Consider the following 56,935-nt stretch of genomic DNA (forward strand, 5'->3'; position numbering starts at 1 on the left):
GCGTTCAGTCCCTGTATTTTTCGTGGTGTGGTGGATTGCTAAGACGGTCGCGCCAGTTGCCCCTCGCAGTATATCCATTGAAGAGACGGCAAGCCCCATGTCTTTGGCAGAGTTTTCGTCCCCGCCAACAAAACATCGCGCAACAGTATCGATTATGATCAGGCCAGTATTTTGATGATTTTTAGCTATAAGGGCGCGAGCTGCTTCCACCTGTTTAGGGTCTAGAAGATTAACCGGTTCAGGAATGTAATGGATGTTTAAAGGTTGGTTTATCCCATAATGCTGTTTGAACGCCCGTGAGCGATACTTCATGCCAAACGCGCCCTCTGCCGCAATGAACAATACGGGGGCACTTGAAGTTACTCTTCCTATCCAAGGTGAGTTGCTGGCGACTGCCAATGCCATGCTAAGCGCTACGAATGTTTTGCCTGAGCCGGGAGGCCCGTAAAGCACAACAAGTGATCTTTGCGGCAGGATACCGTCGATATACCATTCTGGATCTGGAAGCGCATCGAGCTGAGCTTCAGATAAGACTTTCACTGTTCAGATGTCGACTTTCGCTTTCGCTCGTCGATCCACCTTTTTAAGTCGGACTGAGCATAGCGGACACATCTTGCGGAATAGCGGTAGTACTCTGGACCACCGCCTTGGTAGCGCCATTTCTCCAGCGTGCGCGGCGTTACTTTCAAGAATTCTGCAGCTTCTTTTTGGGTCATCAACTGTTCGTCATCTACGACTATTTGCGCTGATTGGGCCGTCATTTCGATACACCTGTATGGAATCCGATCAATTGCGATGGTGTACCACAAGCAACTACAGGTTGCAAGTAAAAAACGACGAGAAATGCAATAAAATCAACCAGTTAGATCCATTTGCGCCCCAGTTGTGAGGCAGCTATTACTGCATCTGCTACTACTGCGAGAAAGGGTGTTGCCTCATGCCTGATGGTATTCGAGGGTAAAGGGCAATATGCGGCATGAGATACATACGATGACCATTGGTTAGCGTATGCACGAGTCTGGAAGGTTTAGGTGATTAGCAGGATTTGGCGAGCTGGATCACTTGAGCGGTATTGCCGCTTAGGGCGGCCTCTAGACCATTTGCAATAGTATCTGCGGCGAGTTGTGCGGGGCCTTTAGCTAAGTGAGCATATCTTTGGGTCGTTTGGGTTTGAGTATGTCCCAATAATGTCCCAATGACGTGAAGCGATAGATTAGCGCCAGCAGCAAAGCTGGCATAGGTGTGGCGCAGGTCGTGTAGACGAACGCCTTGAATGTCTGCGCGTTTGCAAACGGCTAACCAAGGAAGACGAAGATTGATCAGATGATTCCGCCCGTGTCGGCCAGGAATTACAAAATTGGAAACCCGTCGCTCATAAATTGCCTGCAATAGCCGTAACGCTGGCGCTCCTAGCGGAACCGTTTTAGCGCCTGTCTTTGAGTCGGGTAGCCGCAAACACGCGGATTCAAAATCAACCCATTCCCATTGCAGGGTTAGGATTTCAGATTTCCTGCACCCCGTTAGAAGCAAAAGTCGTATTGCATCAACCGAGCTTTGTTCATCAATCGTGTGAATTTGTGTTTCGGATAGCGCAGTTCCGAGGCGACTGAGCTCTTCCGACGTCAGATATCGCTGCCTTTTCGCTTCTTTGAATTTGCGTACGCCGTAACAGGGATTTGTCCGGAGCGGTTTGATTCCCCACTCTTCGGCGAGGTTAAACATCTTTGAAAGCAAGGCTAGAACCCGATTTGCAACGTAGGGCTTATCGCTGATGCTTTGGTGGATTCGCCGTATGTCAGTATTTTCAACCGACACCACGGCAGAGCGGCCTAGTTTTGGCTTTACGTACTTGTCGATCATTTTGCTGTCATTGTAGACGCTTGCGGGCTTTTTGTGCGGCCTTGCATGGTCTTCCAAGTACAAATCACACAGTTCTGAAACTGTTTCGGCTTTTCTGGTATCAGCTTTATCTGCAGCCGGGTCGCCGCCTTCTGCAACGTAGGCTGCCGCTTTTCGAGCTAAGTGCCGGGCTTCATCCGCCGTTAAATCGCCATGGGTGCCTATGGTTAGCTTTCGCTGACGGCCAGAGAGTGTCCTGTATTTGTAGATGTACGCTTTACGGCCCGTAGGGCGCACCCTGACGCCAAAGCCGCGGATTTCGTTATCCCAGAGCATATATTCAGCCGAGGCGACCTCAGCTTGGTTTACACGCCCTGTGGTGATCTTTGTCACTCTTGCCTGTTGCCTCTGGTATGTATGCCTTCGTTTTCCGGGCGCGTGACGGCCATTTTGTGTTTCGGGTGTTCGGGTACCAATTGGGTACCAAATGGGTACCCACGACCGTTGAAATCGCGCGTATACAAATGTGGTTAAACGCGTGCAGCTAGTCCAGCAAATACTTGATTTAATTGGGTTTTTTGGGGTTTGACGTATGTTGTCGAAAATGGTCGTATACGCCTTTGGTGTGACTACGGATCAGGAGGTTAGGAGTTCGAATCTTCTCGGGCGCGCCAATCTGCTCTTGTTAAAGTTTTTCGGGTTTCTCCAGTTCTTTCGACTTTTAAGTATGCTGGCCTAATACGGTCTGCTGCCGGTATTGTGCTGTCCATGAATTTGCACCCCGATTCACTTTCGGATTCTTCTGGTCAGCCGCGCCTTTTGATTCTGGTGACTGAGTATTCCTACTTTTTATCCCACAAGTTGCCTCTGGCCTCTGCCGCGTCTGAGGCTGGGTTCGACGTTATTGTAGCGGCCCGCTGCGAAGAAGGTGCGACGCTTACTCCTCCCGCGGGTCATACGTTTACCGTGGTTGCAGTGCCCTGGCGTCGGACCGGATCGATTGTAACGGCGGTTCTGAGGGTGATTCCCGATGTTCTTCGCATCCGCAGTGTTTTCGCTGATGTCCGGCCTGATGTGGCGCACTGTATCTCGCTCAAACCGGCCATCATCGGTGCCTTGGCAGCGTATCAGCAGCCTGTTCAGATGCTTCATTCCATCAACGGTTTTGGTTTTGTCTTTTATGCCAAGTCACTCTTGGCGCGTGCGATTCAAGCCTGCTGCGGCCTCATACTAAGCCGGTCCGTCGCATCCAGAACCGGACGAATTATCTTGCAAAACCAGGACGACTTAAGGCTTGTGGCTGAAGACTTTGGGGTTTCTGACAGTAAGCTCAGCCTTATCCGAGGGTCTGGTATTGATCCTCTGGAGTATGAGAGCACGCCAGAGCCTGTCGGGCCTTCCATCACCTTTCTGATGCTGTCGCGATTGCTCTATATGAAGGGCATCGCGGTGGCGATTGATGCGTTTAAAATCTTGAAGGAGAGAGGTGTAAACGCAGCGCTGGTTATTTGTGGGGCACCTGACCCAAGCAACCCGTCATCCATACCGCAGGAGGTGCTGGATGCGTGGTTTCAAATTCCGGGTGTGACATTTCGCGGCCAGGTCGAAGACGTAAGGCTTGCGCTCCGTGACGCCCATGCTGTGGTCCACCCAGCGCTCGGTGGTGAGGGGCTGCCCAAAGCCTTGTTGGAAGCAGCGGCCATGGCGCGGCCGATGATTGCCTCTGATATTGGGGGCAATCGCGAAATCGTTTTGCATGAACAGACTGGTTTGCTGGTGCCGCCAGGTGACGCCGAAGCATTGGCTGATGCTATGGAACGAATGAGCATTGAGTCAGAAAACCGCCGATTTTGGGGCAATGCTGCCCGCGAGAAGGTGTCGGCGGAATTCTCTGTTGAGGTTGTGCGCCAGGCACATATTGAACTTTATGCAGGCTGCCGTGCGCAGTTAGGGTGCTCGTTAGCCAAATAAACGCCTGGTCACACCCGCACTTGGGCTCAATCCACACCTTATTAAGCCCTGCCACAGCCTAAAAATTGCCTTATAACAATGACTTCCTTAAAACCGTCTGGTTTGGGGATCGTCAGTGGCGATACCTTGAAACGTAAATCACGATAGACTGCTTCAGGACTATGTCTGTTTCCCTTCTGCCCCATTACAGGTTTAACGCATGACCGCCGGTAAACTCACCAGCGATGCCGGCACGTCACGGCCTGACAATAATATTCATTCGCGTCCTTCAGGGCCGGCGTTTCGGACGTATCTGTCAGAGGCATCGTTTTGGTCTCCCCAATATATTGAGCAATCTGCTTGGCTTGATCATGCGCCGTTTGCATTTTGGCTTATGGAGACCTTAAAGCCCGCGAGTTTGGTCGAGCTTGGAACCCATGGCGGCTATTCTTATTTTGCGTTTTGCCAAGCTGTACAGACGCTCGCACTTGATACACGGTGTTACGCCGTAGACCACTGGGAAGGAGATGTGCACGCGGGTCATTACGATGAAGACATTTTTAAACGAGTGTCGTCACACAATGATATGCATTATGCGACATTCTCCCGTTTGGTGCGCGCAACTTTTGACGAAGCCTTAGATCATTTTGAAGATGGTTCAATTGACCTTCTGCATATCGATGGTCGCCACTTCTATGAAGATGTAGTGCATGATTTTGAAAGCTGGCGCCCAAAGCTGTCAGATCGCGCTGTTGTATTATTCCACGACACGAATGTTCGCGAGGGCGGCTTTGGTGTCTTCCGTCTGTGGGCAGAAATTAAAGATCAATTTCCGTCGTTTGAATTTCTCCATGGTCATGGATTAGGTGTGCTTGGTTACGGCTCAAAGTTGCTAGATGATATCTCTGCCTTTCTAGAGACGTCGCATGATCTCGATTGCGTGCGTGACATTCGACAAGCCTATGCGCGTTTAGGGTCTACCTATAAGGCGACGTTTGACGCGCGCCGCGAAAAATCTCATTTGGAAGCACGCCTGGCCGCACAAGAAGACGAATCCAAACGCCAACAAGCTGAAATACAGGCGCAAGCCTTACGCGCAAGTGAAGTGGAGCGCGGACTCGTCGAGAAACTTACGGGCATGGAGTCTAAGCTTGAGGCAGAGACGGTGTGGCGTGTTGCTCTTGAAGTGGAGTTGGAGGGACGCGAACGCACCATAAAAGCACTTAAGTCTTCAACCAGCTGGCGTGTAACAGCTCCAATACGCTCTTTCAAACGCTTGCCACAGATCATCTTGGCCAGAGTTGGCTATTCAACAGCCAATGCCATTCGCGTTGTTTACCAAAAAACACCACTGCTTCAGAGCAGCAAGCGGCGTATTGCTGATTTGGTGTTTAGAGTCACTAAACCATTGTTGGGCCGAACGTCTATTTACCAAGATTGGGAGTTGTCTCGCACCGCTACGAAAAAGCCATCTGCCCGTCGCAAGCAATACCTGCCTGAAAAAATCACGCCATGGGAAGTCGCGCGGCCAATTGAAAAAGACTACAGCGTTGCCGTGCCCTTTGGCTACGATCCCATCCCTGCGCCGCCACGTTTGGCGATTATTGTTCACATGTTTTATGAAAATATGACGCCAGAATTTCAGCGCTATTTTAAAAACATACCATTTCCCTTTGATGTTTTTGTTTCGACGAACACACCCGAAAAGAAGTCGATAATAGAGCAATTTTTTCAAGGTTGGGATCGGGGTAAACTTGAGATCCGCGTTACGGAGAATCGGGGGCGCGACATAGCGCCTAAACTTGTCGGATTTAAGGATGTTTACGACAAGTATGATTACGTTCTGCACTTGCATTCCAAGTGGTCTGATCATGCAGGCGTTCTGGCCAATTGGCGCGGCTACATTCTTGAAAACATACTCGGCTCCAAGGAAATTATTTACAGCGTTTTTGAAGCGTTTGGTCGCGATGCTGACCTCGGTATTGTGGCGTCCCAACATTTCGAGCCGGTGCGTCATTGGATTAACTGGGGGGGTGATTTCAAGATCGCCCGGGCGCTCGCTGAACGTATGGGGATTTCACTGTCAGACAAAACGGTACTTGATTTCCCATCTGGCTCTATGTTCTGGGCGCGTTCTGCAGCTCTGAAGCCGTTGCTCGAACTCGAATTAAAATTTGAAGATTTCCCGGAAGAGCGCAATCAAATTGATAAGACCCTCGCTCATGCGATAGAGCGCTTATACTTTCATGTGTGCGAGAAAGCCGGGTTTAGCTGGATGAAAATATCTCATCGACCTTTGATGGAGAACACGCCGGCGATTGTTTCTATTGATCACCATGAATCGTTGAAGTTGTTCATGTATGAGCACGGTCTTACCTTGACGGGATCGAATCTCCCAGCGCCTCGCGTCTCTCACCCTGCTGCTGTTCCTGCGCCTGCAAAGGGCCTTGTTTCTCGGTTGCAAAAAAATGCACTTGGGTGTGATTTGCCGATCAATACTGACTTACATGTTTATGTTGGGGTCGTGACTTACAACAACTCCAAGGATCAGATTGATCGCATCACGACCAGTGCTCAAAAGGCCCTTAAGAAAGCGGGTTTTGCCACGGCTGGTCGTGTCATACTCATCGACAATGGATCGCCGTCTGAAGTTGCCACACCGGATAACCCCGCCGTTGTGGCGATTCCCAGTCAGGGTAACATCGGTTTTGGTGCGGCTCATAATCAGTTGATGGAAAAAGCGTTCAAACAGGGCGCTGATATCTATATTGCCGCGAACCCCGATGGGGCGTTCCACCCGGATGCGATCAGCGCGCTTGTCCAAATGATAGAGAATTTCGATGGCCGTGCGTTGGTTGAGGCCGTTCAATTTCCTTTGGAACATCCCAAAACCTATGACCCCTATACATTTGAAACAAGCTGGGTTTCTGGGGCCTGCTTGGCAATTCCCAGGGTGGCGTACGAAGAACTCGGTGGCTTCGATGAAGTGTTTTTTATGTATTGCGAAGACGTTGACTATTCATGGCGGGCTCGTGCGAATGGATTTGCTCTTAAAGTTTGTCCACGCGCTTTGTTTCTTCATGAAGTTAGCAATCGCCAACAGGACAATGCGACGTTGCGTATGATCTACACCTCAGGCGTCAGCCTGGCACGCAAATGGGGTCATGAAGACTTTGAGTCCTGGTTAACAGGAAAGCTTACCGGTAGAGGTTTCCCTCTCCCAGAAGAACAACCTGTGCCAGTACCAAAAGAATGGCAAAGAGTTTCAAATTTCGAGCATCAGTTCAGTTTCTCTGAGGTACGTTGGTAAGCTATGTCAGAGCAAATGGATGTCATTGTCAGGTTTCATGATGCGCGGCGTTTGTCTGAATTAAAACGTTGCGTGTTCTCTCTGACTCATCAGAGTTATCAGCCACTATGTGTCATTCTCGCAGTTCAGCGTTTTTCAGACTCAGAGATTAAGAGTCTACGCACAGCGTTAGATGAATTAAGTGATGGCTATGATCTTGAGATTAAGATTGTGAATTGGGAGAAGCCAGAACCAGTTGATGCCCGTTCGGCCCTGTTAAATCTTGGGATCGCCAATGCTGAGGGGCGCTACCTTGCGTTTCTCGATTATGATGACGTTATGTATCCAGAGGCTTATGAAACACTGATATCCCGTTTAAAGACAACGGACGCAGCAATCGTATTCGCATCGGTGCGCGTTATGCTGTTGGATGTTTATGAGGATTTCTTTTATGCCGCTGAGCAGGTGACGCCAGGTTATCGCGGGTCGGGTCTGATTGACCTACTCCGCAACAATTTTTGCCCGTTGCACAGCTACGCTATTGATCGTCATAAAATACTGAATGCTGAACTCTCGTTCGATACTGTTCGAACGATGCAAGAAGACTATGATCTTCTTTTGCGGATATGTGCCAAGTATGCGTCAGATTTTGGGCTCATCGGCACTCAAATTGGTGACTACAATTACAAATCAGATGGCAGTAATACGGTGCCAACCGGGGGGGCTCTGTCTGGCGAAGTGTTGGCTCAACTCGAAGCTGTCAAAACAGCGATGGAAGTGCGGCGACGGACTACAGCAGTCTCTCTGGACGTCCAGAATTCCCTCGGACTTTCTGAAGCCATAGAGGGGGCCACGATTCGTGATGTTATTGATCGTGTTGCTAGGGGCGGATGAGGTGAGGTGCGCGAGAAATCACATTTATAGAAGCGATTTAAGTGTTGTGAGCGCGCAATCCAAGATGTGTTGCTGGTCATTATGACAGCTAAAGCTCAGCCAGGGCTGCACCACAATTCTGTTCAGGACATCATTATCCCTGTTGCTGTCATTTTTAGGCACTACCTCATTTTCCGCCAGTTTCTCCAGCGCGCAATAGCGCGCCGCTATCGCCTTAGCGCTTTTGGTTTGCTGTGGACAGTGTTGGTGCCTTTGTTCACGCTGGCGATTTATACCCTGGTCTTCGGGGTCGTCTTGCAAAGCCGCTGGGCTGGCGATGCGGGGAGCAGTGATACCAGTTCATTCGGACTCTACCTTTTTTCTGGCCTAATTGTCTTTTGGCTGATGGCAGATGTGGTTGGGGCAGCGCCATCGGCTATTGTTGAATATACAAACCTCGTCAAGAAGGCCGTGTTTCCGCTTGAAGTTTTGCCACTGATCGCTGTGGGAAGTGCTGTCTTTCATGCTTTAATCAGTACGGCAGTCTTGCTGGCAGCGATTTTGGTTTTTAAAGGGGAGATCCCTGGAACCGCATTCTACGTGCCTTTAATTCTTTTTCCCTTTGTGCTGCTGCTCATGGGCTTTGGTTGGTTGTTGTCAGCTATTGGTGTTTTCTTCCGCGATATACAGCACATCGTCGGGTTGTTGATGACGGGTGTTTTGTTTCTTTCCCCGATTTTCTACTCTATTGAACGTCTTGGCCCGGCCTTAAAATTGGTCATTCTGCTCAATCCGGTGACGTTTATTGTAACGCAGATGCGCGCTGTTCTGTTGGATGGGGCAAGTCCTAATTGGCTTGGACTTGCGTTATATTTCGGCGTCGCTTGGCTTATTGCTTCGACCGGACTGGCGTTTTTCCGTTACGCCCGCAAGAGTTTCGCTGATGTCCTCTAACACGCATCCTGCTTCATCCCAGGTATCGAATTATGTGGTGACAGCGCGCGGTCTCTCCAAATCTTACACCCTTTATCAAAGATCATCGGAGCGGCTTTTACATCTGCTCTTGCCGTGGCGGACATACCCGGCTTTTGAAGCCCTAAAAGATGTTTCTTTCCATGTTAGGCGGGGCGAGACCGTTGGTATCATTGGTGAAAATGGGGCCGGCAAATCCACATTACTTCAAATCGTGACGGGCACCATTTTACCTACTACCGGCGAAGTGCAGATTTCCGGTCGGGTCGCGGCTTTGTTGGAGTTGGGCGCCGGTTTTGAACCAGACTTTACTGGGCGCGAGAATATCTATTTGAACGGAACGATTCTGGGGCTGACTCGCCGTCAACTTGACGAACGCATGGATGACATCATTGCCTTCTCAGAGCTTGAAGAATTTATTGATCGCCCTGTTAAAACCTATTCCAGCGGTATGTTCATGCGCTTGGCTTTCTCTGTGGCCGCCCATGTGGATGCCGATGTGCTCATCATCGACGAGGCCCTGTCTGTCGGCGACGCCCGCTTTACGCAAAAGTGCATGCGTTTTTTGAATGACTTCAAACAACGTGGCTCCATTCTATTTGTCAGTCATGATCTGGGCGCTGTGGCGGGGTTGTGTGATCGTGCGATTTGGTTAGAGCACGGTAAAATCCAAGCGGAAGGTGATGCCGGTCGCATTTGCGAACAATACGTTGAATCTCTTTTCAGAAACACGCCACCAGAAATCACGGAAGGCGGTTCAGAACGGCACGTACCTGTGCAGCTAGGCTCCAAGGTAAGTGGTGCTCAGGCGAACTATACCTTAAGTGGGAATTCGGTAGAGATAGGAGGTGGGGAGTCGCCGCCGTTCTCGAAGCCAGGAATCACAACTTGTTCGCCCTTTAGTAAAACTGCGAACAGTTTCGGTAGTGGTGGTGCCAGCGTCATTGATGCCGGGTTATGGGATGTCCAAACGGGGGGGCGCTTAACGCAGGTCACTGATGGGCAACAGGTTGAGCTTCGCATTGTTGTCGTTGCTGATGAGGACGTTAAGCGACCCATTTTTGGTTTTTATATTAAAGACCGGCTGGGTCAGAATCTGCTGGGTGAGAACACCGTGACGGATCGTGTGGCAGTGCCCTCCATACCTGCGGGTGAGTCTATGGCCGCGTGTTTTTACATGCGGTGGCCAGCTTTGATGACGGGAACCTATGCGTTAACGGTAGCGATCGCGGATGGGGTGATGGACGATCATATACAGCGCCATTGGATGCATGATGCTGTGATGTTCGAGGTCATTTCGAGCGCGGCACGCCATGGTTTGGTCGGGCTAGATATTTCAAAGGTTACGGTAGATCGCTGTTTTCAGTAGTCAATACAGCATCAATCTTTCGCGTTTTGTCTCAAGCGTATTTTTCGGTTAAAAAAATCACGAGGCCGCCAACTCAGCCATCGGCTGAGGCTCAACGACGAGAGTCTACGATTTTTCTGTATTGCGCTTCGTTTCATCCAGGCTTGTTTGCTGTTGCGGAGTCCTTCCCAGATGCCTTTCATGCGCGCTGATTTCGGATTTTTTAGGATGCCAATAATCTGAATAAGAAAAAAACCGGGAAGCGATATGATAAAAAACAGAGCGGGCATATTTTTCAGCAACATCCACCATTGATTCCGCGCCATCAGATAGGCCGCGAAATCAGATTTACCCTCAAAGCTTGCACCGCCGACATGCTCAACAACGGCTTTGGTGTTTATCGCGCAATTAAATCCTGCGAGGCGCAATCGAAAGGACATATCGACATCCTCATAGAAGCAAAAAAATGTTTCATCAAATTCACCGACATCGCGGAGAATCTGAGCCCGATATAACGCCGCGGCCGCGCAAACCCCAAAGCAATAGGCAGGTTTGTCATTAAGAAGGTTTGGCTGCTGTGTCTGTCCCCGCCAAGCTTGCCCGGTAATCAGAAGATTGTCACCCAGGCCGTCGATATAATTTCGGTCCTCGGCTTTCAATTGCAGTGAGCCAAGTGCCGCAATACTTGGGTTTTTATCGCCCATTGCCACCAATTCTGCCAACCACTCTGGTTCGGCAAAGGCGTCTGGGTTAAGGGCGGCCAGATATTCACAATTAGTGTTATTCAGCGCTATGTTCATGGCCTTTGCAAAGCCTAAGTTCTCGTCCATTTCCATATAAGTGATCGGGAACCCGGCATTCTCAACTATTGCTGTTGGCTTCACATCCGAGTCGTTATCAATAAGAACGACGCAAAAATCCTTATATGTCTGGGATTTCAGGCTACTGAGGCACTGTGGCAGAGTGCCAGATGAGTTGTAGGTCACAATGGCAATGCAAACGCGTGGCTGCTTATCGGCACTCTTTTGTGTATTCATAACCTTAAGTGTTGCTTGGGCATGGTTAGTTACCCGGAAACTCGAATGACCGACGTTGATATTGTGATCGTAAACTATAAATCTGCTGCCCACACCGTAAATTGTGTCGAGGCGGCAAGCCGTGTGGCGCGTCAAGACGATGTGGCGATAGGTATTTTCGTTGTCGATAACGGCGGCGATGCGATTGATTTACAGGCTGCCTTAAAGACACGCGACGAACTGCATTTCATTAGAAATACCACAAATGATGGATTTGCGGCGGCCTGCAATGCTGGTGCCCAGCTCGGTGCTGCGCCGTATATTTTATTCCTGAATCCTGACGCCCTTTTGCATGAAGGGGCTCTTAAGGGCTTTACCGCTTTTCTGAGTCAACCGGAAAACGCGGCCACGGGAATCGTGGGCCCAGAGATCAGAGATTCTCAAGGAGACCTCGTGCCGTCATGCTCGGACGCACCAACACTGATAAACCTTATTTTACGGTCTACCGGTATTCACGTTTTGCATTCAGGTCTTGGCGGCGATCCGTATTTGCCGCTCTCTCGTCATCAAAATAGTGGACCCGCCGACCAAGTCATGGGGGCTGCGTTGATGATTCGACGCCCTCTTTTCCAGACTCTTTCTGGGTTTGATGAATCTTTTTTTGTTTACTATGAAGATGTCGATCTGTGCGCCCGGGCTAGGGCTGCAGGCTCTACGTGCTATTATCTCAAATCATCAACGGTGACCCATATTGGGCGCGCTTCGAGCTCCCAAGACTCTGGATTCTCATTGGCCTTACACATTCGCAGCAGAGTGACTTATGCGCGTCGACATTTCGGCATAGTGGCCAGTGTCTTTCTGGCGTTGGTTTGCAGTGTTGTTGAATTGCCCGCGCGGCTGGCACAGGCGCTTTTGGGACGTGGGTCCATGCCGGTCTCTGGTGTTGTGCGTGCGTATGTTTTGTTGACGCAAAACATTGTAAATGGCCGTGGTCTTCCCGTTCCCCGCGCCAGTTTAAAGAAACAGTGTTGATCGTAAACATATGGCAATCTCAGTCCTCGCATTGACCAGATATAGCGGAATCGGTGCGAGCAGTCGGGTCAGATTTCTGCAGTACATTCCCTATCTGAAGCGTGACGGATTCAATGTTGATGTCCAATCTCTGTTTTCTGATGCATATCTAACCAGACTGTATTCTGGTCAAGGACGTTCACCTTTCGCTTTGCTTGGGTTTATGGCCGTGCGTTTGAAGAGAATGATGAGTGAATCCGATTATGATCTCATTTGGTTGCAGCGTGAACTCATGCCGTTCATTCCGTTCGCCATTGAGTATAAGCTTTTGAAGCATCGGCCTTTGATTATCGACTTTGATGATGCGCATCACCTTTACTACAAGAATATATCATCGACAGCGCTCCGACGTATGTTTTCAAACAAAACAGATGATCTCATAAGGTGTGCTGATGCAGTCGTCGTCGGAAACGAGACGCTGGCCGACTACGCGGCACGCACAGGGGCTAAGAACATCTCATTTGTTCCCAGTGCTGTGGACGTAAAGAAATATCAAACATTGATTCAGTCCCATAGCGGCTCGGGTAGGTTAACACTGGGGTGGATTGGGACTCCCGTTACGGCAGCCCAGTCTCTGCCGTTGATTCGGGAACCGCTGCGCAAATTCTTATCTGAATCTGGCGCGTCGTGCCTATTAATGGGCGCCGATCCAAATGTTGACTATGGTTTTCCCGCGCAGCACCTCAGTTGGAGCGAAACGGGCGAGGTTCAGTTTATGTCACAGATTGATGCCGGTCTTTGCCCGATGGAAGATACCGAGTGGAACAGGGGCAAAAGCGGTTATAAAATCATTCAGTATATGGCTGCAGGAAAACCATCTCTAGTGTCGCCCATCGGTATTGCAGCAGAAATTGTGAACCACAAAAAAACAGGGCTGCACTGTAAAACAAAACAGGATTGGCTGGCCGCGTTCAATGAACTTCGAGACCTAGGGTTAAGGTCAGATCTTGGCACCCGGGCCCGCGCTGAGGCTTTGAGTAAGTATGATGTGTCCATTTCTGCGAAGAAAATCGCAGAGATTTTTACATCTGTGATGCGCAAATAATATGCAGCCTTGGATGTCATATGGCCTTGCGCTGTTTTTTGTGCCGCTTGCCGCTTGGAGCAGAGATGCTACCGTCGTTATTCTCACTCTTACAGTTGTCGCCATTACGCACTCACAATGGTCAAGCCGGGCCGTCTTATGGAGGTCGGTGTTTTCATTATCTGCTGCGAAGTTTTTGAGCTTGATGATGCTCTTTGCTGGACTCTCTCTCGTTTGGAGTCCGCAATTCTCGCCTCTTCCGTGGGCGCAAGCCAGCTTAACGATCTTCCTTTGTATGATGCTGTGTGCAGGCATGCAGCGCTTTCAGGTTGAAGGCATTTGGAAAGCGATTAAGCCAACAGTTATGGCGGGCGGCGCCCTCTTGGCCGTACTGTTGGCCGAGCGCCTCACTGGTGGCTTCTTTGTTGGTTTGCACCGTACCGAGCAAACAGCAGAGCAATTATTCAACGTTATGAATGGTGGTTTGGTCTTGATGGCGTGCATGTCAATACCAGCCATGTGTCTGCTGCGGTTAAAAACCAGCAGTTGGACTTGGCCTGTTATACTTTTTTGTCTGTGCTTTGCTCTTGGCTTGAGCTACCGCATGGATGCTGTGCCTGTGGCTATGCTGGCTGCCCTGCTGTCCTTTTTGCTTGTCCAAAAGTGGGGTGTGCGCATGGCTGTCGCAATTATGGTTTTGATAGGAATCGTATCTGTCGGCTGGGCTTTGTTGGCAGCGATATGGGCTACGCCAACCCTTCAGGTTTGGTTTACGGATAACATCCATCCCAACTGGGGGCACCGCATAGCGATTTGGGGTCGTGCAAGTGAGTTCATTCATCAAAGCATTCTGTTTGGCCATGGTTTTGATGCGGCGCGTACGTTAGGCCAAACCGCAGGGTTAATTCCTGATCCTGCAGGAAGAACATCATTTTTGCACCCCCACAATGGTATGATTCATTTGTGGTTGGAGTTGGGTGGCGTCGGAGTTGCCGTTTTTATTGCTGCTTTGATTGCGTCAGTGCGGTCAGTTCTTTCTAAGCGCAGCAACCGTTGTATTGCCGCCTTAGTTACGGGCACGTTCAGCGCAACCGCGACCATCTGGCTCCTCAGTTTCGGGGTTTGGCAACCCTGGTGGATTGCCGTGCTGGGGCTGACGACGGCTGCTGTTATGGGTGTCGTTAAACTAGCGGCGGCGGATACCCCACGACAGTCAGTTAACCTATGAAGGCGAGTCGTTAGCCAGATCAACGAGGTACTGACCATAACCGCTTTTCTTAAGTGGATCGCTGAGTGCAATTAACTGGTCTTTACTAATCCAACCGTTTGTGAACGCTATCTCTTCCGGTACGCAAATACGTTGTCCTTGCTGCTTCTCAACGGTTTGTACAAATGCGCTCGCTTCAACAAGGCTATCGCAGGTCCCGGTATCAAACCACGCAAAGCCGCGACCGAGGCGCTCAACTGTTAACGCGCTGTGCTCCAGGTAAACCCGATTAACATCAGTAATTTCGAGCTCACCTCGTGGGCTCGGTTTTAGGGTTTTTGCAATATCGATCACTGCATTATCATAGAAGTACAGACCCGTTACAGCCCATTTTGATTTCGGCGTCTCTGGCTTTTCTTCTATGGACGTGGCTTTGAAATCTTTATCAAAGGCGACTACACCGTAGCGTTGAGGGTCACGTACCTGATATCCAAAAACCGTTGCTCCTTGAGTGATGGCGGATGCGCGGCGGAGTTTCTCCGTCAGTCCATGACCATAAAAAATGTTGTCCCCAAGTGCTAAGGCGCAGGTGTCTTGGCCAACAAAGTCTTTCCCGATGATAAAGGCTTGCGCCAATCCATCTGGGCTAGGCTGTTGTGCATACTGGATGTTGATGCCCCAAGCGCTTCCGTCAGAGAGCAGGTGTTGAAAACCATCGGCATCTTGAGGTGTTGTGATGATAAGAATATCTTTGATCCCGGCAAGCATCAGCGTACTCATTGGGTAGTAAATCATCGGCTTGTCGTAGACGGGCAGCATTTGCTTGGATACAGAATGTGTAATGGGGTGAAGCCGTGTGCCAGACCCTCCCGCCAATATTATTCCCTTCATCGTATATCCTTTGCGATTTCGGCTTAACCCACCAAAGTTTTGCTGAGCATGTCCGCGAGGGCTTGGTCCCAAGGGCGAAGGGTTACACCATAGGTTTCTGAAAGTTTAGAGCAATTTAAAATAGAGTTGGCTGGCCGCCGTGCTGGCACTGGATATTCAGATGTTGCAATGCCGTTTACCGTTGGTTTTTTGCCCGTTATCGGTGCTGCCAACTCAATAATTCTGTTGGCAAATTCATGCCAAGTGGTTTGGCCTGCGTTCGCACTATGGAATGTACCGAATCCGTGAGTGGGAACATTTTCATTCGTCAACTGCGCAACGATCTCAAAAATTCCAGTTGCTAAGTCATTAGCAAATGTTGGCGAGCCATGCTGATCATTCACAACGCGCAAGGTGTCTTCGGACTCCGATAGCCGCAGCATCGTTTTCACAAAGTTCTTTCCATGAACTCCATAGAGCCAAGCCGTCCTGAGAATGATGTGGTGGTTGCATATCTCACGTATGGCGTCTTCTCCTGCTAGTTTGCTCGTGCCGTAGACGCCAAGAGGAGAGGTTGAGTCCGTCTCGCTGTAAGGTGTGCGCTTTGCACCATCAAACACATAGTCAGTAGAGACATGGATTAGCGGCACGCCAAGTTGCACGCAGGCCGAGGCTAAATTAAGCGGACCGTTCCTGTTGACAGAAAAAGCTGTCTCAGCGTCGTTTTCTGCTTTGTCCACGGCGGTGTAAGCGGCGGCATTGATGACAACATCTGGCTTAGCAGACAAAACAATTCGGTTAACGGCCTCTTTATTAGTGACGTCCAAAGAAGCTCTGTCATACCCTAGCACAAAAATATTTGGGTCATTCGTGTGTTGGGTAAGCGCGTGCCCGAGTTGACCAGAAGCGCCGGTGATGAGGATCTTTTTCATCTCGGAACCACTTATGTTTCGGGCTTATCTGACAGACCCAGTCGTTCACCGGCATATTTTCCACTCCGAATATCCTGCCACCAGTTCTGGTTCTCTAGGTACCATTGGACGGTTTTTCTCAGGCCGCTCTCAAAGGTCTCAGATGGGTACCAGCCCAGTTCGGTGTTAATTTTCGTGATATCCATCGCGTAGCGCGCGTCATGCCCGGGGCGATCTGTGACGAATGTAATCAAATCTGCAGTAGGCGCATCCGGTGAAAGGTATTCATCAAGTAAAGCGCAGATCGTGCGGACAACATCAATATTGGTGTGCTCTGCTTCACCCCCAATATTGTAAACCTCACCCACCCGGCCTTTTGTCACAACGGTCCATAAGGCGCGCACATGATCTTCGACATGGAGCCAGTCGCGCACATTTTCGCCGGTGCCATATACCGGCAGGGGTTTGCGCTCCAGTCCGTTTAAAATCACCAACGGAATCAATTTTTCAGGAAACTGATGCGGACCATAATTGTTAGAGCAATTGGTGGTGACGACTGGCAGACCATAGGTGTGATGCCAAGCACGCACCAGATGATCTGATGACGCTTTAGACGCGGAATAGGGAGAGTTTGGTGCATAAGGTGTTGTTTCCATAAACAATCCCTCTTGCCCAAGGCTGCCATATACCTCGTCCGTTGAAATGTGGTGGAAGCGGAACGTATCTTGCTTTTCTGAAGGTAAACCCAACCAATAACTCTTCGCAGCCTCAAGCATGGCATACGTGCCAATGATGTTGGTTTCCATGAAAGCGGCGGGACCGTCGATTGACCGGTCGACATGACTTTCGGCAGCCAGATGCATCACCACATCGGGTTTTTCAGTTTGTATAAGATCAGTGACAAAAGCCTGGTCGCACACATTGCCTTGAACAAATGTGTATTCGGGCCGCTTTGAAACTGAGTCCAGAGACGAGAGATTGCTGGCGTAGGTGAGCGCATCTACATTCACAACCTCTGCGTTGACTTCCTCTATGAGAAACCGAACCACCGCTGAGCCTATAAACCCCGCGCCCCCTGTAACGATCACTTTTTTCATAAGGGGGTATCTTCTATAGAAAAATAATTCTGTAATTCAGAAAGCGTCGGGTGAGTCTTGTCCTTGTCAGATATAATCGCATCCATTCCTAATGTGGGCCAGTCAATACCTAGATCGGCATCATCCCAAGCAAGGCCCTTATCGCATTCACGCGCATAATAATTTGAGACTTTGTAAAGAACCTCGGTATTCGGTTCCAAGGTCATTAGGCCATGTGCGAAACCAATCGGAACAAACAACTGATTCCATGAACTGGCAGAAACGATAGTTGAAACATGTTTCCCAAAAGTTGCAGACCCTTGGCGAATATCCACTGCGACTTCAAAAATAGCTCCGTTTGTGACACGCACGAGTTTGTGCTGTGCGAAAGGCGGAACTTGGAAGTGCAGTCCTCTAAGCGTTCCTTTGTCTACAGAAAGAGAGTGATTGTCTTGCACGAAGGTGGTTTCTATCCCGATGCCTTCTAGAGCTTTCGTTGAGTATGTCTCAGAGAAGAACCCTCTATGGTCCTCATGCTTGACGGCTTTGATCAGTTTGACGTCTGGGATTTCTAATTGTTCAACTACAAAGTTCATTTAACTGGTCTCTGGGGCTCTTTGATGTTTGGAATTTACAACAGGTAAAGGGTGAGCCCCGGCTTTGCAATCTGCGCGCGCGCATTCTCTTTTAAGAATTTCACATACGCGGCAGCCCAGTTCTCAAAACGCGAGATTTCTGTGCCGTTAATGGCCCAATCCATTACGATCACCACTGGCGGCCTATCGGCACGTGTCTTTGCAATCACATTTGAAATCCATTGAGGATCATTGATCGGCGTCGAATCGTCCACGTAAAAATTCGAGAATAGCATCCGCCGCGCTGTCATGAAGGCGAACCCAGGGCAGTACGGAACACAGACAATGGCTTCGCCTGGTTCTGAGTTCTCAAGGATCGTATCTCTCAGAAATTCGAACTGCTGCTTTTCAAAGGCTGTAACCGATGTGTTAATACCATTTTCGGCAATAAATGACTCGGTTCGACCGGCTTTAACCGCGATTGAGCCCGTGCCTTGGGTTTGGATTCCCATCCAAACGTAAAGTCCGAGATGAAGCGCAATTGCACTGCTAACGAGTGTTGTGACTAATCTGGCGCGCTTAATGGTGTTGAGCTGCCAGATTAAGGCGGCTGCGAGCACCATGTAGCCTGGCATAAAATTCGCCACATGCGAGAGATCTGGTCGGTAAAAGAAGTAATGTGGGAAAGCAGCACCAGCTGCAAAAAGCGCGATCAGAATTTTTACCAGCGGTTGCACATTCACATTACCTCTCTGCTGATAAAGGGTCGTGCCAATGAGCCCAAGGCAAAGCAATATAAACAGCAGCGGGGCATAAATGAGTATCGCGAGCGATGAATATCCAGTCTCTGAAGAAAAAAGGGCTGAGAGAGGGGGGCGCTGCAGGGTGGTTGCGCCGACGCTAGAGAGCTCTTGCGTGTAACCTGGCAGAAGTGATTGCAATCCCGTAAATGCGTAGTCCGCCATCATGGCTGGATAGCTAACATAAGGCGTAACCACAGAGCCCAATAAACCGCTGTTCCAGGCCATAAGCAGAACGGGAACCTGAACGGCAGCAAACCCAACGACAGCTGCCGAAAGCAGCCGCCAAAAAGCGGTGAAGCCCCCGCCGCGTAAGGCAGATAAACCGAGAAGCAGAATCAAGGGTGCTGTCCAGATGTACCCAAAATCTGGACGAATTAAAAAAGAGACCGACAGAACGGCTCCAGCGATTGCTGCATCTGTTGTGGTGTTGCCTGGCATCCGTGTAACGAAGCGCATCTGGGCTGCGGCATTCATAAGTATACAAAGGCTGTAAAATGCGGTGGCTGGGAAAGCGGGCACAATCAGCGTGACGGTTGTCATGGCCAGTGCTAATTCGCGACGACCGGTCATGTTAAGAACAGTGTAAAATAGAAGAACGTTTGTGATCGCGATGGTCGTGAAGAAGAGGATTTTGACACTGAGGTAGCTCGGCCCGAAAAGATCGAACAGAATTTCGCCCAGCTTAAACCAGATCAACCCATAGCTGAGTGTTAAGTCTTCAGCAGGTGTGCCGAGATAGAGTTCGTAAGCGATTTGAGCGTAGTTGCCATCGTCGGCGGGTGAGAATCCCACATTCAGATAAAGTGCGTAATAAGCTGCAGAAACGACCGTAATGGCCGCATAACACATCCTGTTTGGTCGTGTTGATAAGGAGTTGCTCATGTCTTTCCAGGAATTGGTTTGGAACCACGGCGTGTATACAGCAGTTTTCCTGTGCAGCGAAGTCGACCGCGTAAACGTTCCTCTTGTACGATACTTCTGATCAGGGGATTCCGTGACCACCGCCCAGTCTGTATAAGAGCCATATGCATATTGTAATACTAGATCTGAACTACATACCGCCTGGGGGAACTGGCCGTGCGGGCTCGCATGAGATCGCCAAGCGTTGGGTGTTAAGTGGGCACACGGTAACGGTAGTAACGTCTACGGCAGTGTTTTCAGGTTCGTCGTATGAAAGCAGGCCAGAAATTGAGGGATTGAAGGTTGTCGCGATCCCTTGTCATGTTGATTGTCGGGCCGGACTTTTCCTGCGGGTTATTTTTGGCAGTTTTTTTTGGGCGTCTATGTTCCGGCACGCACTTGGCGCTGACCAAGTTGATGCTGTTTTCACTGCCACTACAGCGCCGTCTGCAGGGTTGACGACTGTCGGGTTTGCGGTCAGTCGTCTTAAAGCGGCGCCGCTGGTGAGCGAGATCCCAGACCTCAGGTATGTGCGTGGCGATCAGGCACGTCACCCATTGTGGCTAAAACGCCTTTGGCGATCTGCCCTCGACAAGTTTTCTATTTATGCGGCTGATCACATTATTGTGCCCTCTCCAGACGTGGAGTCTGCTGTTGTGGCGACGGGGTATAACGCTCAAAACCTCTCCGTGATCTCTGAGGGGTGTGATGTCGATCTGTTTCGTGTTCCCGCCGATCATGGAGCAGCTCTTCTCAAGACATATCCCCACTTGGATAACGCGCCTCTGGTGGTGTTAGAGGGGCCGCTTCACAGTGATCAACCTGCCGCAGTCTTGATTAAGCTTGCGGCCTCAATGCTGAATATTGATTCGGCTATTCGTTTTGTTGTCTGTGGCGACGGACCAGCAAAATCTGATGTTCGGGCGATAGCCGCCCATGCTGGGGTTCTGGAAAACAATCTCTGGATATTGCCCGCACTGCCAAGGACACAGGTGCCCCAGTTATATGCTGCGGCAACAGCAATCGTATCCCTGAGGCCGCGTGAATACGAAAACTCTATGGCTCCACCGACCTGTGTTTTCGATTCCCTCGCGGCGGGTAAGCCTATTGTGATGAATCATGGGGGATGGCATGCGTCTCTCATACAAAGCCGCGGTGCGGGCATCATAATTAACACCCAAGACCCAGGTCTTGCGGCCCAAGAACTTCTCGACTTTGTAAGAGATCGAGACGCACTTCGCCGCTTTGGTGAACAGGCAAATGCCTTGGCTGAAAGTAAGTTTAACCGCGACAAACTGACGGGAGAGTTGCGCAGCGTTTTGGAGTTTATTCATCACGCCCGTCCTGCCGTAGAGCGCCGCCGTCAACGCAGTCTCGGGGTCAAGCGGGGTGTGGATCTGATCGTTTCACTGCTAGCGCTCGTGATTCTCTCTCCTGTTATTTTCGTCGTGTGCGTCGCTATTTTCGCCACCGTGGGTCGGCCTGTTTTCTTTCGCCAAGTGCGCCCCGGTTTGAATGGAAAGCCGTTTAAGTTGCTTAAATTCCGGACCATGACTGATGAGGCCGATGAGGCAGGGAACCTGTTACCTGACGGAGAAAGACTGACCAAGTTAGGACGTTTTTTACGGCGCACGTCTCTCGATGAAGTGCCCGAGTTGATTGATGTTCTGTTGGGCGATATGAGCCTTGTTGGCCCCCGGCCTCTGCTTATGGAGTACTTACCGTATTATTCACTTGAGCAAGCCCAGCGTCACACCGTACCGCCGGGTATTACTGGTTGGGCTCAGATAAACGGGCGCAACGCCTTGACCTGGGAAGAAAAGTTCGAGCTCGACATATGGTATGTTCAGAACCGATCGCTGTGGTTGGATTTCAAAATACTCTTGCGCACAGCTTGGGTTGTGATTACCGGCAAGGGGGTATCTCATCCAGGGGTAGAGAGTATGCCCCGCTTTGATGAAATCATGGCCAGGCGACAAGGTGCAGAAGACATATAATATGTTTGAACAGAAAAACACGACCCTCTGATTGAATAGAACTCTTACATCCTAAGTGCTATCGTCCCACTTCACTTTCTAAACGTTTATAAAATACAGCGTATGAAAATGAAAAATTCTGACCGTCAGCCTCCCGTAGTTTCATCCTTAAAATGTCTTAAGTCTTTACTATCGCGATGGGTTCTTGTGATTGCCCAGCGCGATGATGGCGCAGCGGGCTTGGTCACCGTGCTTGCTTTGCTGATGGTGGTCGGGGCCTTTGTCTCGGTACAATTGGCCAATCAGTCCGAGCGCACAGTGCGTCAAACCAAAGCTACCAATGTGTCTCTTACGACCATTCGAGACGCGCTAAACGTCTATGCTATCCAAGATGTAGATCAATATTTGCCCTGTCCTGCCGATGGTTCGGTCACGGGCGCAACGCGGGGAACCGCTGCTGCGAATGCCAGCGGTGTCTGCACCATCAATTCTGGCATCGTCCCATTTCGCACGCTTGGACTATCCGAACAGGCGGTGACAGATGAATTTGGGACAACGGTCACTTACATTGTTGATGATACAGATATTAACGTGTGTAACGGTGCGATTGGTCGGACTGGGAATCTCGACATTACTGTTGCCTCAATGTCTTCGACAAATGCGTTGTTTGCGCTCGTCAGCCACGGACAAAATCGCCGCGGGGGTTATACGCCAGCAGGCACTCAGTTGGCCATTCCGGCCACGGCCAATGAACGCCAGAACTGTCCCAATGGTGCGGCGTGTACCGATCCAGACACCAATGATGTCGAGCGCGGCCCCTTTGTCGAGGCCAACAACGGCGACACCCATTTCGATGATCAGGTGCTGCTGGCTGTCAGCTCAGAATTTGATGATATTTGTGCTGAAATAGATGGTGCCGTTCCAAAATCTAATAATGTCTCAGCTGCGGGAGGACAGATTCAGGTCACTGGCACGGATGGTAATGAATTTGCGCTTGTAGACAACCCCGAAGACTGGACCACCATTGATCTTGGTAGTGGCAACAATAATTTTGGCGTTAAGGAAGGAACAACAACAGACGTCGTGTTTTTGACTTCTAGTGGCAGCAGAATTTTCACAGTTAAAGGTCTTTTTGGTGGGCGCGGCAACGATATCTTGTATGCCGCAAATCAAGCTGAAACCTTTGGTTTTGGTGGTGCCGGGAACGATTACATTGTTATCGGCTCTCATACTTCTGATCAGGTTTTTTATCATGGCGGCAGTGGTGATGATGTAATCGTTGTAAACTCAGCAACGAATATCGTTGGAAACCGATTCAATAACACGACCCAATTAGAAGTTATTGTTTATCGTGCATTGCTTGCTAATGATCGTTATGAGGCAGCGCCTGCCGGGAATGCTCCACCGACGCCCACTCCCATTGCTGCAGGGGCGCTAGATGCTCTCTCTCCAGTAGACTCTGATGGCAGAAACGCGCTTCCAGCATATAATTCAGATACATTATTCCCGGGTACTGAGCCGGGCAGTGACATTTCACCCTTTAACCCAACGCCGAGCGGAGTTAACGGGGGGTCTGGTAGCGATACACTCGTTCTGCGCAATCCGGGCACATTTAACTTTGCGACAACCATCCCGGACAACGCCATTCGCGGCATTGAGCGCCTTGATCTCCGTTGCAACGGCATTCAAACGATTACCCTGGATGAAGACGCTGTTCTGTCCATGTCTGATACCAATACGGTCGAAGTGTTTCTGCCCAACGATGAAGTGGATATTGTGAACCTCACCGGCTTTACGCCGGGCGGGGCGCCGGCTGCTGCGGGCACGCATACCGCAGGGGCGGCAACGGTTATTATCACGCAAACAACAGATACAGAGCCTCCGCTGCCGCCCGCTGGCCAGCCGACCATCTGCAGTGTGATTTAAGTCCCGCTCTTTTTGGCCAGGTTGTGTCTTAGCGGATGAAGAAGTGTGTTGAGGTCCGTCAAGTCGCGCAGGCTGGTCAAGGCACCGTAGACCGAATCCTGTTCGTCAGTGGTCAACAACCCGGCTGTGCAGCCCTCATATTTCTGGTGGTACTGTGCATCGGTAAACGGGGCAGCTTTGCTGCCCAGCGGCATGGCCAGACTTTTTGTTAGATGCGTCCCATTGTGCAGATAAACCTCCACCTGGGTTGGAAACGCGCCCTCAGATTTATCAACCGGGTCTAGAGTAATGATTGGGTAAAGCGCTTGAATTTCGGAGCGCAGAACCGCCGCAGGTGTAAAATCGTTGAGCGTACAATTGCCGGTGCTCAAGGCTACAGACAAACCGTATTGCATCGAAAATTTCGCCTGCATCGGGTCTTGAGGGTTATGATGCATCAAATTATTGAGGTGCGTTTTTGGCGCATGCACAACAATTTCTTTGACGTCATCTGCTGTAAATCCGTGCTCGTCTTTCAGCATCAGTAAGATGTCCATAGCGCGGTGGGCGCTGGCGCAGTTGGGGAACCGTTTCACTTTCAAACCATGTTCGGTAATCATCAGCGGTTCACCGATGTGCGTGGTTTCAAATCGCAGATTCTGGCCATGTTCCGGTGACGTGATGGCGTCTCTTAAAGCTTCATAATCAGGCCCCACCATAAGGCGGTTCATGCCGGTCACGCCGTCCAGCGTATCGCGCCCTGCCGTGATGCCCTGTCGGGCCATACTGGCGGCAACAACGCCTGACTTTGCCGCCAGGCCAGCGTGGATTGGTTTTGCCATGGTGCCAAATTGCGACATAAACCCAGCAGCCATGCTTGTGGATAGCGACAGCGCATAGCCCGCCTGTGTCGCATTAAGTTTCAACAGCCGGGCACAGGCCGCCGCAGCTCCCACGGCTCCCACAGTTGCCGTGGCGTGCCAGCCTCTGTTTCTGTGGACGGGATTAACCCCCTGGCCAACCCGCCCCATGATTTGCAGCCCACAGATGTAGGCATCAATGCACTTTTGACCTGTCGCACCCTCTTGTTCTGCGAGGGCTAGGATGGCTGGCACCAGCACAGCCGTGGCGTGGGCCTTCGCGGGATCAAAGTTGTCATCTAAATCTTGCGCGTGTGCAGCAGTTCCATTGACCAAAGCGGCCCAGGGTGCGCTGAGGGTTTTGGTTTGTCCGATGACGGTGCAGGGGCCATCTCCCCATGTCGAAACCGTGGCAAAAACCTTGAGTGTAACTTCATCAACAGCCCCAAGAATAGTAACGCCCATAATATCGATGTACTGGCGCACGGCTGAATGAATGGCGTCCTCGGGCCATGCATCCGGAGTGTCGGCGAGCCAACGGCCAAAGCTTTCAATGGGGGTGTGGGATTTTTCAGCCATATCGGATGAGTCTCAAACTGTGTACATGCGAGGTCTAAAAGAAGCTCTGCCGCTTTTCATACTCGATCAACTCATAATAGGTCTGCATATATCCCGTGCATTGAGCTTTCAACATCACATAATCGCCGTCAGTCGTGACCCACGTGTGATACGGCGGGTGAATATCTGTGCCCATGTAATTGTCATCTTTGTTAGTGCCATAACTGAAGTGATGGGCTTTGAAGGTTCCGGCTTCAACCGTCACGTCTTCTTCGCCGAAGTAATTCATCACCAAGCCACGTTTTTGCATCAAAAAGGGGCCATCCGCGCCCCGATGATGAACGGAACACATGAGATGCATGGGTGAAGTATAGCTGCCAGGTCCTTGTTCCAAAGGATATATGTTCGTGTGCATGGCATCGGCCTGAATGGGATGAGTGCCAAATATGCTGGGCCGCATGTCGAGTGTTATTTTTTGTGAGATGCGGCCCTCTTTAATCGTAAACCCTTCACATTCCGCAGTCTCTTCGGTGAAACGAAACCAGGATGATCCGACAAACGCCTCGTCTACGGTGATTTGCACAAATCCGTATGTGGGATTCCAGTCTTTATCTAGTGTGGTCACTGAGTCACGAAGCACGCTTGGCGAGCCTTCGTCAATGGAACAGTGGGCGCGCAAAGTCCGCGATCCGTCCACATGTGTTGTATAGATAAAGCTTTCTCCACCGCGCTCCTTATCAAGAAGCTCCTTTTTCTTAGATGTATACCGAATGCGCCCACGAATCGTAAAATGTTCCAATGTGCTTGTCCTTGTTGCAGTGCGGTGTCTAGGTGATAACTTAAGACACGGCTGTCTGTTTCGCTATTAAACCTTAGTGATGGCACGTTTGGTCGCAACGTTAGTCGCGCCATATCCAAAACAACAGCCGTGATAGAAATAATTGATAGCAAAACCTGTAGCCCCAGGGTCATGCTAAGGCAATAATTGAACAACATCGCAAGGTCAGGCATCAAGCTCTGTCCACTCTACTACAAGGCTTATATGATTATGACGCATTCTAATATTTACGACACGAACCTGCCGCAAACCTCAGCCAATCATGAGCCTCTGAGTCCTATTAGTTTTTTGCGCCGGGCGGCAGAGGTGTATCCGGACCGTCTGGCCGTTGTTCATGGGGAGCAACGTTTCAAATATCGCGAGTTGTATGCCCGGTGCCGCCAATTGGCCTCAGCGCTGGTCGCCCGTGGCATTACTGCTGGCGATACAGTTGCAATTCTGGCCCCGAACATCCCAGCTCATTTGGAGGCGCACTACGGTGTTCCAATGACGGGGGCTGTGCTGAATGCCATCAACACGCGTCTTGATGCCGCCGCAATCGCTTTTATTTTGGAGCACGGTGAAGCCAAGGTGCTCATGGTTGATCCTGAACTCTCAGACGTCGCGCGCACGGCGCTGGCAGAGTGCGAGCATGAGATTTTCGTGATCGATATTGATGATGCGTTGGCACCTAAAGCTGACCCTATTGGTGAGATTACATACGAGAGTTTTTTAAAAACAGGAGATCCGTCTTACACACCGCCATCGATCGCTGATGAATGGCAGGCAATCGCGCTGGGATACACATCTGGTACGACAGGAAACCCCAAAGGTGTTGTAACTCACCATCGCGGCGCATACATGAACGCCATTGGAAATATGATGGCGTGGGGTATGACACCACAGCCCGTGTATCTGTGGACCCTACCAATGTTCCATTGCAACGGCTGGTGTTTTCCCTGGACGATTACAGCGATGTCCGGCACCCATGTGTGTTTACGCAAGGTCGATACCCTAGAAATTTTTCGTCTCATCAAAGACGAAGCAGTTACGCACTTCTGTGGTGCACCTACTGTCTTGAATATGATGGTGAATGCTCCCGAGGAACAACGGGCCAGCCTGCCGTCCGGCGTCAAGGCGATGACGGCTGGCGCTGCGCCACCCGCTGCCGTGATTGCCACTATGGAAGGTATGGGCATTTCGATCACCCATACTTACGGTCTTACGGAAGTTTATGGTCCCTGCGTGGTGTGTGCCTGGCATGACGAATGGAACGATTTGCCTGCGGATGAACAGGCCGCTCTGAAGGCCCGCCAAGGTGTGCGTTACTCGGTGGTCGAAGGTTTGGATGTAATGGACCCTGAGACGATGACACCCGTTGCCGCTGATGGCGAAACCATTGGCGAGATTATGTTCCGCGGTAATGTCGTTATGAAAGGCTATCTGAAAAACCCGAAGGCAACACAGGAATCTTTAGTGGGTGGTTGGTTCCACTCTGGGGATTTGGCGGTTAAGCACCCCGATGGGTATGTGGAGATTCGTGATCGCTCAAAAGACATCATCATCTCTGGTGGAGAAAATATTTCTACCATTGAGGTGGAAGGCGTTTTGTATAAACACCCGGCCGTGTTGGAAGCGGCTGTTGTTGCGCGTCCGGATGATCATTGGGGGGAAACACCCTGTGCGTTTGTGACGCTGAAAACAGGGAAGACCGCCACGGAAGATGATATTATTGCGTTTTGCCGTGATAACATTGCCAAATTCAAAGTGCCAAAAACGGTTGTTTTTGACGAATTGCCGAAAACCTCAACCGGTAAAATTCAAAAATTTGTTCTTCGCGAGCGTGCGCGAAATTTAACTTAGGCGCTGACTTATCTCGACTCTGGCTTCACTCTGTCCGCAATCTCTGCCGTTTGGTCCAAGAGTGTGCGCGTCGGGTTGCGTGAGCAACTCTGTTTGAGGGCGCGGACAATTTTGCGTTTGTTTGAGTGTGCGACCACAAGCCGTGGATGATATCTCGCACTTACATTGCCTTGCACAAAGGCAAAGGCCCAAAATTCGGCAGCCTCGGCCAAGGACTTTGCGTCGCCTTTGCTTTTCTGCCCGCTAGAATAGGCTGCGCAGGAGTAACGCGTTGGATCTAAGCCAATGGCTGTTGATATAGGCAACGGTCTTGGCATGTCGCGCGTTCTTACGGCGGCCGCATGAATTGAGAAGGATGTGTTTTCGTCGCAGTAGGCTTTGATACGAGAAATCACCTCGCGCTCAGCGCTTTCTATGTCGTCTGAGAATTCAAGAATTTCGTCTGCTTCATAAGCACCAGTCAGAAAACTAATCAGCCAGAATCGTGCCAATTGTGCGCGCTCAGCATCAGTGCGACCGCCTTTATCGGCGTCACCTTCAATGAAGGTCGTACAAGCGTAACGGGCATCTTCGATTTTTTGATCACTGATGGCGCTGGCCGTGTCAGCCCAAAAAGCCTGAAGGCCGAATATGGCACTCCACATGGTGATCAATTTCAGGACAGATAATCTATACATAAACACAGTGTTGTTTTTCTGAGCGTTGGGCACAATAGGCTTCAAGCAAATGTGAGCGAAAGGTCGTATAATGCTTCAAATGCCTGGACCCGGTGCAAAAGGAGCAAAAACGCATGAGGGTGACCCTTTTCAAGTTTAAGCCGGTCATGGGACTTCCTGATCCGAGCCCCTTCTGTTTCAAGCTTGAGACCTATCTCCGTATGGCAGGTATTGATTACACAGTGGCCGACGACAAACGCAAGAAAGCACCAACCGGGAAGCGCCCCTTTATTATCGATGAAGATGGCAAAGTGATGGCGGATAGCGGCCTCATTATCGACTCTTTGGAAGCGAAAAACGGTTATCCAATTGATGGCAAGCTGACATTGTCCGAGCGGGCTGAAAACCTCGCCTTTCAGAGATTAATGGACGAGCATTTGTACTGGACCCTTGTTTACGGTCGCTGGATTGACCCTGCGGGTGTTCGGGAATGGACGCCATTTATGAAAGACGTGTTGGGCGTGCCAGGGTTCGTGTTGAAGCTTCTTAAGCCAGTGGCACAACGTATTGTCGGGAATCAACTGAAGGGGCATGGTATGGGGCGTCACTCCCCGAAGGTAATCTTTGAGATGGGCATCTCCGATATCCGCGCGTTGGCCCATTGGTTAGGTCAGAAGGAGTGGGGATTCGGCGGTCAACCAACGACCTTCGACGCCAGTTTATCCGCCTATGTGGGCGAGATCATCGCGCAACCTTGGAATAATCCTCTAACGATAGAAACACGAAAACATCGTAATCTGGTTGCCCATTTTGAGCGCATGATGACAAGGTATTATCCAGAATTGACAGTGAGTGACACTTGCGTTTCAGGAGATCAGGCATGACCGATAAAGGATATAAAACCCCCCAGTTGCTCATTGAAACGGCTGACTTGGACAGTATCCTTGGGTCTGAAAACCTCAGACTCATTGATTGTAATGTTGTCATGGGGCCAAAGCCCGGCGGAGGGTACGACATCCGGTCTGGGAAAGAGGACTATGAAAAGGCCCATATACCAGGTGCGGTGTTTCTGGATTTTCTCTCCGAGTTGTCTGGCGCGCATCCCACACTTCGTTTCATGATGCCGACTGCGGAGGAATTTGCAGAGGTTGTTGGAGCGGCAGGTATAGGGGATGAGCACCGAGTGGTTTTGTATTCGCGCGGCGCAAATTTTTGGGCGACGCGATTGTTTTTGATGTTTCGCGCGTTTGGTTTTGACCACTGTCAGGTTTTGAACGGTGCGTGGGATAAATGGGTGGCAGAGGGTCGCCCCACAACGACGGATAGGCCGAATTATTCACCAGCAAAGTTTACACCTCATCCTCGCCCTGGACAGATCATTGGTAAAGAGGATGTCTTGGCCGCTGTACAGCGTAAAGACACATGCTTGATCAACGCTTTGTCCCCAGATGTCTTTTCAGGAGAAACGTTCAGCGCAGCCTATGGCCGTCCCGGACATATTGAGGGCAGCGTCAATCTCTATGCTTATGACTTGATCGATAAATCTGACAACACCTTTGTTGATGCCGAAACTATGCGCAAAAAATTCGACGCGATTGGCGCGTTCGAAAAGGATAAAATCATCACCTACTGCGGTGGCGGCATTTCGGCGACAACTGATTCTTTTGCCTTGCTCTTGCTCGGACGCGACGATGTGGCTCTCTATGATGGGTCTATGACCGAGTGGGGCCCGGATAAGAGTCTGCCCATGAGCACGGGCGCAAAAAACGGTGTGAATTAAATTATCTTATCCCATTCTGTTTTGTACATTTCACGTAGAACATTTTTTTGTACTTTTCCCATGGCATTACGCGGCAGGGCATCTGCTCGAATGACAGCCTTAGGCAATTTGTAGTTCGCCAGATGTGCCTTCAGGTCTAACCTTAGCTGGTCCCCGTTGAACGTTTTGTTGCTGGCGACGACAATGGCCAAACCTGCTTCTCCAAAATCAGGGTGGGGCATGCCTATAACGGCACTCTCTTCTACACCTTCTAAGGCATCCAGAGCCCGCTCAATTTCTTTTGGAAAAACATTAAAGCCGCCTGAGATAAACATGTCTTTTGCGCGTCCCACCAGAACGAGTTGCCCATCGGGACCAATCAGTCCGATATCGCCGGTTCGGAAAAAGCCATCATTGGTGAAATCGTCTGCCGTTTTTTCAGGCTTGTTCCAGTAGCCAGAAAACAAACTAGGTCCTTGAATTTGAACGTCGCCGACCTCGCCATCGCTGACCGCTTTGTCATGTTCGTTGCACACGCGTAGCAAGACAGCCTTTAGAGGCTTGCCAACCGTTCCGGCCGTGCGCGGCGTTTCCAGTGTTGCACTGGTGATAATGCCAGCTTCTGTCATGCCATAACGCTCGACAATCGTATGTCCGGTTCTGGCGGTAAACGCGTTGAATGTTTCTTCTTGCAGAGGAGCCGAGCCGGAAATGAACAGGCGGATCGAAGCGCAAGCCTCCTCGGTAAGCTCTAATTCTTTCAACAGTCGTGTGTAGTACGTTGGAACGCCCATAAAGATGGTTGATTTCTCTAGTGCTTTCACAACTTCTTTGGGCTCAAATTTCGGATGAAAACGCAGAGAAGCACCACTCAGCAGGACGGTATTTGTCGCAACAAAAAGGCCGTGCGTGTGAAAGATTGGAAGTGCATGCAGCACCACGTCGTCGGGTTTGAGGTGCCAGACAGCTTTTAATGAAAGCGCATTTGCCGCTAGTGCCCCATGACTCAGCATCGCCCCTTTGGGCTGGCCGGTTGTGCCCGATGAATAGAGAAGGGCTGCCAAGTCGGCTTCGTTACACTCAACGGTATTAAAATCGAAGGCATGTACCTTCATACGCTCCGCCGCGCTGCCGTTTCCATTTGCATCTAATGTCAGGCAGTGTGTGTCTTTGCGGTGTTCTAGAAGACCAGAAATTTCTGTCAGCCGCGCGGGGTCGCAAACGATCAGTTCTGGTGTGGCGTCGTTCAGGAAATAACTCAGCTCTTTGCCAGAGTAAGCTGTGTTCAGCGGCAGATAGACGACGCCCGCACGCAGGCATCCAAGGTACAACATTAAAGCTGCAGTAGACTTTGCCACTTGTACGGCAACGCGATCTCTTTTGGATAAGCCCAGTGCGGTAAGGGCGTTTGCAAACTGCGCGGAAGCTTGCTCAACGTTGCGATATGAGATGGTTGTTCCATCCGCATACGTAATAAACGGATGGTTTAAGTCAGTCGCAAAATGTTTACGAAAAACAGAGTAGAGGTTGGCTGACATACTAAAGGCGTGCGCTCCTTAAAGAGGTACACCTGTTTTCACCAAACCAGACTCAGAGCGCAAGTCCAGATTAACGGGTCACATTAAACAGTTATGTTGAGTTCCTGGCCCCGGTCTTCGCGCTTTGCGGCTTCGTCAATCTCTTGCTGCCGTATGGCGTCTTCTTGAATTGCCCGTGCCCGGCTGCCTTCATTTGGGTCTTGGCCACGCGCAGCGTCCGTCGCATCCGGCTGTTTGACCGCTTGTGTTTGCTGTAATGCGGGCTGAATAATGGTGCTGGCGGCAGTAATCTCGGACATCTGAGTTCCTCCATATACTTATATTCATAAACATAAGCACTTAGGTTGGAATCTCAATGCACAACGCTGTAACCGATAAAGCTCATACAAAACAGTAGGTTAGAGCTCTTTTATGGGCGTTTCAGGATCTGAAAGCCGAGTCGTGTCGGGCGAAATGTTGGCGGCGATGGCTTTCTTGCTCTGCAAAAAGTCTTTGGCTCGGTTTATTGCGTTAATGGCGACCAGCCGACCCTCTCTTAAATAACAGATAGAAAACGACCTTGAATTAGGATCTCCTCGAATAATCACATCATCTCCAGGATCGTTAATGCCCGCCATTTGCAGTTTGACATCATACTGATCGGACCAGAACCAGGGAATTTCGGCGTAGGGTGTTTGATAACCCAGAATTGTGTTCGCAGCCGTCTTTCCCTGACTCAGCGCGTTTTGAACGGATTCCAAACGCAATCTCCGGTTCAGAAGTGCATTCGGGTGGTTGCTACAGTCTCCGATGGCATAAACATGCTCTGATGAAGTGCGGGTTAAATCATCGACGAAAATGCCATTGTCTACTTTAAGGTGGGCGCTCTCAGCGAGTTCCGTGTTCGGAATGATCCCAATGCCAACAACCACCAAATCAGCTTTCACCTCTGTGCCATCGAGACATTTCAGGTGATGTACATGCCTGTCGCCCGAGAACTCTGACACTGTGACTGCGGTGCGTATATCAACCCCTTCCTCGCGGTGCAGTTTTTCGTAGAACGCAGAAGCTTCTGGTGCGGCGACCCGGCTTAAAACCCGTTGATCGGATTCCAATACGGTGACGCTACAACCCAGTTTTGCAGCAACGGCGGCCACTTCCAGCCCAATGTACCCGCCGCCAACAATAGCGAGCTTCAGTCCGGATTTCATTTGATCGCGAAATCCCAGTACGTCGTTTATGGTCCGCAGGTAGTGAATTCTCTGAAGACTTGCGCCTGGAACACTGAGGCGACGGACCCGCCCGCCAGTCGCTAAAATAATATCTGTGGATTCTAATAATTCACCATTGCCGAGTGTCACCCCAAGTCCGGGTTCAATCGCGGTTACGGTTTCATTCAGCTTTAGGGTGATATCCCGCTCAGCATAAAAATCAGAGGTCCGCAGGTATAAGCGCTCAAGTTCAAGAGTCCCGGCGAGAAACTGCTTCGACAGCGCGGGGCGTTCATAGGGAATGTAAGGTTCATCGCCGACGATTGTGACAGGGCCGATAAAACCGCCTTGACGCAATGATATGGCGGCTTGGCCACCCGCTTCGCCTGCGCCAACAACTACCACAGACTGGGTCATCTGAGTCCCACTTTCATATCATTCTTGTTGGCTGCTGTGCTTAAGAGGTTGTGTAATAGTTAGTCTTTGATTGATCCGCCGGCAACGAGATGATCGATCTCATCCTGAGATAAGCCGTCGCCACCACTTTTCTGAGGCGCTTCCGGTCGGGGCGTCCCTTTGCCCCTACGATCTTCATCAGTGTCATTCATAGAGACCGTTCTCCGGCGTCTGTCTGGGCCAAAGTACCCTCCAACATCAACAAACGGTCTTGGCCGCTCGATCACTTCCCGAATTCTCAGGAACACACCCTTGGCTGTGATCGGCATAGCGATATATTCTGTAACGCCAGCGTTGCGCGCCTCAATGACTTTTTCCCGGCGGGTCTCGCTGGTCACCATGATTATGGGTGTGAACTTAACAGGGGTTGGCTGGTCGCGAACAGATTTTAGAAAATCCAATCCGTTTACAGGACTCATGCGCCATCCTGTGAGAACGATGTCGGGCTCCAAGGCCCGAACGGCTGCGAGACCATCACCGCCATCACGCGCTTCTTCAATACGCTTCGCCCCAAGCGTTTCAAGGACGCTTTTCAGCATCCTGCGCATATAAACCTTGTTGTCGATCACTAGAAATGTGATCGGCTTTAGGTAGTCTGAGGTCGGTTGGACCATTTTGTGACCAAAGTCCCCGCATCCACGCTCAGTCGATACCGAGCTTTTTCCCAATCGATAAACTATTTCGAAACTGGTGAAAAATCAAAGCCCTAGACGTTGCTTAGTTCATCAAATGGTGGTGGCCGGGATTGGAAGGTAATGCAAAACGTAGATCCTGCGCCAGGGGTCGAGTCGACTCGCAGCGAGCCGCCATGCAGTTCGATTAAACTTTTTACCACGGCTAAACCCAAGCCAGTCCCCTCACTTTGGGGCTGCCCAGGTTCAATGACCCTCTCGAAAGGGTTGAAAATGCGCCCTATATCAGTTTTTGCGATTCCGATTCCATTGTCTTTAACGCAAATTTCCACATTACCTTTGCCAGTACCGGCCCGAAGAGTTGTTGCTGTGACATCAATTTTTCCGCCGATATCGGTAAACTGGACAGCATTGGCGATAAGATTAAACAAAATCTGCTTCAGCGCCCTCAAATCCGCATAAATTGTCATATGTTCATGTTCAAAACGTGCAGACAAAGCTTGACGCTTACCGATGGCTCTGGGTTGCATCAGGTTGAGCGTTGAGTCGATGACAGAGTTTAAATCAACATCTTCAGGGTTAAGTGTAATTTGACCTTCTTCGACTTTGGCCAAATCAAGGATATCGTTGATCAAATCCAGAAGATGCTCCCCGCTGGAATGAATGTCTGCCGCATAATCTTCATAGGATCGTGTGCTTTCTCTCCCAAGCAAGTTATCTCTGATAACTTCGGAGAAACCTAATATGGCATTGAGTGGAGTCCTGAGTTCGTGGCTCATTGTTGAAAGAAAGGTTGATTTAGCTCTGCTGGCGGCTTCGGCATCCCTTAATGCAGCATCTAATCGCTCTTGTGATTGACGCAATTCATTTATCGTCTCAGTGAGTTCCTGTTCTTTCGATTGACGTGTCTCTTCTTCCTTTTTTTGTGGCGTAATATCTGTAATTGAGCCAACGGTTCTTATGGGCTGCTTGTCAGGGCCACGGTCCGTATCCGCACTGGCGCGAATCCAAACCATTTGTCCATCTGGTCTCAGAATTCTGTATTCCTCTTCAAACGGAGTTCCGTTCTTGCGGTGCTCAGAAGCAGCAAGGTCAACTCTGGCTTTGTCGTCAGGGTGCGCTATTTCACGCAGTAAATTCTCAGTATCTAGAACTGTGTTCCTGTCATACCCGGTGATGTCCCACATTTTCTCGGACCATATAACTTGTTTTGAATTATGGTCGCGTTCCCAAAACCCAACGCCGGCCACGCGTACGGCACGGTCATATCTGTTACGACTTTGCTCTAAGTCAGTGGTGATAGACGCCGCGAGTGCGATCGCCCGTTCCCGGGTTGTGCCTTCCAACCATAAAAGCCCCCCCATAAGTGCGGCGATAACGGTGCCAAGGACAACAATCATACTGACCGGTAGCGCCAGTGGCGCGATATAGAATCCGCGATCAGCTGTGATAAACAGCGTGAGTGGGCGTCCTGCCATCATGACCGTTCGCGTGCCTGTGTAAAACGCAGTGTCAGTGGTCGCTCCGTCTCTACATATCTGAGAAACTTGAGATTGCGCTGAAATTGTGTCGCCATCATGCAACGTGACGCAGATTGGGAACTCGATTTCACGTATAATGGCGTCTAGCAATTCTCCTGCTGAAAAGCTGATAAAGATCAAATTTTTTGCTGATTCAGGCTCACTCAACGGTTGCTCTAAGACAGGTGCAATCATTGCATAAGCCGGGGCAATATTTGGACTGTACGCGTTTCTAACAACTTCCGTTAAGGAAGCCTTACCTGTTTCCAGAGCTCTGCGAATAGCAGACCCGCTTTCTATGTCGTTGTATGCATTCCGTCCTGATGACGCTTCAATTGTCGTGCCTGAAAAAAGTGTAATGTATCGTGCAACCACAGACTGTTCTGGTGGCAGTCGGTCGAACAGTCCCACATCCCAGATCTCAGGCCTCAGTTCTTGGCTTTGAATGGTTGTAATATATGTTGCCCATTCCTCTAGAGTTAATGAGTTGCTGCTAGCAACGAAGCCTGCCAAGCCCAACAGACGTTGCTCATAAGATTGGGCGGCACGCATCGTCCCAGCGCTCAACCCTTCCAGAAATCGGAAGAATAGCGTTTGCTCTCGATCATAAACGTCTCGCTGCGCCAAAAAAGCGGCGCCTGCCGTCACGATAAGGCACAGAAGAGCAACGACTAAAGCAGGTCCCAGCCGGTTCAACGGTATCTTCAATTTTTTTCTATCTGGGCGGCTTGCCGTCATAACGGTTTTGTTTTCTCATATATGTTCGTGTGCGCCTCTTTTATGGCATTCACACCTACTTCAGTTGGTCTTTACGCTTTATAATAGCCGATTATTAAAGTATCGCTCGTTACTCTATCTCATAGCCGTTCTCATGCGGATTGTCTGTTCAGTTGTTAGGTTTTTTGACGTGAAGACAATGCGACGAAAGCAAGATCATGACGTCGCTGCGAGGTTGGCAAGCCATACCCCACGGACGTGGCAGCGTATGTTGTCAGGCCGTCGACTCAATATTCTTGACCCCTCACCAATAGATATCGAAATCGAAGATATTGCTTTGGGTTTGGCGCGCAATACGCGGTGGAATGGTCAAACAAAAGGCACTCACGGTTGGAGTGTGGCGCAACACTCGGATTTGGTGGTCGATATCGTTCGCCAACTTGACCCCAAAGCCAGGCCGGATGTTCTCATGGCCGCAAAGCTTCACGATGCCTCTGAATACGTCACCCACGATTTAATCACCCCTCTCAAGGCTGTGGTTGGTGACGTGTTCAAGGAAGTCGAGGCGCGACTTCTCCAGGCTATCCGTCTGCGATTCGGATTGCCGGCAGAACTGTCCGAAAGCCACAAGCAATTGATTAAGAAGGCGGATCTCATTGCCGGAGCCACAGAAGCCATCCAGTTGGCTGGGTTTACAGAGCGGGAAGTAAAGACAGTCTTGGGGTTTAGGGAGAAACCTTTGAAAGGTGTTATACTCACCCCTGTACCAGTGGCTGAGGCAGAGGCGGATTTCTTAACGGGGTTCCGTGCTCTTGAAGCAGCGATGATACTGCAAAAGAGATGACGGCGATTGGTCAGTCTTATGAATTGTGGCGCCGCCGCCAACTACATTTTTAGGAGGAATTGTCATGTTTCTGAGTCGCACTGCGATTTATCTGATTATATTTGCCGCCTTAAACGGCCTTATAGCCGTGATCACGGGTTCATTAGCGGCTCATGGCATTGATGCGATCGCTCCGGCGGGTGAAAAGGCTGTGAGTTGGTTTTATGATGCCAGCGATTTTCAAATGAAAATGGCGTTTGGGATTGTTTTTGTCGCGCTCCTTCATGACCGCGTAGCCGAGGGACGCCCGCGAAAACTGATGCTTGCGACAAGCGTTCTCTTTGGTATTGGAATCTTCTGTTTTTCAGGCGCGTTATATTCTTTGTCGTTTGAAGGACCGGGAATTTTTGCCCCCGTCGGTGGGTTGTCGGCCATGCTCGGGTTTATCTGTTTGGCGATCGGGGCGATCTCCTCTGGTGCCAAGTCTCTGAAGCGGTCGGTGTCTGATGCGAACCCGGAAGCCGCAGAATGATTGCTGCTATATTCGAGGGTGTGACCTGGCTCGGTGTGTTTTTGGGCATGGTCGGGGCCATGGCCTGGGGGTCGCTATACTACTCCCCGCTATTGTTCATGAAGGCGTGGATTGCCGCTATGGGGAAAACGCCCGATCAGCTAGGTAATCCCGTCAAAGCGCTGATGAACGCCGCGCTGATGAATTTGATCGTCGCCTTAGGCATCAACATTGTCATGGTCATGCATGGCGTCACATCACTTGGGGGTGCGATTAGCACCGGGGTCTTTTTATGGGCCGTTTTTTGTCTTACGACAGAACTCCTTCATGACCGCTATAACGGCATGTCTGTGAAGCTCTCTGTGATTAACGCGGGGAACACGCTAGGGGCATACATTGTCATAGGTATCGTTATTCAGCTGCTGCGCTAAGCCCCTCATACAACGCTATTTGGAAGCGTTTGTTTAATGTTCTCCACTCCACTTTGGTGCGCGCTTTTCAACAAAGGCCGATAGCCCTTCGCTGCAATCTTCTTCCAGCATATTCTGCGCCATAACAGCAGAAGCATAAACATAGCTTTCGGCCATGGGCTTTTCGATCTGCGCGTAGAAGGCTTTCTTTCCGAGTGCCAGAATATGGGCTGATTTCGTTGTGAGTAATTTCGCAAGAGCTTGCACGGTCGCATCAAGGTCTTGATCCGGTACGGCGGAGTTAATGAGCCCCATCTTTTCAGCTTCTGCAGCCGTGACAGGTTGTCCGGTCAATAACATCTCCATAGCCTTCTTGCGCGTGATGGCGCGGCCAACCGCAACAGAAGGTGTGGTGCAGAACAGCCCGATGTTAACGCCTGGTGTTGCGAACTTTGCCGCATTTCCAGCAATGGCCAAGTCTGCCGTTGCAACCAATTGACATCCGGCTGCTGTGGCCAGTCCCTTCACTTTTGCGATGACCGGCTGTGGCAGCCTGACCATCTGCATCATCACTTCTGAACAGCGGGAAAATAAGCGCTGAATTTTGTCGTGATCTGTTGTCGCTTCTAGTTCCTTTAGGTCGTGCCCAGAGCAAAAAACCGGTCCCGCACCTTCTAGAATAACGACGCGAACGCTGGTGTCGGAGGCGATTTCATTCAATCGGTCGGACAAAGCCTCAATCATTGCACCCGAAAGGGCATTCCGCGCCTTGGGTCTGTTTAGGGTGAGGGTGCAGGTGCCGCTATGATCTTCGCGCAGCACATAAGGTTCAATTTCATCAGTCATTTTTAAGCCCGCTTTTCTTCGATGAGCTCTGTCAATTCGCCGGTTGGACCAATAAAGGTCGCCGACCTTTTCCCCCCGTATTCCGTAATGGGTGCGGTGATGTAATTGATCCCCGTTGCCTCCAGATTTTCGCAATTAAAGGTGGTCATCGCACAGCCTGGTGGGAGTTGTCCTTCTGCACTTGGTCTCGGCCCTGTATCGGTCGGGTATTCGTCCAGTTCGATGTTGTTGCCTTTTTCAGCGAGGCGCAGCAGTCCCAGATTATAAACGTCGTCATCAGGCCGTCCTTGCATCATGGAGATCAGGCCGCCTGTTGAGGTGAAACGGAAGCCGTTATCTTTCAGCCTGAAGGCATTCGTGTAAAAGCGATCCATTTCATCCAAATCCGGGCCCGCGAGGACCATAATAAACGGACGGTCGACCGGCCCTCGTGGCAGCGGCAAGGTCGACTTCGAGCGATCTCCGGTTTCGCAGGTCAGATAAATCACTTCTTCCGCGGGGCCTTTGTATTGCACGGCGCGGATCGACGATGTGCCCCCCATCAAATTGGCTGGCCCGGCGAGGTGCGTAAACGCCGATGTCTTAAGCTCTTCGTGCAAGGCATCAACATCATCGCAAATAATTTCGATGGCGTTCCATCCCCAGGTGGTCATCGCTTTGTAGCCTGGCACCGGGTCCACTTCGACGGCGCGGATGTACACATCATCTTTGGCAGAGGACTGCATCAAGATAAACGGTCTTCCGGCGCTGTTTGGCGCACCCCAAGAGTCTGCCATCTCAACGCTGACATTGGATCGCTCGACCACCACATATCCAAGCCACGTCGTGTACCAACGCTCGACGGCGTCGATGCTGGGGGCACCGATGGTCGCCATTTTAATTCGGCTAAGCAAAATTTGAGTCTCCTGAGCAAAAGGCGTGCGCGGCAGGGCTGCCGTTGCAATGGCAGCCCCCGAGAGTGTGAGGAAGGATTTACGGCTGAAGTTCGTCATGTCTAACGATCCGCTTCGATCAATTCCACCAATTCTCCTGCAGGACCTTTAAACACGGCGGAGCGGCCTTGATATTCTGAGATCGGCTCGGCAACAAAGTCCGCGTTCACGGCATCCAGATTGTCGACGTTGAAAGAAACCATCGCACAGGCTTGCGGCAGCATACCGTCAGCAGCCTGACGCGGGGCACTACCGTCTGTGTACTCATCAAAGTGTATCGCATTGCCGCGCTCGCGCAGGGTGATGAAGCCTAAGCGGAACATGGCTCCGTCGGCCAGCCCTTGGGCATCGGCCACCAGTTTGTTCGGGGTGGGCATAACAAAGCCTTGGCCCAGACCAAACGCGGACCGGTAAATCGGCATCGTCTCATCCAAATTTTCACTCGCGAGAATGACAATGTTCGTCCGACCGACATCTTCGCCGGGTAGTGGCAAATTGGAGGCGTCGCGATCCCCGGTTTCACAATTGAAATATAACACTTCGCCAGCGGGGCCGATGTATTGAGAGGCCCGAATTGAAGATCCGCCACCCAGGTTCTCGGGGCCGCCGATATGTTCGAACGGTGCGCCATCTATCAGCCGCGTATGCAAATCATCAACATCATTCACAATGATCTCAAAGGCATTCCAGCCCAAAGTTGTCATTGGTGTATAGCCAGGGCTCGGCTCTGTTTCGACGGCCCGGATCATCACGTCCTCGCCCGTCATGGGGCGCATGAGCACAAAAGGCCGCCCCGTCATTTTGGGTGTGCCCCACGACATCGCCATGGTCTCGCTGACTGTCGAGCGTTCGACCACGGTATGGCCCAGCCACTTGGTATAGGCGTCTTCGACGGCACTAAGGTCCGGAGCGCCAAGCGTGGCGTACTTAATCCGGCTCATGATAAGTGACGATGTTTGGGCCTGTGCCAGACGTGGCCCCACAAGAGCTGTTGCGCCAGCCAGAGTGAGGAAGTGTTTGCGGGTGAGGGTCATGCGTATGTCCTTTTGTAACGTATGTCTTAGGTTCGTTGCGACTTTATCAGCTTAAATCAATCCTCTAAAATCAATCTGCGGCGACGATTGCCCGCACATTGATTTCTATTTGTAACTCGGGAATGGCCAGCGCGCTCACCCCAATCACCATAGACACGGGCTTGTGACCTTTGGGGAAGAAATCGCGCACATCCTGGTAGGCGGGTTCTGGGTCTGTGTTTGCTAAATCGACAATAAAGATTTGAATCTCAACCACGTCTTCGTGGCTCGCCCCAGCCGCTTTTAAGGCGAGGTCGATGTTGTCCCACGTGAGCCTGGATTGTTCCCCTAAAGTTTCCGGAATGGAGCCGTCGGGACGCAAGCCAGCTTTGCCACCGAGCAGCACAAGTTTGCCATTTCCTTCAACCGTCACCAGTTGGGAATATCCATCTGGCTGGCTTAACCCTTCAGGGTTCCAGCGTTTGATTGTAACGTCTGCCTTTGTACTGGTCATGCTCATCGCTCCGATAACAATGCTTGCAATGAAGAGTCTCAAGCTCATCTTATTTCTCCTGTCGTGGCTGAATTTCTCGCGCCAGAGTCAGGCGACCTCTTCAATAATTTCGACCCATTCGCCTGCGGGTCCCACAAAGGTTGCGGCGCGGCCCGCACCATACAAAACAGCTGGCGGCGCAATGTAAGAGACGTTGATGTCATCAAATGCGTTTGTCGCGAGACTGATCATAGATACACCGGGCGGCAGTTGTCCTTTGGCCCGTGGCCGAGGGCCTGATAACGCAACAGGATAAGCGTCAAATTCTAAAGAACTTCCAGGCCGCGTACCGCGCGCGCCGCCCATTTCAATGGCTGTGTCACGCGAATACCCCAGAGCGTCGGCGACCATACGCACTTTGAAATCTTGCACATCGCCCAGGCGCATGCCCAGGGCGCTTGCATAGAAGGTTCGACTGGCCTGAATGTTGGGTGTGCCGATCACAGCGTTAAACGCCCGGTCAACCAAGGACTTGGGTTTGATGAGACCAAACTCGTTTTCGCCGGTCACATCGCCAGCATAATAAAAGAGTTCTTCCCCCGGTCCCTTGACCTGCATGGCATGCACGCTGGCATAGGCTGCGCTTAAAGGACGCGGCTCGCCAATCACTTCGAATCCCGCAGAGAGAACCCGCTCGTTTACCGCATAGATGTCACTTGAAATCATTTCAATGGCATTAAGGCCCCAGGTCGCCATGCTGCGATAGCCAGGCACTGGATCAACTTGCACAAAGCGAACCCGATACGTCGGGTCGCCACTCTCACAGCGCATCATCACCCAGGGTCGGCCAACCATTGCTGGTGCGCCCCAAGCCTCTGCGACGCCCGCGCTTAGAGTGCCTTTGTTCACTTCATACAGGCCGATCCCGGCTTCGTACATGCGTTGCGCTTGATCAACATCTGGCACGCCAATGGTTGCGATGGCATGGCCGAGGATGGTGTTGGTTTTTTCTGATGTCATAGCGCTTGTCGGTGAAGATGTTATCGCAGCAGACGCTGCTGTCCCGACGCCTGCAACGATACTACGACGTGTAAGACCTGAGTTCTTAGTGTCGCCCGGCGCATCTGGCATGCTAGTCCTCAATCAACTCGAGTAACTCACCAGCAGGTCCGCGTGCCGTTCGGCATTTTTTGCCACCGTAAGCCATGGAGGGGTCGCTGACAGCATCTCCCACATAGTCCAGGTCAAGTGAGTCTATATCTGAAACTGTTACCGAGACCGTTGCACATCCCGGCGGCAACTGTCCGCCGTGCTGAGGGCGCGGCCCAAAGGTGTCCCCATAGCCATCATATTCAATGAAGTTGCCCGTATCGGCGAGGGCCATGAAGCCCATGTCAAACACATGATCGCGCGGCAAGCCTTGTGCATCGGCCACTACACCAATGGCCGTCTGCATGTCGGCTTCCCGTTTCATGCCAAAGGTCTTGCTGTAATAGCTTTGCGTTTGATCGACGCCATTTCCGGCCAAGATCACGATAAAGGGCCGCCCGACAAATGCGCCAGGTGGCGGGAGCAGGCTGTCAGCCGCGCGCACTCTGTCACAGGTCAGGTACAACACATCTCCGGCTGGGCCTTCGACCTGCATGGCATGAATGAAATCTAGGTCACCGCCCAAGCTGGCTGGCTCGCCGATTACTTTAAACGGGCTTTTCAGAATGCGTTCGTTAATCGCGTAGACGTCATCAACAATGATCTCAAAGGCATTCCAGCCCAGCGAGTTCATGGGTTTATAGTCGGGAACCTCATCAATCTCACAAACGCGGATGAAGACATCTTCGCCGCTTTCTGGCTGCATTAAGATATAAGGTCGCCCGGCCATTTTGGCCGCCCCCCAGGACGCCGCCAACAGTGCGCTGATCTCACCACGTTCGCACACCGTGTAGCCCAGCCACTGCGTGTACCAACTCTGAACCAGCCCGATATCCGGCGCGGCGACCGTGTTAATCTTGAGGCGTTTCAGCAGGGGAGCGTTGGCATCAGGCATATCTGGTCCTTTCAGGTTATGCGGGCTCTTCGATCAGTTCGAGCAATTCACCGGCCGGGCCAATAACGGTGGCGATTCGACCACTGCCGAAGGAGATCGGCGGTGTAATGGTTTTAACATTTAGATCATCGATACTTTCAACCATCACACTGGTGATGGCGACGCCCGGCGGCAGTTGGCCGTCATGGTGTGGGCGGGGACCTGTGTTGTCACCGTAGCCGTCCAGTTCCAGAATGTTGCCGTGTTCCGCCATTCTGAGAATGGTCAGCGGCCGTTCACTGCCCAAGGGCAGGCCCTGCGCTTCGTTGATCAGATCCACCGGCGAATTGTTGATGGTGCCGCGTGCCATGTTAAACGTGTCCGCGTACCAATCCTGCAAGTCGTTAATGTCGGGTCCAGCGACGACCATGATGAATATTCTACCAATAAATGCGCCCGGGCGCGGCAGCAGAGAGTTCGAGCGATCTCCGGTTTCAGTTGTGAAATACAGCACATCCTCTGCCGGTCCTTTGAATTGGGTGGCGCGGATAGAGGGATAATTATTGAGACCTTTTGGTTTACCCAGCAGAGTAAAGGGCGAGTCCAACAGTTTTTCGTAAAGCGCATCCGGATCGTCGCAAATAATCTCAATCGCGTTCCAGCCCCAGGTGGTCATGGCTTTGTACCCTGGCACAGGGTCAATTTCGACCGCGCGGATAAACACATCCGCACCGCTTTCCGGCTGCATCACAATGAACGGACGCCCGGCGGACTTTGGCGCACCCCAGGAGGCGGCCAGATTTTCGGCAACGTTCCCGCGCTCAACCACAGCGTATCCCAACCAGTCCCCGTAGAGGGTTTCAACCGCCTTCAGATCTGGTGCGCCAATGGTTGCAATTCTGATGCGCTTTAGTTTTGGTACCGGTTTGGTATCAGCTGACTCCTGCGCGTGCGCGGATGACGAAGACGCCATAGCCATCGTGGTTGCGGCGGCGCCGGCTGTGCCGAGAACCGTGCGACGGGAAACACCGGAGGATTTGTTTGTCATGATCTAGACCTGCTCTTTAAAGGCGTTGAGAATGTCCGACCCGTTGGCTGACCAAACCCCGTCCTGGCTTTTGATCCAGCCGAGGATTTTATCCAGGTACTTGATGCGATAATGCTGACCCATGATGTAAGGCGTCAGCACAATCGATAATACGCGTCCGCCGTATTGGTCGGTTTCGCTGTTGAGAACGGTAAACGCATCTTCGACCTGCTCGCAGAATTCTTCCTCATTATGTTTCTTGTCCATAATGATGGTGCGGTCCCAGATTTCGTCGCCGTGGGGCATGGCCCAAATGTTTCCGGCAGATTCATTCATCTGGTAGGGCATGTCGTCATTGCCCCAGTCGCAGTTGTATTCAATACCATTGGCAGCCAGGTGTTTGCCGGTGTTCCAGCTTTCTGATTTGCCCGGTGACCACCATCCTGTGACAGGTTGGCCAGAGGCTTTGCGCAGAACATCCAGGCTCTCTTTAATCAGCGCCTGTTCTTCCGCATCATCCATCCCGCCGTAATGCACTTTACCCATATCGACGCCATGGCCGATGATTTCATCGCCACGTTCGTTGATCTTTTTGATCAGATACGGATAACGCTCTGCGACTTTGGAATTCACGGCGGCTGAGGCTTTCAGACCATGCTTATCTAGCACTTTCCAGATGCGTTGAATGCCAACGCGGTTGCCATAGTCGCGCGTGGTGTAATGCCGCAAATCCGGATAGGGCGTCACCATACCGCCTGGCGCTTTGAATGGTTTGGCAGGCTGGTCTAGCGGAAAAAACTCTAAGGAATAACTGATCCACAACGCCATTTTTGCGCCGTTCGGCCATGTCACATTGGGGCGGCGATCCAGCATCGACCAGTCATACAGGTCATGGTCCATGCCGCGGTGGCGGTTGGGATATTCTAAATAGGATTTATCCAGGGTCATGGCTCAGCCCCCCTTATCTGACTTTTGGCGTGCGGCAATATCGGCAGCGCACACATCGTAATAGTTTTCGTAATAATACTCGGCAATTTCGCGCCCGGTCGCGACCCACACATCTTCTTTGGCATGCCCGGTGATGTATTCCAGGGCCTCTTCAAACCCGCGAATACGGTGCGGGTGTCCAACCGCATAGGCATGCAGCGGAATACACATCACGGTGCCGCACTCCGCCCCTTCGACAAGCAGTTGATCAAACTGATCTTTGATCATTTGGCCATACCGCCGGGGCGTGCCCAGGTAGGCGTTGTAGACAATGATGTCATTGATTTCCAACGAGTAGGGCATGGAAATCAAGCGCCCGCTTTTGACGTTGATGGGTTGCGGCATGTCGTCTTGGAATAAATCGCAGCTGTATAGAAACCCGTATTCTGCCAGCAGGTCGATGGTCCGCTCGGTATGCGTCAGGGCTGGAGCCAGATAACCAGCAAGTTTCTGGCCGGTTGCTTTCATCACAGACTCAAGGCTGTCTTCCAGAATGGCGCGCTCTTGAGATTCGTCCATCTCGTAGGAGTAGCGGGTGTTGTAAATGCCGTGAGAGAAAAACTCCCAGTCCCGTTCTTTGGCTTCTTCAATCAATTCAGGGTGGTGATCAATCAAGCCGATGTTCAGTGAAACAGAGCCGCGCACATTGTACTTATCCATCACATCCATGACCCGGCGATGCCCGGCGCGGTTGCCGTAATCACGGCTCGCGGCCATCAGCACGTCGGGGCTGGGGCGTGGCCAGGCTTTGCGTAGAGGGTTCTCAGGGGGATCAAGCTCATAGAACTCAATATTAGGCGCCACCCAAAAGGCAACTTTCGCGCCGTTTGGCCAGGTGATTTTCGGGCGGTCTTCATAAGGCCAGTAATCGTATAGTCCGAGGTCGGGCTTCACATGCCTCTCCATAGTTTGGTGTGAATAACGTAAGTGCTTTAGCGGCTTAATTTTTACTGCGCAGCCAGTCTTTAACCGTTTCAACGGACTCAACATCGCAGTACTTGAGCAACAGGTCGGTCAAGTTGGCGAAATGATAACTTTCATGTTTATCCGCGACGCACTCTTCAATCACGGTGGTGCGATAGCCGCGGGACAAACTGTCTACGCCCATGGCGCGCACGCAGCCGGAAGTTGATCCGCCGGTAATGAGCAGGGTGTCAACTTGGTGATAGACCAGAAGAGACTGTAAGTTTGTCTCAAAAAATGGCGACGGCATTTTCTTGTCCATGATGATGTCGCTGTCTTTAATGTCCAGGCGATCATCAAGCTCTGAACGCTCAGAACCGTACTTGATGTTTTGCAGGCTGTCTGGCGTGTCGGTGCGCGTGCCCCAAACCCCAGCGTCCTCGCCAGACTCTACATAGGCCACATAGGTCCAGATCACCGGCCAATTGTTGGCGCGCATCAGTGCGGCCACTTCATTGACGTACTGCAGTTGATTGGGATCGGTCTCGTAGGCGGTCTTGAAGAGGTCCGTGCGGGTGTAGGCTTTCTGAATGTCGATGTTCACCAGAGCGGCTTTATTCCCGAACCCGAATTTTGCGCGGGCTGGATTGGCTTTGACTTCCTCAAAAATCTGACGAGCTGTCTTATCTGACATCTCCATGGCGATGCGTCCCTTTTACCGTTTATTTTTTTACGTCTATATCGTGCGTGACTTTGTTAACATCGCGAATGCGATGTGCTTTGAGCCGAGAATAGCGTTGAGTTCTCGGGAATCAAACAGTGCTGGTGATCGGAAATGTCCCTCGCGGCGCGTGTTGTTCGTATTGTGACGGTTGCTCAGCGCGACTGAGGCTCTTATTCGGCAGCTTTCTTGACATCTGCGTCGTACCGCTTGCCGCTTTCCAGCAATTCAGCGGTCCCCAGCAGCTCATTCAGGCCGTTAAAATCGAACATCCGATCGCGCACTTTGGCCGTTGAACCGTCTTGTTTCAGCGCTTTGAGGTAGTCTTGCCCGGCTTTGGCGACGATTCGCATCATGGCACCCGGGAAAATCACGAACTTAAAGCCCAGGGCCCCGAGGTCGTCTGCCGATGAGACTGGCGTTTTACCACCTTCCACCATGTTGGCGAGAAGGGGCACACGTCCGGCAAAACGCTCGCCGATGGTTTTCATCTCATCTAACGACCGTGGGGCCTCGATAAACAGCATGTCTGCGCCCGCTTCCAGGTAGGCTTCAGCGCGCTCTAAAGCGGCCTCGAAGCCTTCAACAGCAATGGCATCTGTACGCCCAACGATGACCGTGTTCTCGTCCAGACGGGCATCCAAAGCCGCTTTAATTTTTCCGGTCATCTCTTCGGTCGAGACCAGGGTTTTGCCGTCCAAATGCCCGCAACGTTTCGGCATGGTCTGGTCTTCCAGCTGAATCCCGGAGGCCCCCGCGCGCTCGAACATGCGCATGGTGCGCTGGGTATTCAGCGCGTTGCCGAAACCCGTGTCAGCGTCCACCACGAAAGGAATGTCGATCCGTTCCCTGATTTTTGAAATTGTGTCAGCGACTTCAGAACATGTCGTCAGGCCAATATCCGAACGGCCCAGGCGGGAGTACGCGATGCTGGCCCCGCCCACATAGGCGCAGTCAAAGCCGGCTTGCTCCACCAATAGGCCCGTCATTCCGTCATACATGCCCGGCGCGACAATCGTTTCTGGTCCAGCCAGGAGTTCTCTTAAACGCTGTGTGTGGGTCATTTTGGGAGGGCTCCAGTTTTCAATTCGCCAGCATCAATCTTCTTTTTGAGATAAGGCATCAACCCGCCGAGGCTGATCATCTCCATCAGATGTTCCGGAATCGGCGACACAGTGTAGCTTTTGCCCGTGGTTTTATTCTCGATGGTCCCGGCAATGGCATCAACAGTGATTTCGTCCTTTGGGTTAATCTCATCAGCCTCAGGGAAAATCAACGCCGGCACTCCGAAGTTCAGCATGTTGCGGTAAAAAATACGCGCATAGGATTTTGCCAGGATTGCGCCGACCTTCAAGTGTGCGAACGATAATGCGGCTTGCTCCCGCGCCGAGCCGACGCCAAAGGCCCGTCCGGCGACGACAATGTCACCCGGCTGCACATTTGCGGCAAACTCGGGGTTCACAGCCTCAAGGCAGTGGCTCGCCATCACCTCCATGGATTCCTTGAAGTAAATCCCCGGGGCCATGACGTCTGAGTTGATCTCATCGCCGAACACCCAGGCTTTGCCCCCAAGTTTTTTAGAGTCGGCACTCATTTGGACATCTCCCCAACCATGTCTCTTGGATCGACAATATGGCCGGCGACAGCTGCCGCCGCGACCGTGTAAGGCGAGCCCAAATACACAAACGCGTCTTTCGAACCCATGCGGCCTTGGAAATTGCGGTTGGTCGAGGAAATGCACACTTCCCCTTCGGCAATGATACCCGCTCCCAATCCGGCACAGGCCCCGCAGCCGGAGGGCAGCAGGATTCCCCCCGCTTCGGTAATGGTGGCCAGCGTTCCGTCAGCCGCAGCCTCGGTCATGATTTTCTTCGAGGACGGCGCCACCATCAGGCGGGTGCCTGATTTGACTTTGCGGCCTTTCAGCACGGCCGCCACCATATGCAGGTCAGTCAACTTGGCGCCGACGCAAGCCCCGATGTAAGCCTGATCTATGTGAATCTGATCTTTCTCAAAGTCTTCTGCCGGGCCGGAGTTAGAGGGCTTGTGGGGAGCGGCGACTTGGGGCGTGAGTGTGTTTGCATCAAAGGCGTGCGTGGCGCAGAACGTCGCGTCGTCATCACTGCGCCAGTCCAAGGCATCCGCCGCTGGTTCTGTGCCGCCCGCGCGAATGGTTTCTAACGTTACCTCATCCGGCGCGATCAGTCCTGTTTCAGCGCCCAGTTCAGCGGCCATATTGGTGAGAACCATACGTTCCATCATCGACATGTTGCGGATGGTCTCGCCGCCGTATTCGACAACTTTGAACGCGTTTTCCATGCCCAGTTCGCGGGCCAGATGCAACATGATGTCTTTGGCCGCGACCCCCGTGCCGAATCGCCCAGACCAATCCACTTTGATGGTTTCTGGTACCACCGACCAAATGTTTCCGGTAATCACCACGCCGGTCATTTCAATGGCCCCAAAACCAGCCATGTAGCAACCGAACGCCCCGCCCATGGTGGAGTGACTGTCGCCGCCGCAACAGAACATGCCCGGCTGCAAATGACCGTTCTCGGCCATCAGCACATGACATATGCCTTCCATGTCATAGAAGTGCTTGATGTCGAATTTTTTCACGAAGTCGCGGGTCAGTTTCAGAATGGCCGCGCTCTGAGGGTCGGCAGCGGGGACAAAATGATCCGCAACCACAACGACTTTTGCATTGTCGTAAACGCCGACGCCAAGTTGTTCCAGGCGTGGCCAAATCTTGCGCGGGCCGCCGGAATCCAAAATCATCGCCAGATCAACATCGCAGGTCACGATCTCGCCCGGCGTCACGCTCTCCCGGCCAGAGGCGCGGGCCATGATTTTCTCTATTAGTGTCTTACCCATGCCATCCCTGTGTTGTCTTGATATTTGGTCGAGTCTCTCAACCTGCTGCGCACTGTAATCCTTTCGGTCGTCTCGAACCAATATTAGAGGGCTTATCAATCCATAAGTAATGTTGAATCCGCTCGATCAGCGGTCCTTAATAGAGGCCACGGGCCGTTAAAACCCCAAACGACAACGTGATCGGATACCGAAACCACTTGAGATCATCGTGAGAGCCCCATATCTCATATTATAGACAAGATCATTAAGGTCTAACGGAAAGCCCTAACTCGAAAGCCAACCTGTCATGAGCAGTTCTGTTCCTCTCCCGCCGCCCTACAACCGCATTCATAGGCACGCTGTGTTGCCAGAGGTCACCCATGACGAGTCGTCGCGGCTTAATTTTATCTCCAATCTCAACACGCATATTGGAGCGGCGTTATTTCCGGGTGTGAGTGCCGCCTACGAAAACAGCGTGAAGCCGGCTTTTATCAAAGAGAATGGTCGCGAGCCTAAAAACGCCGTCGAAGTCCGGGATGCTATGAAAAAGAACGTGGCCTACCAAAACTGGTCGGCCATTCGCCGCAATACCATGGAAATGCGCCACCAGATTGGCCGCTCCGTTGTGTTCCGCCAAATCGACACCTTGATTGAAAACGCCAAAAAACTGAATGCAGGCAGCAACCGGTTGCGATTGGACCCCTCAGTTGCGGTCCCGCGTTATGTCACCGCGGCGGACAACCATTGCATGCCCGGCAGTTACTACGCCGAAGCCTTCCCCGATGATGTTTCAGGACCGGCCAACTACGAGGCTGGTCATTACACCACGGTCGCTGGCGGCACCGGGCCAAAAAGCGACCTCGTCGGGCGCACAATGGTTGAATGGCTTAAACAAACTCATCCTGATCTTAAACCTCAACGTATCGTCGATTTTGGCGCAGGCGCGGGCATCAACACGCTGCCCTTAGCCGAAGCCTATCCTGACGCCGAAGTGTGGGCGGTGGATGTGGCGGCGCCAATGCTGCGGTATGGTCATGCCCGCGCGAAAACTATGGGTGTCGAGAACGTGATTTTCCAGCAGGCTGATGCGGAAACGGTCGAAATCGAGCCGGGCAGTGTTGATCTCTTAATCTCCGCTATGTTTTTCCATGAGACCTCAACCAAGGCGATGCATGCTCTGTTGAAAAAGGCGCATACCCTTCTCAAGCCCGGCGGCCTGATGCTGCATATGGAACAGCCGAATTTCGATCCCGACACCTCCGCCTATGAGCAATTCGTGCGCGATTGGGATGCCTGGTACAACGCCGAGCCGTTCTGGGCCAAGCTTCACACCATGGATGTGATTGAGGAGATGGTGAAAGCCGGTTTCGATGCCGAAGACACGTTCGAAACCGCACAACCAATAAATCGTCATAACGAAAGTTACCCCTCCTGGGCCGGGGCGTTCAGCCGTCATGCCCATGAAGTCAAAATGCGTGAAGGCTCGGAAAAACCGAATCCTAAAAAGTCAGGCGGTATGTATATGTTTGGTGCCTTTAAGCAAAAATAGACACCTACTCGTCCTTGTGGTGAGGCGGCCAACCCCGGTAAAGTCCCGTCCATAAACATCGTGCGCATCCTAATTTGGGCGCTGACAGCATTTATTAGGGATAAGACTTATGGCCGAAGCACCAGCGGAGACGCCCTCCGTTTCCTACGCCACGAAGTGGGGCAAGTTTGTCTGGGAAGATCCCTTCCTTCTGGAAGACCAGTTCACAGAGGAAGAGCGTATGGTGCGCGACACGGCGCGCGCATACGCCCAAAACAAGTTGATGCCACGTGTCATTCAGGCCAACCGCAACGAAACCTATGATCCGGCGCTGTACCCGGAAATGGGCGCGCTCGGCTTGCTGGGGTCATTGGCACCCACGCAATACGGCGGCTCCAAACTCGGCCATGTCGCCTATGGCTTGATCGGTCGGGAAATCGAAAAAGTTGATTCCGGTTATCGTTCAATGATCAGCGTTCAATCGTCCTTGGTGATTTATCCCATTGCAGCCTATGGCACGGAAGAGCAACGGCAGAAGTATTTGCCAGGTCTCATCAAAGGGGAACTGGTTGGGTCCTTCGGTTTGACCGAACCCGACTCCGGCTCCGATCCTGGCAGTATGTCCACCAAGGCGGTCAAAACTAAAAACGGATATGCGCTGAGCGGCACCAAAACCTGGATTTCCAATGCCCCGGTCGCAGACGTGTATGTCATTTGGGCAAAAACAGAAGACGGCGTCATCCGGGGGTTTATTCTTGAAAAAGGCATGAAGGGACTTGCCACGCCAAAGATCGAGGGCAAGTTGTCGCTGCGGGCCTCCGTCACTGGGCAGATTGTCATGGAAGGTGTCGAGGTCGGTGAAGACGCGCTGATGCCAAATGTTCAAGGACTCAAAGGTCCGTTCGGCTGTTTGAATAAGGCGCGCTTTGGCATCGCCTGGGGCACTATGGGCGCGGCGGAATTCTGTTGGCATGCGGCGCGTCAATACACGCTGGACCGTAAGCAATTCGGTCGGCCCTTGGCGCAAACCCAGCTGATCCAGAAAAAACTTGCCGATATGCAAACCGAGATTACGCTTGGTCTGACGGCGGCGCTGATGGTCGGTCGCAAGATTGATGCGGGCACCTGCGCGCCCGAAGACATTTCGATTATCAAACGCAACAACGCCGGTAAGGCGCTGGATATCGCCCGTGCCGCCCGAGATATGCACGGCGGTAACGGTGTGTCCGACGAATATCATGTCATGCGCCATATGGTGAATCTGGAATCCGTGAACACCTATGAAGGGGCGCATGATGTCCACGCTCTTATTTTGGGGCGTGCACAAACCGGCTTACAGGCATTCTTTTAGGGAGGCTCATATGAACTATGCGTTCATCTGCACCGACGATGGTGACCAGGGCGAGACCCGCACCAAATATTTGTTTGACCATCTAAGATATATTGAAAGCGTGCTCGACAAGGTGGTCGTCGCCGGTCCCTGTGCCCCCTCCGATAGTTCTGATGCGCGCCAGTTTCAGGCTTCGATTATGGTGTATGAAGCTGATACCGAAGAGCAAGCGCGGGCGTTATTCGACGGCGACCCTTACGTCAAAAACGGGGTTTGGAAAAAGGTCCGCGTGATGCCGTTTACGCCGGTTGCCGGTCAGATGATCGGCGGCAAAACCTGGAAACTCGAGGGCGATACAATGACTCGCGCTGAACCCCACGGCCTGTAAAATAGGTCTCACAAGTTTTAACCAATAGATGATTATACAGACAGGGAATACCGCAATGAACGCCGACCCCGCCGCCAAGAACGACCGCTTGATTGAAACCCTGACCGAGATTCTTGGGGCCGATCAGGTTATCACCGGTGAGGCTGAGCGTGCATATTACGCGACCGATGTTTACTCGGTTGGGGCCACGCCCGCTGTTGCCATTAAGCCCACCAGCAAGCAAAAAGTTTCGGAGGCTGTGGCGGCGGCGACCAAGCAAGGGTATGCGATTGTGCCGCGCGGGGGGGGCATGTCGTACACCGGCGGATATCGCCCCGTGCGCGAAGATACTGTCACCCTTGATCTCAGTGCCTTGAATAAGATCATCGAGGTCAACGAAGAAGATCTCTACATCACTGTCGAAGCCGGCGTGACCTGGCAACAGATTTATGAAGAGCTGAAACCGCGCGGACTGCGCTTGCCGTTCTTCGGCACTTTCTCAGGCTCTAAAGCCACGGTGGGTGGTGGTCTGTCCAACGGCGCGCTGTTCATGGGCACGGGCCGTTACGGCACAGCGGCAGAGATCGTCCAGTGCATGGAAGTGGTCTTGGCCGATGGCACGTTGCTGAAAACCGGTCAGCCTGGATTCAAGAATGTCGATAAACCGTTTTACCGTACTTACGGCCCGGATCTGACTGGCCTGTTTGTCCATGACGCCGGGTCGCTTGGTTTTAAAGTCCAGGCCACCTTCCGCATGATGCGCCCGCCCGCTGTCACCGATTTTGCCTCGTTCTGTTTCCCCGATATGGAATCGACCGCCAAAGCACTGTCAGAAGTTGGCCGCACTGGCGCGGCAGAAGAAGCCTATGTGTTTGATCCAGGCTCCACCAAAAAGAACATGGCCTCCTCAGACACCATCAATGACATCAAAACCCTCGGCGCTGTGGTCAAAGGTCAGTCCGGCTGGCTCAAGGGTCTGGTCGAAGGCGCTAAGTTGGTTGTGGCGGGCCGTGATTTCATGAAAGACGGCGCGTATTCCATGCATATGGTGGTGTCGGGCAATTGCCGCGCTGCAGTGGATGCGGACTTGGCGACCATTCGCGCCGCTGTGGCAAAATTTGGCGCGGAAGAAATTCCCAATTCTATTCCCAAGGCTGTCCGCGCAAAACCTTTTACCCCCATGAACGGAATTCTTGGTCCAGATGGCGACCGCTGGGCCGCCCTCAACGCCAAGGTTGGGCATTCCGGTGCGTTGCCGTTGATGAAGGAAACCGAAGACCTGCTGGCCTCCTATAAAGACAAAATGGATCAGCACGGTGTCTTTATGACCCGGCTGATGATTGCCATTGGGCAGAACTTTTTTTCCTACGAGCCCGTCTTCCACTGGTTTGACGAGTGGTATCCGGTGCATCGTCTGACGCCGGAGCCTAGTCACCTGAAAACGCTTAAAGAGCCCGCGCCCAATCCGGAAGCCTCTGCTCTGGTGGCCGAAGTGCGCGAAAAGATCGTCGCCATCTTTGCCAAGCACGGTGCGGCCTCAAATCAGATCGGCAAAACTTATCCGTATTTTGACTCTCTGTTGCCAGAAACAGCCAAGGTCATGGGCGGCATCAAAAACATGCTCGATCCCGAGGGCACCGTGAACCCCGGCGCGCTTGGGTTTCCTGAGCAATAAGTATTTGCGGAACACCAGAGCGGAGACAATAACCTATGGACCCGCGCGTCAGTCTCATCACCCTCGGTGTAACGGACATGAAGCGCAGCCGTGCGTTCTATGAAACGCTTGGGTTTGTCGCGTCACCCCAAAGCAATGATAACGTCACGTTCTTTCAGGCCGGGGGGCTGATCTTCGGGTTGTATGGTCTGCGGCTTTGGCGGAAGATGCGGCTGCTGAACACTCGACGCCAGAGTTTCGGGGTGTCTCGCTGGCCTACAATACCCACGATCGCGCCGAGGTCGATGCCGTGCTGGCGGAGGCCGTCGCCGCCGGGGCCACCCTTCAAAAGTCAGCCGAAGAAGTGTTTTGGGGCGGGTATTCCGGCTATTTCGCAGACCCGGACGGTCATTTGTGGGAAGTCGCGCACAATCCCCTCTGGACCCTGCAAGATGACGGCTCCATCATTCTTGATCCTTCTTGATGTTGGGCAATAAAGATTAAATTTTAACGCGCGCAGCTGTGGTCAAAACCGGCATCACGTCGCAAACTCCGCACTGATTTCTGATGCCTTAGCGGAGACACCATGGCCGACTCACAGCCGTCTAACTCACAGCCGCCTCACTCACAGCCGACTGACACTCATCTCAAGCGCACCACCATTCTGGTCAATGACTGCGAACGCTCCATCGCCTTCTACCGCGACGTCATCGGCATGACCGCGTACTACAATCAAACCATGAGCGTTGGCGGCAAAGTCATTCCCGCCGGCCCGCCGGGCGCGGAGGTTCATCTCGGTATTATGGAAGGTAACCGGCCCGATATCGCCAAGCTCGGCATTTTGGAATGGACCAACCCGCGTTTGCCCAAAAATCCCGGATTCGCCGATCGTACGCGCCTGGGCATCGGTGATGTGGTGTTTGTTTGCGAAACACCAGACATGGACCCGTTGATTGAGCGCCTTAAAAACTCATCCGATTGCCGCATCCATTGTCCGCCGCATGAGTGGTCTGTCCCCACCGCTGATGGTGCCGGGCAGATTGAAATGACCACGCTGTCGTTTTTTGATCCCGATGGATTTTTCTTTGAGGTCAATCACAAGCGTAATGCGCCCAACATCGACGCCTTTGGCATCAAGCGGACAACCTTGATCGTGAGGGACATTCAAAAGTCTGTTGAGTTCTACACCAACATCATGGGGATGACAGTGTGGTACGATCACGAGATGCCCGTAGGCGGTGAAGTGTTGCCTGCCGGCGAGCCGGGGGCCAACGTGCGCGTGGTTATTCTGCAGGGCAACGACCCCGAGGTTGGTATGCTCGGCCTCATGCAATACCTCGATCCCTCTATAGAAGACCCAGGCCCGTATCCACGCACCATCGGTATTGGCACGGCAATGTTTGTCGCCGGAGCTGAGGATGTTGCTGATATTCACAGCCGCATGGCCGCAGCCGGTGATGCCGGACAACAAAGCTATGGCCACACCATTCATTGCGCACCGGATCATGATGAAGTGCCGGGCGCGGATGGTAAAACCATCCAACTCACCACCATGTCGTTTTTCGACCCTGATGGTTATTTTTACGAACTGAACACGCGCAAAGAAGTGGGGTAACGATTATGGTCGATTCTCTCTCCGATATTATCCTCAAGCGCACAACCCTTATTGTGCGCGACGCCGCGCGCATGAAAGATTTTTACGAACAAGTGCTTGGCTGGAAGGTTTCTTATGAGTCCGAGATGACGCTGTCCGGCGGCATCCTGCCCTGCGGCAAACCCGGTGATCGTGTCATGCTCTATATGATGGAGGGCGCAGACCCCGACATCGGCAAAATCGGTCTGCTGGAATGGTTGGACCCTAAGCTGCCAGACCCTGGCTCACCCACCCACCGTCTGGGCATCGGCAGTATTGTGCTGGTCGCTGACGTGCCCGACATGGACGAGCTGGTGCAAAAGGTGGCGGCCTTTCCCGGCGCTAAAATGCACACGGCCCCGGAAGTCGGCAGTTTTCCCGACCCGCGCGGCGAAGGCACTATTGAATACACCAGCGCCGCCATGTTCGATCCCGAGGGCTTCTTTTACGAACTTTATTTTCGTTACAACCGGCCCAACCCGGAACAGTTTTTGATCCGCCGCACCACCTGTTTGGTGCGCGACATCGACCGTACGCTCGATTTTTTCACCACCACCCTCGGTCTCACCAAAATCCAGGATTCCACCATGCCCATCGGCGGTCAGCTGGCGGCTGGCAAACCCGGCGACACGGTTCGGTTCGCTGTGTGCAAGGCCGCGCACGACTACTACGGCATGGCGGCGGCGCTGCAGTTTCTTGATCCGCCGTTG

Annotated in this window: 53 protein-coding genes (2 of these 53 cut by a window edge); 23 read left to right on the plus strand and 30 right to left on the minus strand. The window is 51.9% G+C overall.

Annotated features, from left to right (window positions below):
• The 3 genes from RIC29_12110 to RIC29_12120 form a co-directional block, all read right to left on the minus strand.
• Positions 1-540: the 5' end (the start) of a helicase RepA family protein gene (locus tag RIC29_12110; GenBank protein MEQ8735660.1), read on the minus strand. Its footprint begins 624 nt before the window's first position; the window shows 540 of its 1,164 coding nt (coding positions 1-540); its start codon is at positions 538-540; the stop codon falls past the left edge of the window.
• On the minus strand, positions 537-761 hold the full coding sequence (locus RIC29_12115; GenBank protein MEQ8735661.1) for a helix-turn-helix domain-containing protein: 225 nt from the start codon (positions 759-761) through the stop codon (positions 537-539). Before RIC29_12115 ends, RIC29_12110 begins: the two co-directional genes overlap by 4 nt.
• Before the next feature lie 274 nt (positions 762-1,035).
• Complete coding sequence (locus RIC29_12120) at positions 1,036-2,232, minus strand: site-specific integrase (GenBank protein ID MEQ8735662.1); 1,197 nt, start codon at positions 2,230-2,232, stop codon at positions 1,036-1,038.
• A gap of 375 nt (positions 2,233-2,607) precedes the next feature.
• On the opposite strand from RIC29_12120, the gene RIC29_12125 reads away from it, so the two are divergent.
• The 5 genes from RIC29_12125 to RIC29_12145 all read left to right on the plus strand — a co-directional run bounded on the left by RIC29_12125 (position 2,608) and on the right by RIC29_12145 (position 10,292).
• Complete coding sequence (locus RIC29_12125; GenBank protein MEQ8735663.1) at positions 2,608-3,810, plus strand: glycosyltransferase family 4 protein; 1,203 nt, start codon at positions 2,608-2,610, stop codon at positions 3,808-3,810.
• A 199-nt stretch (positions 3,811-4,009) separates the two neighbouring features.
• Positions 4,010-7,099, plus strand: a complete 3,090-nt coding sequence (locus tag RIC29_12130) for a rhamnan synthesis F family protein (GenBank protein ID MEQ8735664.1) — start codon at positions 4,010-4,012, stop codon at positions 7,097-7,099.
• A 3-nt stretch (positions 7,100-7,102) separates the two neighbouring features.
• Positions 7,103-7,972 (plus strand): glycosyltransferase family 2 protein, encoded by an 870-nt coding sequence (locus tag RIC29_12135; protein MEQ8735665.1) that lies wholly within the window; start codon positions 7,103-7,105, stop codon positions 7,970-7,972.
• 81 nt (positions 7,973-8,053) lie between these two features.
• Entirely contained in the window at positions 8,054-8,905 is an 852-nt protein-coding gene (locus tag RIC29_12140; protein ID MEQ8735666.1) for an ABC transporter permease, read from the plus strand.
• On the plus strand, positions 8,895-10,292 hold the full coding sequence (locus RIC29_12145; protein ID MEQ8735667.1) for an ABC transporter ATP-binding protein: 1,398 nt from the start codon (positions 8,895-8,897) through the stop codon (positions 10,290-10,292). Before RIC29_12140 ends, RIC29_12145 begins: the two co-directional genes overlap by 11 nt.
• Positions 10,293-10,303: 11 nt before the next feature.
• Here RIC29_12145 and RIC29_12150 read toward each other — a convergent pair whose 3' ends face one another.
• Positions 10,304-11,308, minus strand: coding sequence for a glycosyltransferase family 2 protein (locus RIC29_12150; GenBank protein MEQ8735668.1), 1,005 nt, complete (start codon positions 11,306-11,308; stop codon positions 10,304-10,306).
• Positions 11,309-11,353: 45 nt separating this feature from the next.
• Here RIC29_12150 and RIC29_12155 point away from each other — a divergent pair, with 45 nt between their 5' ends.
• From RIC29_12155 to RIC29_12165, 3 genes are all read left to right on the plus strand, one after another.
• The gene (locus RIC29_12155; protein ID MEQ8735669.1) at positions 11,354-12,319 is read left to right on the plus strand and encodes a glycosyltransferase; all 966 of its coding nucleotides are present in this window, start codon (positions 11,354-11,356) and stop codon (positions 12,317-12,319) included.
• A gap of 226 nt (positions 12,320-12,545) precedes the next feature.
• A complete protein-coding gene (locus tag RIC29_12160; protein MEQ8735670.1) occupies positions 12,546-13,403 on the plus strand; it encodes a glycosyltransferase in 858 nt (285 codons plus the stop codon).
• Positions 13,404-13,416: 13 nt separating this feature from the next.
• Positions 13,417-14,610, plus strand: a complete 1,194-nt coding sequence (locus RIC29_12165; protein MEQ8735671.1) for an O-antigen ligase family protein — start codon at positions 13,417-13,419, stop codon at positions 14,608-14,610.
• Here the strand turns inward: RIC29_12165 and rfbA are convergent.
• The 5 genes from rfbA to RIC29_12190 are packed head-to-tail and all read right to left on the minus strand — an operon-like array spanning position 14,605 to position 19,706.
• On the minus strand, positions 14,605-15,480 hold the full coding sequence (gene rfbA, locus RIC29_12170; GenBank protein MEQ8735672.1) for a glucose-1-phosphate thymidylyltransferase RfbA: 876 nt from the start codon (positions 15,478-15,480) through the stop codon (positions 14,605-14,607). The genes RIC29_12165 and rfbA overlap by 6 nt on opposite strands.
• 23 nt (positions 15,481-15,503) lie before the next feature.
• Positions 15,504-16,391 (minus strand): dTDP-4-dehydrorhamnose reductase, encoded by an 888-nt coding sequence (gene rfbD / locus RIC29_12175; protein MEQ8735673.1) that lies wholly within the window; start codon positions 16,389-16,391, stop codon positions 15,504-15,506.
• 11 nt (positions 16,392-16,402) lie between these two features.
• Positions 16,403-17,467 (minus strand): dTDP-glucose 4,6-dehydratase, encoded by a 1,065-nt coding sequence (gene rfbB, locus RIC29_12180; protein ID MEQ8735674.1) that lies wholly within the window; start codon positions 17,465-17,467, stop codon positions 16,403-16,405.
• A complete protein-coding gene (rfbC, locus tag RIC29_12185; GenBank protein MEQ8735675.1) occupies positions 17,464-18,042 on the minus strand; it encodes a dTDP-4-dehydrorhamnose 3,5-epimerase in 579 nt (192 codons plus the stop codon). Before rfbC ends, rfbB begins: the two co-directional genes overlap by 4 nt.
• 35 nt (positions 18,043-18,077) lie before the next feature.
• The gene (locus RIC29_12190) at positions 18,078-19,706 is read right to left on the minus strand and encodes a hypothetical protein (GenBank protein MEQ8735676.1); all 1,629 of its coding nucleotides are present in this window, start codon (positions 19,704-19,706) and stop codon (positions 18,078-18,080) included.
• A gap of 143 nt (positions 19,707-19,849) precedes the next feature.
• On the opposite strand from RIC29_12190, the gene RIC29_12195 reads away from it, so the two are divergent.
• Positions 19,850-21,721 (plus strand): sugar transferase, encoded by a 1,872-nt coding sequence (locus RIC29_12195; protein ID MEQ8735677.1) that lies wholly within the window; start codon positions 19,850-19,852, stop codon positions 21,719-21,721.
• Positions 21,722-21,829: 108 nt separating this feature from the next.
• Positions 21,830-23,626: a hypothetical protein gene (locus RIC29_12200; GenBank protein MEQ8735678.1), complete on the plus strand. Its 1,797-nt coding sequence runs from the start codon at positions 21,830-21,832 to the stop codon at positions 23,624-23,626.
• Here RIC29_12200 and RIC29_12205 read toward each other — a convergent pair.
• Positions 23,623-25,044: an MmgE/PrpD family protein gene (locus tag RIC29_12205; protein ID MEQ8735679.1), complete on the minus strand. Its 1,422-nt coding sequence runs from the start codon at positions 25,042-25,044 to the stop codon at positions 23,623-23,625. The two genes, RIC29_12200 and RIC29_12205, sit on opposite strands and share 4 nt — an antisense overlap.
• Positions 25,045-25,078: 34 nt before the next feature.
• Positions 25,079-25,822: a hypothetical protein gene (locus RIC29_12210; GenBank protein MEQ8735680.1), complete on the minus strand. Its 744-nt coding sequence runs from the start codon at positions 25,820-25,822 to the stop codon at positions 25,079-25,081.
• 249 nt (positions 25,823-26,071) lie between these two features.
• Here RIC29_12210 and RIC29_12215 point away from each other — a divergent pair, with 249 nt between their 5' ends.
• Positions 26,072-27,703 carry an acyl-CoA synthetase gene (locus RIC29_12215; protein MEQ8735681.1) on the plus strand — a complete coding sequence of 544 codons (1,632 nt, stop codon included), beginning with the start codon at positions 26,072-26,074 and terminating at the stop codon, positions 27,701-27,703.
• Between the two features lie 8 nt (positions 27,704-27,711).
• Here RIC29_12215 and RIC29_12220 read toward each other — a convergent pair whose 3' ends face one another.
• Positions 27,712-28,380, minus strand: a complete 669-nt coding sequence (locus tag RIC29_12220; GenBank protein ID MEQ8735682.1) for a hypothetical protein — start codon at positions 28,378-28,380, stop codon at positions 27,712-27,714.
• 113 nt (positions 28,381-28,493) lie between these two features.
• Between RIC29_12220 and RIC29_12225 the strand changes: the two genes are divergently transcribed.
• A complete protein-coding gene (locus RIC29_12225; GenBank protein ID MEQ8735683.1) occupies positions 28,494-29,243 on the plus strand; it encodes a glutathione S-transferase family protein in 750 nt (249 codons plus the stop codon).
• Positions 29,240-30,139 (plus strand): sulfurtransferase, encoded by a 900-nt coding sequence (locus tag RIC29_12230; GenBank protein ID MEQ8735684.1) that lies wholly within the window; start codon positions 29,240-29,242, stop codon positions 30,137-30,139. The genes RIC29_12225 and RIC29_12230 overlap by 4 nt, the downstream gene beginning before the upstream one ends.
• Here RIC29_12230 and RIC29_12235 read toward each other — a convergent pair.
• The 5 genes from RIC29_12235 to RIC29_12255 all read right to left on the minus strand — a co-directional run bounded on the left by RIC29_12235 (position 30,136) and on the right by RIC29_12255 (position 36,162).
• A complete protein-coding gene (locus tag RIC29_12235; GenBank protein ID MEQ8735685.1) occupies positions 30,136-31,656 on the minus strand; it encodes an AMP-binding protein in 1,521 nt (506 codons plus the stop codon). The two genes, RIC29_12230 and RIC29_12235, sit on opposite strands and share 4 nt — an antisense overlap.
• A gap of 83 nt (positions 31,657-31,739) precedes the next feature.
• Positions 31,740-31,955, minus strand: a complete 216-nt coding sequence (locus RIC29_12240; protein ID MEQ8735686.1) for a hypothetical protein — start codon at positions 31,953-31,955, stop codon at positions 31,740-31,742.
• A gap of 99 nt (positions 31,956-32,054) precedes the next feature.
• Positions 32,055-33,263, minus strand: coding sequence for an FAD-dependent oxidoreductase (locus tag RIC29_12245; GenBank protein MEQ8735687.1), 1,209 nt, complete (start codon positions 33,261-33,263; stop codon positions 32,055-32,057).
• 59 nt (positions 33,264-33,322) lie between these two features.
• Complete coding sequence (locus RIC29_12250; protein MEQ8735688.1) at positions 33,323-33,916, minus strand: response regulator; 594 nt, start codon at positions 33,914-33,916, stop codon at positions 33,323-33,325.
• A 92-nt stretch (positions 33,917-34,008) separates the two neighbouring features.
• Positions 34,009-36,162 (minus strand): ATP-binding protein, encoded by a 2,154-nt coding sequence (locus tag RIC29_12255; protein ID MEQ8735689.1) that lies wholly within the window; start codon positions 36,160-36,162, stop codon positions 34,009-34,011.
• A gap of 208 nt (positions 36,163-36,370) precedes the next feature.
• Between RIC29_12255 and RIC29_12260 the strand changes: the two genes are divergently transcribed.
• From RIC29_12260 to RIC29_12270, 3 genes are all read left to right on the plus strand, one after another.
• A complete protein-coding gene (locus RIC29_12260; protein MEQ8735690.1) occupies positions 36,371-37,015 on the plus strand; it encodes an HD domain-containing protein in 645 nt (214 codons plus the stop codon).
• Positions 37,016-37,079: 64 nt separating this feature from the next.
• Positions 37,080-37,526: a DUF423 domain-containing protein gene (locus RIC29_12265; protein ID MEQ8735691.1), complete on the plus strand. Its 447-nt coding sequence runs from the start codon at positions 37,080-37,082 to the stop codon at positions 37,524-37,526.
• Positions 37,523-37,936: a DUF1761 domain-containing protein gene (locus RIC29_12270; protein ID MEQ8735692.1), complete on the plus strand. Its 414-nt coding sequence runs from the start codon at positions 37,523-37,525 to the stop codon at positions 37,934-37,936. The genes RIC29_12265 and RIC29_12270 overlap by 4 nt, the downstream gene beginning before the upstream one ends.
• A 33-nt stretch (positions 37,937-37,969) precedes the next feature.
• Here the strand turns inward: RIC29_12270 and RIC29_12275 are convergent, their stop codons facing one another.
• The 13 genes from RIC29_12275 to RIC29_12335 form a co-directional block, all read right to left on the minus strand.
• Positions 37,970-38,761 carry an enoyl-CoA hydratase gene (locus RIC29_12275; GenBank protein ID MEQ8735693.1) on the minus strand — a complete coding sequence of 264 codons (792 nt, stop codon included), beginning with the start codon at positions 38,759-38,761 and terminating at the stop codon, positions 37,970-37,972.
• Between the two features lie 2 nt (positions 38,762-38,763).
• Positions 38,764-39,753 carry a hypothetical protein gene (locus tag RIC29_12280; GenBank protein ID MEQ8735694.1) on the minus strand — a complete coding sequence of 330 codons (990 nt, stop codon included), beginning with the start codon at positions 39,751-39,753 and terminating at the stop codon, positions 38,764-38,766.
• Between the two features lie 2 nt (positions 39,754-39,755).
• The gene (locus tag RIC29_12285) at positions 39,756-40,727 is read right to left on the minus strand and encodes a hypothetical protein (GenBank protein ID MEQ8735695.1); all 972 of its coding nucleotides are present in this window, start codon (positions 40,725-40,727) and stop codon (positions 39,756-39,758) included.
• Positions 40,728-40,797: 70 nt separating this feature from the next.
• Positions 40,798-41,268, minus strand: a complete 471-nt coding sequence (locus RIC29_12290) for a Rid family hydrolase (GenBank protein MEQ8735696.1) — start codon at positions 41,266-41,268, stop codon at positions 40,798-40,800.
• Between the two features lie 39 nt (positions 41,269-41,307).
• Positions 41,308-42,330 (minus strand): hypothetical protein, encoded by a 1,023-nt coding sequence (locus RIC29_12295; GenBank protein MEQ8735697.1) that lies wholly within the window; start codon positions 42,328-42,330, stop codon positions 41,308-41,310.
• Between the two features lies 1 nt (position 42,331).
• A complete protein-coding gene (locus RIC29_12300) occupies positions 42,332-43,243 on the minus strand; it encodes a hypothetical protein (protein MEQ8735698.1) in 912 nt (303 codons plus the stop codon).
• Positions 43,244-43,259: 16 nt separating this feature from the next.
• A complete protein-coding gene (locus tag RIC29_12305; GenBank protein MEQ8735699.1) occupies positions 43,260-44,270 on the minus strand; it encodes a VOC family protein in 1,011 nt (336 codons plus the stop codon).
• A 3-nt stretch (positions 44,271-44,273) separates the two neighbouring features.
• Positions 44,274-45,197, minus strand: a complete 924-nt coding sequence (locus RIC29_12310; GenBank protein ID MEQ8735700.1) for a polysaccharide deacetylase family protein — start codon at positions 45,195-45,197, stop codon at positions 44,274-44,276.
• Positions 45,198-45,200: 3 nt separating this feature from the next.
• Positions 45,201-46,130, minus strand: coding sequence for a polysaccharide deacetylase family protein (locus RIC29_12315; GenBank protein ID MEQ8735701.1), 930 nt, complete (start codon positions 46,128-46,130; stop codon positions 45,201-45,203).
• A gap of 46 nt (positions 46,131-46,176) precedes the next feature.
• On the minus strand, positions 46,177-46,839 hold the full coding sequence (locus tag RIC29_12320; protein ID MEQ8735702.1) for an isochorismatase family protein: 663 nt from the start codon (positions 46,837-46,839) through the stop codon (positions 46,177-46,179).
• A gap of 194 nt (positions 46,840-47,033) precedes the next feature.
• The gene (locus tag RIC29_12325) at positions 47,034-47,924 is read right to left on the minus strand and encodes an oxaloacetate decarboxylase (GenBank protein ID MEQ8735703.1); all 891 of its coding nucleotides are present in this window, start codon (positions 47,922-47,924) and stop codon (positions 47,034-47,036) included.
• A complete protein-coding gene (locus RIC29_12330) occupies positions 47,921-48,454 on the minus strand; it encodes a 3-isopropylmalate dehydratase (GenBank protein MEQ8735704.1) in 534 nt (177 codons plus the stop codon). Before RIC29_12330 ends, RIC29_12325 begins: the two co-directional genes overlap by 4 nt.
• Positions 48,451-49,734 carry an aconitase/3-isopropylmalate dehydratase large subunit family protein gene (locus RIC29_12335; GenBank protein ID MEQ8735705.1) on the minus strand — a complete coding sequence of 428 codons (1,284 nt, stop codon included), beginning with the start codon at positions 49,732-49,734 and terminating at the stop codon, positions 48,451-48,453. Before RIC29_12335 ends, RIC29_12330 begins: the two co-directional genes overlap by 4 nt.
• Before the next feature lie 286 nt (positions 49,735-50,020).
• Here RIC29_12335 and RIC29_12340 point away from each other — a divergent pair, with 286 nt between their 5' ends.
• The 7 genes from RIC29_12340 to RIC29_12370 form a co-directional block, all read left to right on the plus strand.
• Entirely contained in the window at positions 50,021-51,262 is a 1,242-nt protein-coding gene (locus RIC29_12340) for a class I SAM-dependent methyltransferase (protein MEQ8735706.1), read from the plus strand.
• Between the two features lie 109 nt (positions 51,263-51,371).
• Complete coding sequence (locus RIC29_12345; protein MEQ8735707.1) at positions 51,372-52,592, plus strand: acyl-CoA dehydrogenase; 1,221 nt, start codon at positions 51,372-51,374, stop codon at positions 52,590-52,592.
• A 10-nt stretch (positions 52,593-52,602) separates the two neighbouring features.
• On the plus strand, positions 52,603-52,959 hold the full coding sequence (locus tag RIC29_12350; GenBank protein MEQ8735708.1) for a YciI family protein: 357 nt from the start codon (positions 52,603-52,605) through the stop codon (positions 52,957-52,959).
• 55 nt (positions 52,960-53,014) lie between these two features.
• Positions 53,015-54,613, plus strand: a complete 1,599-nt coding sequence (locus tag RIC29_12355; protein MEQ8735709.1) for an FAD-binding oxidoreductase — start codon at positions 53,015-53,017, stop codon at positions 54,611-54,613.
• Positions 54,614-54,809: 196 nt separating this feature from the next.
• Complete coding sequence (locus tag RIC29_12360; protein MEQ8735710.1) at positions 54,810-55,076, plus strand: VOC family protein; 267 nt, start codon at positions 54,810-54,812, stop codon at positions 55,074-55,076.
• A 102-nt stretch (positions 55,077-55,178) separates the two neighbouring features.
• A complete protein-coding gene (locus RIC29_12365) occupies positions 55,179-56,207 on the plus strand; it encodes a VOC family protein (protein MEQ8735711.1) in 1,029 nt (342 codons plus the stop codon).
• Positions 56,208-56,212: 5 nt separating this feature from the next.
• Positions 56,213-56,935 carry the 5' portion of a VOC family protein gene (locus RIC29_12370; GenBank protein ID MEQ8735712.1) on the plus strand. The gene runs 237 nt beyond the window's last position, so 723 of the gene's 960 nt are visible here — the first part of the coding sequence; the start codon lies at positions 56,213-56,215; its stop codon lies off the right edge, out of view.

It is taken from the genome of Rhodospirillaceae bacterium (assembly GCA_040219235.1).
GTDB lineage: Bacteria > Pseudomonadota > Alphaproteobacteria > Rhodospirillales > Rhodospirillaceae > WLXB01.

What these genes read in the sequence shown, in the direction of transcription:
- RIC29_12115 (MEQ8735661.1), bottom strand. Translation starts at nt 761, where the DNA reads ATGACGGCCCAATCAGCGCAAATAGTCGTAGATGACGAACAGTTGATG.
- RIC29_12125 (MEQ8735663.1), top strand. Translation starts at nt 2,608, where the DNA reads ATGAATTTGCACCCCGATTCACTTTCGGATTCTTCTGGTCAGCCGCGC.
- RIC29_12130 (MEQ8735664.1), top strand. Translation starts at nt 4,010, where the DNA reads ATGACCGCCGGTAAACTCACCAGCGATGCCGGCACGTCACGGCCTGAC.
- RIC29_12135 (MEQ8735665.1), top strand. Translation starts at nt 7,103, where the DNA reads ATGTCAGAGCAAATGGATGTCATTGTCAGGTTTCATGATGCGCGGCGT.
- RIC29_12140 (MEQ8735666.1), top strand. Translation starts at nt 8,054, where the DNA reads ATGACAGCTAAAGCTCAGCCAGGGCTGCACCACAATTCTGTTCAGGAC.
- RIC29_12145 (MEQ8735667.1), top strand. Translation starts at nt 8,895, where the DNA reads ATGTCCTCTAACACGCATCCTGCTTCATCCCAGGTATCGAATTATGTG.
- RIC29_12150 (MEQ8735668.1), bottom strand. Translation starts at nt 11,308, where the DNA reads ATGAATACACAAAAGAGTGCCGATAAGCAGCCACGCGTTTGCATTGCC.
- RIC29_12155 (MEQ8735669.1), top strand. Translation starts at nt 11,354, where the DNA reads ATGACCGACGTTGATATTGTGATCGTAAACTATAAATCTGCTGCCCAC.
- RIC29_12160 (MEQ8735670.1), top strand. Translation starts at nt 12,546, where the DNA reads ATGAGTGAATCCGATTATGATCTCATTTGGTTGCAGCGTGAACTCATG.
- RIC29_12165 (MEQ8735671.1), top strand. Translation starts at nt 13,417, where the DNA reads ATGTCATATGGCCTTGCGCTGTTTTTTGTGCCGCTTGCCGCTTGGAGC.
- rfbA (MEQ8735672.1), bottom strand. Translation starts at nt 15,480, where the DNA reads ATGAAGGGAATAATATTGGCGGGAGGGTCTGGCACACGGCTTCACCCC.
- rfbD (MEQ8735673.1), bottom strand. Translation starts at nt 16,391, where the DNA reads ATGAAAAAGATCCTCATCACCGGCGCTTCTGGTCAACTCGGGCACGCG.
- rfbB (MEQ8735674.1), bottom strand. Translation starts at nt 17,467, where the DNA reads ATGAAAAAAGTGATCGTTACAGGGGGCGCGGGGTTTATAGGCTCAGCG.
- rfbC (MEQ8735675.1), bottom strand. Translation starts at nt 18,042, where the DNA reads ATGAACTTTGTAGTTGAACAATTAGAAATCCCAGACGTCAAACTGATC.
- RIC29_12190 (MEQ8735676.1), bottom strand. Translation starts at nt 19,706, where the DNA reads ATGAGCAACTCCTTATCAACACGACCAAACAGGATGTGTTATGCGGCC.
- RIC29_12195 (MEQ8735677.1), top strand. Translation starts at nt 19,850, where the DNA reads ATGCATATTGTAATACTAGATCTGAACTACATACCGCCTGGGGGAACT.
- RIC29_12200 (MEQ8735678.1), top strand. Translation starts at nt 21,830, where the DNA reads ATGAAAAATTCTGACCGTCAGCCTCCCGTAGTTTCATCCTTAAAATGT.
- RIC29_12205 (MEQ8735679.1), bottom strand. Translation starts at nt 25,044, where the DNA reads ATGGCTGAAAAATCCCACACCCCCATTGAAAGCTTTGGCCGTTGGCTC.
- RIC29_12215 (MEQ8735681.1), top strand. Translation starts at nt 26,072, where the DNA reads ATGACGCATTCTAATATTTACGACACGAACCTGCCGCAAACCTCAGCC.
- RIC29_12220 (MEQ8735682.1), bottom strand. Translation starts at nt 28,380, where the DNA reads ATGTATAGATTATCTGTCCTGAAATTGATCACCATGTGGAGTGCCATA.
- RIC29_12225 (MEQ8735683.1), top strand. Translation starts at nt 28,494, where the DNA reads ATGAGGGTGACCCTTTTCAAGTTTAAGCCGGTCATGGGACTTCCTGAT.
- RIC29_12230 (MEQ8735684.1), top strand. Translation starts at nt 29,240, where the DNA reads ATGACCGATAAAGGATATAAAACCCCCCAGTTGCTCATTGAAACGGCT.
- RIC29_12235 (MEQ8735685.1), bottom strand. Translation starts at nt 31,656, where the DNA reads ATGTCAGCCAACCTCTACTCTGTTTTTCGTAAACATTTTGCGACTGAC.
- RIC29_12240 (MEQ8735686.1), bottom strand. Translation starts at nt 31,955, where the DNA reads ATGTCCGAGATTACTGCCGCCAGCACCATTATTCAGCCCGCATTACAG.
- RIC29_12245 (MEQ8735687.1), bottom strand. Translation starts at nt 33,263, where the DNA reads ATGACCCAGTCTGTGGTAGTTGTTGGCGCAGGCGAAGCGGGTGGCCAA.
- RIC29_12250 (MEQ8735688.1), bottom strand. Translation starts at nt 33,916, where the DNA reads ATGGTCCAACCGACCTCAGACTACCTAAAGCCGATCACATTTCTAGTG.
- RIC29_12260 (MEQ8735690.1), top strand. Translation starts at nt 36,371, where the DNA reads ATGCGACGAAAGCAAGATCATGACGTCGCTGCGAGGTTGGCAAGCCAT.
- RIC29_12265 (MEQ8735691.1), top strand. Translation starts at nt 37,080, where the DNA reads ATGTTTCTGAGTCGCACTGCGATTTATCTGATTATATTTGCCGCCTTA.
- RIC29_12270 (MEQ8735692.1), top strand. Translation starts at nt 37,523, where the DNA reads ATGATTGCTGCTATATTCGAGGGTGTGACCTGGCTCGGTGTGTTTTTG.
- RIC29_12275 (MEQ8735693.1), bottom strand. Translation starts at nt 38,761, where the DNA reads ATGACTGATGAAATTGAACCTTATGTGCTGCGCGAAGATCATAGCGGC.
- RIC29_12280 (MEQ8735694.1), bottom strand. Translation starts at nt 39,753, where the DNA reads ATGACGAACTTCAGCCGTAAATCCTTCCTCACACTCTCGGGGGCTGCC.
- RIC29_12285 (MEQ8735695.1), bottom strand. Translation starts at nt 40,727, where the DNA reads ATGACCCTCACCCGCAAACACTTCCTCACTCTGGCTGGCGCAACAGCT.
- RIC29_12290 (MEQ8735696.1), bottom strand. Translation starts at nt 41,268, where the DNA reads ATGAGCTTGAGACTCTTCATTGCAAGCATTGTTATCGGAGCGATGAGC.
- RIC29_12295 (MEQ8735697.1), bottom strand. Translation starts at nt 42,330, where the DNA reads ATGCCAGATGCGCCGGGCGACACTAAGAACTCAGGTCTTACACGTCGT.
- RIC29_12300 (MEQ8735698.1), bottom strand. Translation starts at nt 43,243, where the DNA reads ATGCCTGATGCCAACGCTCCCCTGCTGAAACGCCTCAAGATTAACACG.
- RIC29_12305 (MEQ8735699.1), bottom strand. Translation starts at nt 44,270, where the DNA reads ATGACAAACAAATCCTCCGGTGTTTCCCGTCGCACGGTTCTCGGCACA.
- RIC29_12310 (MEQ8735700.1), bottom strand. Translation starts at nt 45,197, where the DNA reads ATGACCCTGGATAAATCCTATTTAGAATATCCCAACCGCCACCGCGGC.
- RIC29_12320 (MEQ8735702.1), bottom strand. Translation starts at nt 46,839, where the DNA reads ATGGAGATGTCAGATAAGACAGCTCGTCAGATTTTTGAGGAAGTCAAA.
- RIC29_12325 (MEQ8735703.1), bottom strand. Translation starts at nt 47,924, where the DNA reads ATGACCCACACACAGCGTTTAAGAGAACTCCTGGCTGGACCAGAAACG.
- RIC29_12330 (MEQ8735704.1), bottom strand. Translation starts at nt 48,454, where the DNA reads ATGAGTGCCGACTCTAAAAAACTTGGGGGCAAAGCCTGGGTGTTCGGC.
- RIC29_12335 (MEQ8735705.1), bottom strand. Translation starts at nt 49,734, where the DNA reads ATGGGTAAGACACTAATAGAGAAAATCATGGCCCGCGCCTCTGGCCGG.
- RIC29_12340 (MEQ8735706.1), top strand. Translation starts at nt 50,021, where the DNA reads ATGAGCAGTTCTGTTCCTCTCCCGCCGCCCTACAACCGCATTCATAGG.
- RIC29_12345 (MEQ8735707.1), top strand. Translation starts at nt 51,372, where the DNA reads ATGGCCGAAGCACCAGCGGAGACGCCCTCCGTTTCCTACGCCACGAAG.
- RIC29_12350 (MEQ8735708.1), top strand. Translation starts at nt 52,603, where the DNA reads ATGAACTATGCGTTCATCTGCACCGACGATGGTGACCAGGGCGAGACC.
- RIC29_12355 (MEQ8735709.1), top strand. Translation starts at nt 53,015, where the DNA reads ATGAACGCCGACCCCGCCGCCAAGAACGACCGCTTGATTGAAACCCTG.
- RIC29_12365 (MEQ8735711.1), top strand. Translation starts at nt 55,179, where the DNA reads ATGGCCGACTCACAGCCGTCTAACTCACAGCCGCCTCACTCACAGCCG.